The following is a 56,354-nucleotide window of genomic DNA, read 5'->3' as shown; positions in this document are numbered from 1 at the left end:
GTTCGTCACCTTCGACCGGCACGAGGACAGCCACTACGCCGGGCACCGCGAGCGCCCGGACGGGCACCCGCCGATCGAGTCGCCGCGCGAGATCGACGACCTCGACCCGCGCACCCGCAACTCCAAGCTCACCGAAGACGGGGTCCCGCAGGTGCTGCGCGGTGAACGTCCGCTGGCACCGGACGCGCAGTACAACGTGTCCTACAAGAACGGCGCCACCAGCCACTTCTTCACCGACGCCGACGGCCGGGTGACGCACGTCGAGGCGACGCCCGGCAAGGAGCCGCCGTTCCACAACCCCGACCTGCGCTACCCGCTGCTCCCGGGCGCGCAGTACCGGGTGGCCAACTTCCACGACCCGGGCAAGCACTGGGACTTCCAGATCGGCGACCACGGCCGGCCGGTCGCGATGACCGGGGAGCCCGCCTTCCGCGGCCAGAACGAGGACTTCCGCGACACCGCGTCCCAGAACCGGTCGGGCGGCGAAGGCCGCAAGGCCTTCCAGGGCGACGCCGACTACGACCAGGTCAAGTGGGCGGGCGGGCACTTCGCGGCCAACGAGATGGGCGGGCCGGGCGAGTACGTCAACATGCACTCGCAGATGGCCGCGTCCAACAGCGGCAACAACCGCGACGGCTGGATCCACGACGCTTCGTGGCGCCGGCAGGAGGTCGCGCTCGGCGAGTACGCCGCCCACCCCGGTCAGGAGATCGAGAACTACCAGGTCCGGACCTCCGGCGAGCTGCCGGGCGGCATCCCCGCGGAAGTCACGATGCGCTGGCAGAAGGTCACCTACGAGCTCGACGCGGAGGGCCACCTCGTCCTCGGCCCGGACGGCAAGCCGGTCGAGCTCACCCGGGAGACCCAGGAACGCGTGTTCAAGAACGACCCGTCGAAGATCAACTACGGCCCGAAGACCCCGTACGGAAGCGAGACCGCCGATGCCTGACGACCTCACCGGCGGGATCGCCGCCGCGCTCGCCGGCGGCGCGCCCGCGGGCTGGGCGCGGATCACGCTCACCGTTTCCTCGACCGTGCTCGCCGACGACTACGCGCTGCAGGTGAAACTGGCCGACGGCCGCAACGGGGCGATGGCCGTGCCCGCCGCGGTGAAGGCCGGCTTCGAGCAGCTGCGTGAGCGGATGTATGAACCCGGGCGGGGCACGTGGTTCTCGGCGACCGTCGAGCTGCGGGCCGGCGCCGCGCCCGAGTTCGCCTACAACTTCGACGACGACCCCCGCTGGTGGCCGCCGTTGCACCCCACGGCGTTCGCCCGCGACCTCGAAACGTTCCCCCGCGACGAGGGCCACATCCCGCCGTGGCTGCGGGAGCTGCTCGACGAGGGCGCGCAGCTCGAACGGCAGCGGACCCCGCCCGCCGTGCCATGATGGCCCCCGCCCCGAACCACCAGGAGGAACCCGCGCATGCCCGTTTGGCCGCTGCTCGACCCGATCCAGCAGAAGGAAGAGCTGGACGGAATCACGAACGCGCTGGTCTCCGCGCTGCCGCCCGGCTGGCGTGAGCTGGTGATCGACTTCCGCGCGCTCGGCCGGAACCTCGACGTCGCCGTGGCCGTGACCGGGCCGGACGGCAAGGAACGCGTCTGGGAGCCGCCCGCCGAGGTCTGGCGCGCCTTCCAGCGGCTGCGCGGCGGGATGTACGCGGAGAACGAGGGCACCTGGTTCTCCGCGCGCTACATCCTCGAACCGCCGGCGCGCTTCACCATCCAGTACAACTACCAGAACCAGCCGGACTTCCAGCCGCCGCCCGCGCCGCAGGAGTTCCTGACCGAGCAGGAGCGCTTCCCGCGCGACGAGGCGCACATGCCGGAGTGGTACCGCGCCGGGCTCCAGGCCGCCCGCGCGGCCGGCAACTGACCCCAGGAGTTTCCGCGCCATGAGCCAGCCACCGGGGCCGCTGAGCCCGGACCAGCAGCAGGAGATCGTCCGCCGGATCGGGGCGGTGCTGACGTCGCAGGTGCCGCCGGCGTGGCGGCAGCTGCGCGTGGAGTACCGCGCCGCCGGGCGGCACGTCGAAGCCGACCTGCTGGTGACCGGGCCGGACGGCGTGCCCCGGCCGGGACAGCCGCACCCGGAAGCGGTGCGGCTGCTCGGAGTGCTGCGCTCGGGCATGTACCAGCCCGGCTTCGGCACGTGGCTGGGCGCGATCCTCGTGTTCGAGCCGGCGCAGCCGCCCGACGTCGACTTCGTGCGGCCGGACCTCGAACCGCCGTTCCGGCAGCAGCCGCCGCCGATCGGGTTCCAGGACGAGCTGCGGTTCTTCCCCCGCGCCGACGAGCACATCCCGGCCTGGCTGCGCGAGCGCGCCGCGCTGACCCCGCCGGTCGCCGAAGGCGAGGTGCGCACGCCGCGGATCTACGACGGCGTCGACGCTTCGGGCAAGCCGCTGGTCCGGCGCCGTCCGCTCGTCCCGGCCGAAGCCGAGCGGGTGCTCGCGTACCTCGACGCCGCGCCGGTCATCCTGGCCTCGCGCAGCAACGGCCCGGACGCGTTCGCCCCGGACCGCGCGGACGCGGTGCCGATGAACTTCCGCACCGACGGCGCTTGGGCGTGGCCGGGCGCCGTGGCGTACTACCTCCGTGAGCACGGCGTGCCGCCGGACCCGGACCTGGTCGCCCACATCCGGGCCCGCCGCTTCACCGCGCCGTCGGAGGTACCCGAGTCCGCCAAGGACCTCGCTCTGGCGGCGATCACCGGCGAAGCGCTGTGACAACCGGGGCTTCGCCCCGGGCCGGGGGCTCCGCCACCCGGAACCCCCGAAAGACCGGTTAGACGACCGTGTAACCCGCGTCCGTCAGCGCGATCTCGAGGTCCTTGCAGTGCTCGGGGCCGCGGGTTTCGAGCGCCAGCACGATGTCGGCCTCGCCGAGGTCGAGGCTGCCGGAAATCCGCGAGTGCTCGACGTCCAGGACGTTCGCGCCCAGCCCGCTCACGCAGGACAGCACGCCCACGAGCGACCCCGGCCGGTCCGGGACGCGCAGGTGCAGGCGCAGGTAGCGGCCACCCGCCGTCATGCCGTGCTGGATGATCTGCAGGAGCAGCACCGGGTCGACGTTGCCGCCCGAGAGGACCGCCACCACCGGGGGCTCGAAGATGCCGGGGTGCTGCAGCAGGGCCGCGACCGTCGCCGCGCCGGCCGGCTCGACCACCAGCTTCCGGCGTTCCAGGCAGAGCAGCACCGCGCGCGACAGGGACTCCTCGGACACCGTCACGACGTCGTCCACCAGGGATGCGACGTGCGCGAAGCTGACCTGGCCCGGTTCGCCGACCGCGATGCCGTCGGCCATCGTCGAGGTCGACCCCAGCCGGACGGGCATGCCCTTGGCCAGCGACGGCGGGTAGGCCGCCGCCTCCTCGGCCTGGACGCCGACGACGCGGACGTCCGGGCGCACCGCCTTCACCGCCGAGGCGACCCCGCCGACCAGCCCGCCGCCGCCGGTGGCGACCAGGATCGTCTTCACGCCCGGCACCTGCTCGAGGATCTCGAGCCCGACGGTGCCCTGGCCGGCGATGACGTCCACGTGGTCGAAGGGGTGGATGAACACCGCGCCGGTCCGCTCGCCGAACTCGATCGCGGCGGCGAGGGTCTCCTCCAGCAGCGCGCCGTGGAGGTGGACGTCGGCGCCGTAACCGCGGGTCGCGGCGAGCTTCGGCAGCGGCGCCCGCAGCGGCATGAAGACGGTGGACTTGGCCCCGAGCAGCGACGACGCGAGCGCGACGCCCTGCGCGTGGTTGCCGGCGCTCGCCGCGACGACGCCGCGTTCGCGCTCGGCGGCGCTGAGGCCGTGGATGCGGGTGTAGGCGCCGCGGATCTTGAACGACCCCGTGCGCTGCAGGTTTTCGCACTTCAGGTGCACCGGACCGCCGTGGAGCTTGCGCAGGTCGCGCGCGTGCTCCATCGGCGTCACCCTGGTCACTCCTTTTAGGAGTTCCCGGGCGGCCTGGATCCGCTCGATGGTGACGAGTTCCATGGCCCGGACTATGCCACTCAGGAACTCCACAGGTTGACGGGGCGGGAGCCGGGTACCCTGGGCGTGTCAACACACGGTAAACAGGGAGCAACCATGGCACGGGGGAACGACGCTCGACGGGCTCGCGCCACCCGGTCAGCCGGGCTGGTCCCGCTCGTGATCGGCCTGGCGTCGGCCGCAGCCCTCACGGGAGCCGCGTACATCACGGTCGACAGCGCCTCGTGCGCGTCCCCGGCCCAGTACATCCGCCACGACAGCCACGTGGAGCTGGTGGGCGGCTGCGTGGACGGCGCGAACCTCCCTGCCGCGGGCACCCCGAGGCCCGGCGGCGTCGTGCACGGGAATTACAACCCCTGACCTGGTGGGTTACCCCGGTGTGCCCCGTCGCCCGATGATCATCCGGTGACCACCGTTTACGAGCCGGGCCGCGGTCCCTTCCCTGACCCCGGCGACGAAGCCGTGTTCCTACGGAACATGGTCGAAGACCGCCGCGTCGTGATCACGCTCCGGGTGGAGCGGCTCTACGGCGGCGGTCTCGACCTCGGTGACTGAGGCTCAGCCCAGCGCGGCCAGCAGGTCGGCCACCAGGTCGCGGCCGTCCTCGATGCCGACCGACAGGCGCAGCAGGTCCGCCGGGACCTGGAGCGTCGAGCCCGCCGTGCTCGCGTGGGTCATCTTGCCCGGGTGCTCGATCAGCGACTCGATGCCGCCCAGCGACTCCGCCAGGATGAACAGCTTCGTGCGGGACGCCACCTCCAGGGCCGCCGCTTCGCCGTCCGCGTGGCTGAACGACACCATCCCGCCGAAGCGGCGCATCTGCTTCGCCGCCGTCTCGTGGCCCGGGTGCTCCGGCAGGCCCGGGTAGTAGACCTTCGCCACCTTCGGGTGCTTCACCAGCGCCTGGACGATCAGCTCGGCGTTGTCGCTGTGCCGCTCCATGCGCAGGGCGAGAGTTTTGATGCCGCGCAGGGTCAGCCATGCGTCGAACGGCCCCGGCACCGCGCCCGCGGCGTTGCGCAGGTAGAAGAACTGCTCGCGCAGCTCGTCCTCGTTCGTGATGATCGCGCCGCCGACCACGTCGGAGTGGCCGCCGAGGTACTTCGTCGTCGAGTGCAGGACGATGTCCGCGCCCAGCGACAGCGGGTTCTGCAGGTACGGCGTCGCGAAGGTGTTGTCGACCACCAGGCGCGCGCCGGCGTCGTGCGCGACACCCGCCAGCGCGGCGATGTCGGCGATGCCGAGCATCGGGTTGGTCGGCGACTCGCACCAGATCAGCTTGGTCTCGGGCCGGATCGCGGCGCGCACCTCGTCGAGGTTCGCGAGGTCGGCGACGGTGTGCTCGACGCCCCACAGGCTGAGCACCTTGTCGATCAGGCGGAACGTGCCGCCGTACGCGTCGTTGCCGAGCACGAGGTGGTCACCGGGGCGGAGGGTACTGCGCAGCACCACGTCGGAGGCCGCCATGCCGGACGCGAAGGCGAGCGCGTGCCGGCCGCCTTCCAGCGAGGCCAGCGCCTCCTCCAGCGCCGAACGGGTCGGGTTCGCGGTGCGCGAGTACTCGTAGTCGCCCTCGCGGGTCCCGCCCACGCCGTCCTGCGCGTAGGTCGAGGTCTGGTAGATCGGCACGATCACGGCGCCGGTGCGGGGGTCGGGCTTCTGACCGGCGTGGATCGCGCGGGTCTCGAATCCCAGTACGGAGTAGTCGTCCACCATGGGTAGAGCGTACGGCGAGGGCCCGGCATTCCCGTCAGGTGGGACGGATCTCAGGGGTGCACCACCGGGCGACGGGGGCGGACACGGCGAGCACCAGCGTGGCCAGCGCGGGCGGCACCACCACGGCCAGCGCGGTCAGCCCGCCCATCGCCAGGTCACCGGGGCCGCCGAAGGTCACCCCGGCCGCCGCGAGGGCCGCCGACGTCAGCGTCGCGAGCAGCGCGGCCGAGCTCCCGGCGACGCAGCCGATCCGTCCGGCGTTCTGCCGCCGCAGCAGCAGGATCCCGCCGGGCAGGAGCGCGGACGCGAGCACCAGGTCGACGGCGGCGTGGATGACGACGCGCCCGGCGTCTTCGGGGAACCGGAGCAGCGAGACGACGTCCAGGACGAGCCCGAGCAGGTAGACCGCCCCGCCGAGCAGGGCGAGCACGGCGGCGGCGAGCGCGGTCCGGCCTTCGGTTCCGGTCACGGCTGCCGAGGATACGACCGATCACCGGGGGTGACCGGCACGGGTCACCAGCTGCGGGTCGAGTAGGCCTCCTGGCCCGTCCACATCCCGAGCGTCGGCGTGCGGTAGCGCAGGTAGCGCAACGTCGGCGGCACGAATGCCAGGACGAGCACCAGCACGGCCAGCGCGGCCAGCCCCACCCGGTCGGCCATCGCGAAGCCGCCGTGGGTGAACATCGCGTCGGCGAAGCGGGCCAGCGGGACGCCCACCGAGAGCGGCTCGGTCAGCAGCGCGCCGATGGCCAGCAGGGCGCCGAGGCCGAGCAGGACCGCGCCCGCCGTCGCGCGGAAGAACGTCACCAGCGCGCCCAGCAGGAGCACGAGCCCGGCGCCGAGGTAGCCGGCCAGGTCGATCAGCACCCAGCCCGGCAGGGCACCGAGGCTGAATTCGGCGGGCATGTCGAGGTAGATCTTGACCGGCACGTACCCCGCCGCGACGGCGGCCGCGATTCCGAGCAAGCCGGCGAGAACCGCCGTTACTCCGGATGGCCGAGCCGATGAATACGAATGCGAACGTGCCACCGGGTATCCGTGCGGACCGGCCACGACTCCCCCATCACTTCAACGCCAGACGACGGCGCCAACCCTAGCCGGGAAAGGGGGAAATGACTCCGAAAGAGAACGGAATTCGGCCGGACGGCGGAACCCAAGATCATTTTCCTGCGGTAGTGGCAGAAATGCTGTCACGTGATCACCGACAGTTGATGTATCGGTTATTGGTCCTCTTCGGACAATTGCGAATCGGGCGGTAAATGCAGCGTGCCCCGGAGCCGAATGGGCTCCGGGGCACGAGGAGGTGTACTAGTTCACCACTGCTGCTGCGGCGGCTGGCCGGGCTGGCCCGGCTGGCCGAACCCGCCGCTCGGCGGACCCTGCTGGCCCGGCGGCTGGCCCCAGCCCTGCGGCGGCTGACCCGGCTGCTGCGGGTAGCCGTGCGGCGGCTGGCCCGGCTGGCCGTACCCGCCCTGCTGCGGCGGCTGGCCCGGCTGCGGGAAGCCCCCGCTCGACGGCTGCGGGAACCCTCCGCTGGACGGGTTGGGGCCGCCCGGCTGGCCGTAGCCCGGGGGCGGGCCGTAACCCTGCGGCGGCTGACCGGGCTGGCCGTAGCCGCCCTGCTGCTGCCCGAACCCACCCGGCTGACCCGGCTGGCCGAACCCGCCCTGCTGTTGCTGCTGCGGGCCGCCGAAGCCCTGCGGCCCACCGAAGCCCTGCGGACCGCCCGGCGCGGCGCCGCCGCCCCCGAGGCCGACGAACTGCTGCGTCGCCGGGATGAGCCCGAGGACACCCACGATGAGGATGAGGATGCCGATGATCAGCGGCGGGAGCCCGAGGCCGAACGTGTCCTTCTCGGACGCGGAAGCCTGCGCGAGCGTCTTGGCGTTCGGCGTCATCCCGATCTTGAGCAGGAGCGCGAAGAGCGTGAGCAGCGCGCCACCGGCGACGATCGCGATCGGGACGAACTTCTTGATCCCGCCGAGCTTGCCCGCGAGCGCCAGCCCGACGCCGCCGGCGAGGGAGACCAGCGACCCCACCAGGATCATGATCACGTAGAACCAGACCGTGCCCGGGCCGACGATGCCGGCGTCGGAGAGGAGCTTGTCGATCGCCGCCTGGTCCGGGGCGAGGTCGAAGATCTTCGAGTAGTCGCTCGCGTCGCTCATGTAGCTGAACGAGATGATGAGCGCGACCAGCGCCAGCAGGGCGACGACGCCACCGAAGATGTAGCCGAAGAGGCCGTTGTTCCCGGCCGACGGGCCGCCGAACTGCGCCGGCTGACCGCCGAAGCCGGGCTGCTGGGGGCCACCGAACCCGGGACCGCCGAAGCCCTGCGGCGGCTGGCCGGGCTGGCCCGGCTGGCCGAAGCCCGGCTGCTGCTGCCCGAACCCGCCCGGCTGGCCGTGCTGCCCCGGCTGACCGGGCTGGCCGAAGCCGCCCGGCTGCTGGCCGTACGCCGCGGCCGGGTTGTCGGCCGCGCTCGGCGGCGGGGTGTACGGGATCGCCGGCGGCTGGGAGCCCGGCGGAACCAGCTGCGTGGAGTCCGCGACCGGGGCGTCGCCGCCGGCCGGGTTCACCCACTGCGTCGCGTTCGCGTCGACCGGCGGCATCGCCTGGGTCGCGCCCGCCCCGCCATCACCCGGCTGGGCAGGCTGGACGACCTGGGTCGGCTCCGGCGTCTCCCCGAACGGGGAACCGCTCTGGGGCTGGGCGGGCTGGACGACCTGGGTGGGTTCCGGGCTGCCGAACGGGTCCTGCTGCGACTGGGGGCCACTCGGCGGGCCTTGAGGTGGCTGGCCGCCACCCCACGGCTGGTTCGGTGGCTGCGGTGCACTCATGTGGGTCTTGAACCCCCTTGACGAGGACGCGAAAGTTTTGTACTCGCGCTCACGCTATCGGATCACCCGGCGGGGCGCTCGTAACGCCCCTGCCGGGTTCACCGATTAAGACCCTTTCCAGCTGCTGTTCAGCGCCCGGCCAGGAAGCCCAGGAGGTCGTGGCGGGTGACGACGCCGGCGGGCTTGCCGTCGATCAGGACGAGCGCCCCGTCGGCGCCCTCGAGCGCCGTCATCGCGGCCCCGACCTGCTCACCGCCGCCGATCGTCGGCAGCGGCGGGGACATGTGCCGCTCGAGCCGGTCGGCCAGCTGCGCCTTGCCGGTGAACAGCGCGTCGAGCAGGTCGCGCTCGTTGACCGCGCCGACGACCTCGGCGGCCATCACCGGCGGCTCCGCGCTGACGACGGGCATCTGGCTGACGTCGAACTCCGCCAGGATCGCGATGGCCTCGGCGACGGTCTCGTTCGGGTGCGAGTGCACCAGGGCCGGCAGGTGCCCGCTCTTCTTGGTGAGCACGTCGGCGACCGTCGCGCCGGAGGAGTCGGGCGGCAGGAAGCCGTAGGAGGACATCCAGGTGTCGTTGAAGACCTTCGTCATGTAGCCGCGGCCGCCGTCGGGCAGCAGCACGACCACGACGTCGTCCTCGGTGAGCCCTTCGGCGAGCTTCAGCGCGGCGGCGACGGCCATCCCGCAGGAGCCGCCGACCAGCAGGCCCTCCTCGAGCGCGAGGCGCCGGGTGACCTGGAACGAGTCGGCGTCGGAGACCGGGATGATCCGGTCGGCGATGTTGCGGTCGTAGGTGTCCGGCCAGAAGTCCTCGCCGACGCCTTCGACCAGGTACGGCCGCCCGCTGCCGCCGGAGTAGACCGAGCCCTCCGGGTCCGCGCCGATCACCTGCACGCGGCCGTCGCTGACCTCCTTGAGGTACTTGCCGGTGCCGGAGATCGTGCCGCCGGTGCCGACGCCCGCGACGAAGTGCGTGATCTTGCCTTCGGTCTGCGTCCACAGCTCGGGGCCGGTCGAGAGGTAGTGGCTCTCCGGGTTCTGCGGGTTGGCGTACTGGTTGGGCTTCCAGGCGCCGTCGATCTCGCGGACCAGGCGGTCGGAGACGTTGTAGTAGGAGTCCGGGTGCTCGGGCGCGACCGCGGTCGGGCACACCACGACGCGGGCGCCGTACGCCTTGAGCACGTTGCGCTTGTCTTCGCTGACCTTGTCCGGGCAGACGAACACGCACTGGTAGCCCTTGCGCTGCGCGACCATGGCCAGGCCGACGCCGGTGTTGCCGGACGTCGGTTCCACGATCGTGCCGCCCGGGCGCAGCTCGCCGGAGCGCTCCGCGGCTTCGATCATGCGCAGCGCGATGCGGTCCTTGACCGAGCCACCCGGGTTCAGGTACTCGACCTTGGCCAGCACGAGCGGCTTGAGCCCCTTGGTCAACGAGTTCAGCTTGACCAGCGGGGTGTTGCCCACGAGGTCTGCGATGTGCTCTGCGTACTCCACGACCGCCAGCCTAAACGGCGCACCGGTGGCGTTGTCCACTCGTGCGCCGGCGGGGTCCGGGCGGTCTCCGGGTGCGCGTCGGCGATGCCGGGTCGCGTCAGCGAGGTCGAGCCGCCCGGAGAGGACCGCCGGCGGCCACCAAGCCGCTCGTCCACGCCGGTACCGGCCCGAGGGCCGCTGCACGCTGAGCCGTCATCCCGTCCCGGAGGTTCCACCCGGCGCCGATCGCGCGGCACCCCGTCCGAAGGGTCGAGGACGCCCAGTAGGCGGCCCGTCCGGTCATCATCGCCAGTTCACCTCCCGTGTCGGAAACGGCGACCCTGCTATTGGTGCGACGATTCTATCGGCGCGCCGGTTGCCCCGGTTCGTCCTTTCGAGTCAATTGTGACCTCCCCGGGCCGTCGCGTTCTTCCCAGCCGTCCGGCCAGGTGCGCGGAAACCCCGGTTCCGCTTCGGCACCGGCGAGCCGGGCGGTCGACTTCGTCCCGAAATCGGCCGGACCTGCGAAAACGGCGCCATTGAACGTCTCGCACCCGTCGCCGAATTCGGCACCGCGGAAATCGACGCGGTTTTCGAACGTCGCCTTGTTGAAGTCGGCTTTGGTGCGGAATCTGCTGCCGCGGAAGGACGTCAGCTCGGAGAACGTCGCGTCGTAGCAGGTGATCGACCGGATCGCGCAGTGCGTGAAGTTCAGCCCGACCCAGCCGCGCCCCGGAGAAGTCGAGGTCGATGTCCGGCCAGAAGTCGCCGCTGGGCTGCTCGGGCTTGCCGGGACGCAGGTGCAGCATGAGGATGCGCTGCGCGGTCTTGCGGACCTGCAGCTCCTCGAGGTTTTCGCCGGGCTTGTCGAACGGCATCCGCAGGTAGGCGCAGAGGACGTTGACGATGGTCTGCCGGTGCTCGGGGTGCCCGCCGGCGAGCCGTTCGAGCGAGTACAGCCCGGCGAGGCGGACCGGCGCCTTGTCGCTGCCGAGCTGGTCGGCGGCCAGCTCGATAGATCTCGGTGATCCGCCGTTCGGTGGCGTCGTGGTCCTTCTGCGCGAGGTCGAGCTCGGCCGAGCGCTGCCGCCGGGCGGCGAGCAGCAGCGCGGCGGCGCCCCCGGTGCCGACGACGATGTTGGCGGCGGTCTTGAGGGCGTCGAGACGGGCGGAGTCCTCCGGGCGGCCGCCGCCCAGCAGGGTGAGCAGCAGGGTGGCCGCGAGCGCGGCGACCACCAGCAGCCCGGCCCCCCACAGCAGGATCGTCCTCGTCCGCAGCACCCGCGTCTCGGTCCCCACCCGGGTGATCCTGCCAGCCCGTTGTTGCGTTGGTCGCGTTCGGCTTTGCCCGCGGCGTGGTTCACGGCACACTGGTGAGCAACCGCTTAGCTCGCGATACGAGGATGTGTCACGTCATGCCTGAAGCCGTCATCGTCTCCACCGCTCGTTCGCCGATCGGCCGTGCCGGGAAGGGCTCGCTGGTCGGCATGCGGCCCGACGACCTGACCGTGCAGATGGTCCAGGCCGCGCTGGCCAAAGTGCCGGAGCTCGACCCCGCCGACATCGACGACCTGATGCTGGGCTGCGGTCTGCCCGGTGGCGAGTCCGGGTTCAACATGGGCCGCGCGGTCGCCGTCGAGCTCGGCTACGACCACCTGCCCGGCTGCACCATCACGCGGTACTGCTCGTCCAGCTTGCAGACCACCCGGATGGCGTTCCACGCGATCAAGGCCGGCGAGGGCGACGTCTTCATCTCGGCCGGCGTCGAGACCGTCTCGCGGTTCGCCAAGGGCAGCTCGGACTCGTGGCCGGACACGCACAACCCGCTGTTCGCCGACGCGGAGAAGCGCACCGCCGCGACGGCCGAGTCGGGCACCGACAGCTGGACCGACCCGCGCACGTCCGGGGACGTTCCCGACGTCTACATCGCGATGGGCCAGACCGCGGAGAACCTGGCGCGGCTGAAGGGCGTCACGCGCGAGGACATGGACGAGTTCGGCGTCCGCTCGCAGAACCTGGCCGAGAAGGCCATCGCGGACGGCTTCTGGGCCAAGGACATCACCCCGGTGACGCTCCCGGACGGCACGGTCGTCTCGAAGGACGACGGGCCGCGCGCGGGTGTCACGATCGAAGGCGTTTCGGGCCTGAAGCCGGTGTTCCGCCCGGACGGCCGCGTGACGGCGGGCAACTGCTGCGCGCTCAACGACGGCGCGGCGGCGCTGGTCGTCATGTCCGACACGAAGGCGCGCGAGCTGGGCCTGACGCCGCTGGCGCGGATCGTGTCGACGGGCGTGACGGGGCTGTCGCCGGAGATCATGGGCTACGGGCCGGTGGAGGCGTCGAAGCAGGCGCTGTCGCGGGCGGGCCTGTCGATCGGCGACATCGACCTGGTGGAGATCAACGAGGCGTTCGCCGCGCAGGTGATCCCGTCGTACCGCGACCTGGGCATCGAGCTGGACCGTCTGAACGTCAACGGCGGCGCGATCGCGGTGGGCCACCCGTTCGGCATGACGGGCGCGCGCATCACGTCGACGCTGATCAACTCCCTGCAGCACCACGACAAGCAGTTCGGCCTGGAAACGATGTGCGTGGGCGGCGGCCAGGGCATGGCGATGATCATCGAGCGCCTTTCCTGACCTGCTGAAACCGGCCCGAAGGCCACCTCGACGCGACTCGAGGTGGCCTTCGGCGTCAGTGGACCATCGCCGGGGGCGTGACCTCGTCGCCTTCCGAGGGGGCCACCGCCGGCTTCGTCTTCGGCAGGAACAGCGCCGGGATCACGCACAGCACCACCAGTACCAGCGACCACACGAACGTCGTCGAGAACGCTTCCGCCGCCAGCCCCGTTGCCGCCGCGTGCGACTGCGGGTTCAGGATCGCCGCCGTGGCCGCCAGCTGGCCCTGGGCCGTCGGGACGCCGAACTTGCCCGCCAGCAGCGCCGCCAGGATCGTCGCCATCACCGCCGAGCCGATCGCTCCCGCCGTCTGCTGGACGATGTTCGTCGCCGTCGAGGCGCGGGCCATGTCCTTCGGCTGCAGCGTCTGCAGCGCCGACGTCGTGATCGGCATCATCGTGCAGCCCATGCCCAGGCCCATCACGAACAGCGCCGACAGCAGCGTCCAGTACGGCGTCGTCGCCGTGACCTGGGTCAGCACCGCCATCGCACCGATGATCAGCACCATGCCCGGCAGCACGATCTTGCGCGCCCCCACCTTGTCCGCGAGCCGGCCGGTGACCGGCATCGTGATCATCGCGCCGATGCCCTGCGGGGCCAGCAGCAGGCCCGCGTGCAGCGTCGTTTCGCCGCGCACCAGCAGGAAGTAGGTCGGCAGCAGCATCATCCCGCCGAGGAACGCGACGAAGAACAGCGACATCGTCACCATCGCCACCGTGAACGACCGGTTCTTGAACAGCCGCAGGTCCACCAGCGGGTTCGGCACGCGCAGCGCGCGCAGCACGAACGCCACCAGCAGCGCCAGCCCGGCCAGCGCCGGCAGCCACACCTCGACCGCGCCGACCCCGCCCGCCGACGGGATCTTCGAGACGCCGAAGATCAGCGCCGCCAGCCCCGGCGACACCATCAGCATGCCCAGGAAGTCGAAGCGCGAAGCCGCCTCGGGCTCGTCCTTCGGCAGCAGCCGCCACGCCAGCAGCAGCGTGACGACGCCGATCGGGACGTTGATGAAGAAGATCCAGCGCCAGCTCACCGCGTCGACCAGCCAGCCGCCGAGGATCGGGCCGCCGATCGGGCCGAGCAGCATCGGCACGCCCAGCACCGCCATCACCCGGCCGAGCCGCTGCGGGCCTGCCGTGCGGGTCAGGATCGTCATGCCGCACGGCATCAGCATGCCGCCGCCGAAGCCCTGCAGGACGCGGAAGGTGATCAGCGTTTCGATGTTCCACGCCGCGCCCGCGAGCATCGAGCCCGCGAGGAACAGCACGATCGCGAGCATGTAGAGCCGCTTGGTGCCGAAGCGGTCGGACGCCCAGCCGGTGACCGGGATGACGGTCGCGAGCGCCAGCAGGTAGCCGGTGGCGACCCACTGGATGACGTCGAACGACGTCGAGAACTCGATCGTCAGCTTCTGCAGCGCGACGTTGACGACCGTGGTGTCCAGGATCGCCATGATGGCGCCGAGGACGACCACGGACGCCACCTTGAGCACCCCGGCGTCGAGCGCGTCACCGTTCGGCGCCGAGCCGGTTCTTTGCGTAGCCATAAGGAGAAATCCCCCAGTTTCGTCGATTCGTCCGCGACCCTACCGGGGGCCTCCGACAAAAACGCCTCAGCAGGTGCTGTCGGTCGGCACCGGGTTGGCCAGCCCGAACAGCGGCCGCAGCTTCAGCCCGACCCACGTTCCGCCGAGCGCGAAGACGCCCCACAGCCAGCCGTGCAGGCTGCCGGTCGAGATCCCGCCGAGGTACGCGCCGATGTTGCAGCCGCCCGCCATCCGCGCGCCGACGCCCATCAGGACGCCGCCGAGGATCGCGGCCACCGCCGTGCGCCACGGGATGGAGCTGTGGATCTTCCACGCGCCCGCGGCCGCGGCGGCCACCGCCGCGCCGATCATGATCCCGATGTCGGTCAGGCTGTTCTTGTCCTTCCAGATCGGGCCGGCCAGCGACACCGCGTTCGACTTCTGGCGCCAGAACTCCCAGGACTCCGGGCGCAGCCCGAACACCTGCAGGATCTTGGCGCCCCACAAGGAGAACGCGCTCGTGACGCCCCAGATCCCGCCGGACACCAGGAACACCGCGCCGGCCAGCACGCCCAGCACGACGGCGCCGACGAGGATCGGCCACGAGCCGCGGAAGACCCGCGCGAAGCCGTGCGCGGTCGGCACGACGTCCACCGGCGGCGGCGTGCGGCGGCGCTGCACCGCGCGGGTGACCAGCACGATCCCCGCCAGCACGGCGATCGTGATCGCCCACGAGCCGAACCAGCCGACGTGGTCGGCCAGCAGCACGCCGGGGAAGGCGGGCCAGCCGTTCAGCAGCGGGTACGCCCACGTGTAGAGCACGGACCCGGTGATGAACCCGCCGAGCGTCAGCACGATCGCCGACTGGCCCGAGCCGACCGCGAACAGCGTGCCGGACGCGCACGCGCCGCCGAGCTGCATGCCGATCGCGAACAGCGTCGCGCCGACGAAGAGGGCGAGCCCGAGCGGGCTGGCCGTCGGCGCCGGTTTGCTGCCGAACAAGCCGGCGCCGGTGCCCGCGATCAGCGCGATCAGCGTCGCGGCGGTGCCGAGCAGGAGCGTGTGGGCGCGCAGGCCCTGGCCGTTGCCGACGGCGATCAGCTGCCGCCACGCCGACGTGAAGCCGAACCGCGAGTGGAACAGCGCGAGCCCGAGGCCCAGGCCGAGCAGCAGCAGGACGCCGAACTTGGCGCCATGGCTCGCCCAGACGTACCAGGTCAGGCCGGCCGCGAGGACACCCGCGACGGCCAGCGCGACCACGCGGACGGGCTCCTCCGGCCGCGGGACGGGCGCGGCGCAGGAGGTGGGGAACTCGAGGAACTTCTTTTCGCCGGCAGGGGATTCGGTCGTCGCCACCAGTACTCCAGGCTTGGGTGGGCGGAGCAGGACGAGCAACGTTAGGTCCGGTGATCGTTTCGTCGCAGCCCGTCGCACACTGTGGGACGAACGGAGCAATCCGGGTACCCCTGAACGCGCAGAAGGCCCCCTCGCCGGCGGGGCGAGAGGGCCTTCGGAAGCACTGGGTGACTACCGCTTGGACTTGAAGCACATCGTGCGCGCGGGCTCCGGGTACGCGACCGGGATGATCCCTTCTTCGGTGCCGCACGCGTTCTTGTCGGCCTGGCCTTCCACGACCTTCACGACCTCGGCTTCGGCGCCCGGGTCGGTGCACGGCACCTTCTGGTAGCCCTGCGTCTTCGAGGTGAGGTTCGCCAGGCAGTCGCCCTGCTTGGCGTTGACCATCAGGCACAGCTTGTAGGAGCTGCGGCCGGTGACCGAGTAGGTGTCGTACGGGGACTCCCCGCCACCCGGGCACGCGTTGCTCGCGCTGTCGAGCTTCGCGCCGATCTTCACGTTCGCCTTGACGTCGTTGCAGTCGGCCTTGACGGGGTCGTCGCCACCGCTCGTGAACTCGGTGATCGTCAGGCAGTCACCGACGTTGGAGCTGGCCGGCGAGTTGTTGAACGACACGATCCCGATGACGACGGCGACGATCACGACCACGCCGATGAGGGAGAACTTGATGATCGAGCCGGTCTTCGACTTCTTCGGCACCGGCGGCGCGGGCGGGAACTGGCCGCCCGGGAAGCCGGGTTGCCCGGGCGGGTACTGCCCCGGCGGCGGGCCGTACTGGCCGCCCTGCGGCGGGGTGCCCGGCGGCGGGCCGTACTGACCGCCCTGCGGCGGGGTGCCCGGCGCGGCGCCGAACTGGCCCGGCTGGCCGTACTGGCCCGGCTGACCGCCCGGCGGCGGCCCGTAGGGACCCGGCTGACCCACCGGCTGCTGGCCCCCGGGGGCCGGAGGGGGAACGCTCACTGTGCACCTCACACATGTGAAATGAAGAACCGACCGGCACATCCAACACGCAGGGTGAGCGCGTTCCGCAGTGGGGTCCCCGGATGCACTAATTACCCACAAAGAAGGCGCCCCGGTTGGTTACGGAGCGCCTTCATCGCGAGACAGTGAGCCAGAGTTACTCGCGGAGGTACGACAGCAGCCGCAGGATCTCCAGGTACAGCCACACCAGCGTCGTCATCAGGCCGAACGCGGTGTACCAGGCCCACTTCGACGGCATGCCCTCGCGGATCATCCGGTCGGCCTGGTCGAAGTCGAGCAGGAAGCTGAACGCCGCGATGCCGATGCAGACGATGCTGAACACGATGGCGAGCGGGCCGCCGTCGCGCAGCGGGTTGAACCCGAAGACCAGCGAGCTGATCAGGTTGAACAGCATCAGGATCGCGACGCCGACGACGGCCCCGACGATCCACTTGGTCAGCTTCGGCGTCACCTTGACCGCGCCGGTCTTGTAGACGACCAGCATGCCGATGAAGACACCGGCGGTGCCGATGATCGCCTGCAGCGCGATGCCCGGGTAGACGACCTCGAACACGCCGCTGAGCGCGCCGAGGAAGAGCCCTTCGGCCGCCGAGTAGACCAGCGTCAGCGGGCCGCTCGGCTTCTGCCGGAAGATGATCACGAGGGAGATGACGAGCCCGACGACGAGGCCGCCAAGCATGGCGCCGATCAGGGCGCCCGACAGCCGGCCCGTCTCGGCAAGCTGGTTCTGGGCCCAGATGCCGGTGACGATGCCGGCGAGCAGCGCGACACCCAGGCTCATGCCGGTCTTGACGACGACGTCGTCGACCGTCATCGGGCGGTCGCCCTCACCGGAGCGGGTCTGTCCCGGGCCGTACCCGGGCACGCCGCCCTGGGGCTGGTTGAAGCCCACCGGGGGGCCGTACTGGCCGTAAGTCTGCGTTCCGCCGTGCGGCAGGTTGCGGAACGCCGGGTTGCTACTGGAACGCACCTGATCCTCCTGGATCTGCTGCTTCGTGGATCGACGCTGCATCGGGTTCAACGACCGCCGGGAGCGAGCGGTTCCCGTCGAGTAAAGACGACTTTAATCGACGGACGGCCTCTGGCCTCGGTGGACACCGTATGCGACGGAGATCACGACCGTTCGGCGACAGCCACCCGAAGAGCGGTAGACACCCCCGCCCCTTCCGAGTGACCCTCACCTGGCGTGCCCGGATGCTCACCGTGCGCGCGTCGGGGACTTGATCAATCACGTGACCTGCGGAGACGCGGCTGCCCGGCAACCGCGTCCGACGAAGGAGCCTGCACACCATGAGGTGGTCGACACGTCCCCGCGCGGGCGTCCGCGCACTCACCGGCCTGGTCGCCGCGGCCCTGCTGGGCGCGCTCTCCGTGACCGTCGCGGCCCCGGCGGCCTACGCCGCGAAGCAGGAGGGCATCGGCTACGCGGTCCAGCCCGGCCAGGACGGCACCGGTTCCCGGAACTGGCTGGGGTCCTACATCGTCGGCGGGCAGCAGGTGTTCTGCGTCAGCTTCCAGCTCAAGGCACCGGACACCGACGAGGTCTACAAACCCGGCGACGAGCTGCTGACGAAGTGGGGCACGAAGCTCCCGGCCGAGCAGGCGGCGAACATCTCGTACCTGCTGCTGCGCTACGGCGACACGAAGAAGCCGGACGAGGCCGCCGCGCTGGCGCACCTGCTCCACTCCTGGACGTCGGCGCCGCGCACCCCCGCCGACCTCGACCCGTCGCTGCCCGCCGCGAAGCTCGGCTACGACGCGCCGTACCACCTGGGGAAGCTGCCGGCGAGCGCCCAAGCCGCCGTCGATGCGCTGACGGCCGAAGCCGTGGCCAACCGCGGCCCGTGGACGGCGTCGGTGACCACGCCGAAGGACCCGCAGTACCCCGGCGAGGCCGGCGAGTGGACGGTCACGGTGAAGAACGCCAAGGGCAAGGGCGTTCCCGGCGTGGCGGTGAAGCTGGTGGCGTCGGCCGCGACCCTGGGCGGCGAACCGGCCGCGGGGAACGCGAGCCCGCAGGGCGCCGCGAAGGACGTCACGCTCGACACGGGCGCGGACGGGACCGTGAAGGTGAAGCTGACCCCGACCGGCGAGCAGCCGAAGCTGGTGGCGTCGCTGGCCGCGCCGGCCGACCGGCCGTACGTGCGGGTGCCGGTCGACACCGGGAAGCAGCGCGTCGTCTCGACCGGCGGTGAGAAGGAGCTGACGGCGCAGGGCGTGGTCAGCGTCGCGAAGCCGGGCAAGGTCCAGGTGACGAAGACGGACGCGAACACGGGCAAGGGCGTCGGCGGCGCGGTCCTGCGGATCACGGGCAAGGACAAGGCGACGGCCGCGCTCGGCCAGGACGGCAAGCCGCTCACCGGCGCCGACGGCAAGCCGGTGGTCGTCACGACGGACGGGGCGACGGGTGGCGTGACGGTCGACGGTTTGCGCGCGCCGCAGGAGATCTGCGTCGTGGAGGCCGGCCCGCCGCCGGGTTACACGAACGCGTACGACCCGAAGAACCCGCCGTCGGCGTGCGGCACGGTGAAGCCGGGCGAGACGCTGGCGTTGACGGTGGTGAACAAGCCGAACGAGGTCCCGCGCGCGATCCCGGCGGGTGGCGCGCCGTCGGTCCAGGCGCGGGGCGCGGTCGAGACGAGCTACTCCGCGCCGGGGCTGGCCGGGCTCGGCCTGCTGGTGCTGGTGGGCGCCGGGCTGGTCGCCCTCGCCGCGCGGCGGGCCACGCGCAGGTAAGCGAGATGGCACGCACCAACGCCGAGGGCTGGTCGGCGGACGACGACGGGACCCTGTACCGGCCCAGCGCGGCCCCGAGCAGCTGGTTCGAGCCGAGCCCGGCCCCGCCGACCGGCGGCGACGGCCGGGCCGCAACGGTCTCGGGCACGGCCGGCAACGGCGGCTGGGCCGGAGCCGACCCGGCTCGGGCCGCGAGCGACCACGGGGGCAGCCGGACAACCGACAGCACCGCCGGCCAAGCCGCCGCGAACCCCGGATGGGCAGACCCGACATGGGCGGCACGCGACCAATCCGCCAGCCGCGCGACCGAGCGCACCGCCGGACAGGCCGCGGCGACCCCCGGCTGGTCCGCGGATGACACCTGGGCCGGCTGGGGCGAGTCGGATCCCGGCGGGGAATGGGCACCCCGGAAACCGAAGCGTGGGCGGCTGCTCGCCGGCTTCGCACTCGGCGCGGCCACCGTGCTCGCGATCCAGTTCGGCGGCACCGTGGTCACCTCGCCGCCCATGGCTGTCGTCGCCGGGACCGCACTTCCCGCCGCCGGGGCCGCTGGGCCGGCGGCCCGTCCGGCCACGCCCGCACCGCCGCCGCCCGCGGCCGCACCCGCGACCACCAGCGCCGCTCCCGCGGCCCCGGCCGCGCAGACCTCCACTCCACCTCCCCCGCAGCAGCCCGGCACCGTCCGGCTGCCCGCCGGCGGCACCGCATCCCTGGTCCGCAAGGACCTCGGCCCCGGCGGCGAACTCCCCATCCCCGCCGACCTCGGCCAAGCGACCTGGTGGGGCGCCGAACTGGGCGCCGCCGGTGGGGCGAGCGTCTTCGCCGGGCACGTCAACTGGCGGGGTGCCACCGGGCCGTTCGCCGAGCTGTGGTCCGCGCGGATCGGCGGCGAAGTGACCATTGTGGACAGTGCGGGCAAGACCTGGCGCTTCCGCGTCTCCCAGCTGGTCACGGTGCACAAGGACGACCTGCCCGCCCGCGCCGACGACCTGTTCGGCCAGTCCGGCCCGCACCGCGTGGTGCTGGTGACGTGCGGCGGCCGCTGGGTCGGCGGCGCGGACGGCTACGAGGAGAACCGCGTCGTCGTCGCGGACCCCGAATAAGTTACTCGTGGGTAACATCACGTTTCGGCACGGTGGTCAGTGACGTCGCCATGCAGCAGAATGCCCAGGGTCAGGGCGAAGCGGTGAGAGGTGTGAAGACGATGGCGACGTTCTTGGTGACCGGGGCGACCGGACTGATCGGGCGCCAGTTCACCCGGCTGCTGCTCTCCCGTCCCGACGACGACCGCGTCGCGCTGCTGGTCCGCGCGTCGAGCAAGGCCAAGCTGGCCGCGCTCGTCGACCAGTGGCCGCACTCCGACCGCGTCACGCTCGTGACCGGCGACCTCGGCGAGCCGCTGCTCGGCGTGTCCGAAGCGGACCGCGAGGAGCTGCGCGGCAGCGTCGACCACGTCGTCCACCTGGCCGCGCTCTACGACCTCACCGCGGACGACGAGGAAAGCATCAAGGCCAATGTGGACGGCACGCGCGCGGTCGTCGACCTGGCCGCCGACCTGCGCGCCGGCTGCCTGCACCACGTGTCCTCGGTGGCCGTCGCGGGCGACCACGAAGGCGTTTTCACCGAGGAGATGTTCGACGCCGGGCAGCGGCTCGTCACGCCGTACCACCGGACGAAGTTCGAGGCCGAGAAGATCGTCCGCGAGCAGGACCGGGTGCCCTGGCGGGTGTACCGGCCCGCCGTCGTCGTCGGGCACTCCGAGACCGGCGAAATGGACAAGATCGACGGCCCGTACTACCTCTTCCCGGCGATCAACCGGCTGGCCGGGCTGCCGGACGTGCTGCCGCTCGTCGGGCCGGACCTCGGCGACACCAACATCGTGCCGGTCGACTACGTCGCCAAGGCGCTGCTGGAGCTGGTCGTCAAGCCCGGGCTCGACGGCCACGCGTTCCACCTGGTCAACCCCGAGCCGCAGCCGGTCGTCTCGGTCTACAACGCCTTCGCGAAGGCCGCCGGCGCGCCGACGATCACCGCGCAGCTCGGCGCCGGCCTCTCGAAGCGGATCGTCGGGCTGGTCAAGCTGACCGAGCACATCCCCGGCGTCACCATCGCCCGCGACGCCGTGCTCGAGCGGTTCGGCATCCCGCCGGTGCTGCTGGAGACGATGGCGTTCCCGTCGGTGTTCTCCTCGGCCGAGACCCGCAAGGCGCTGGCCGGCAACGTGGAGGTCCCCCGGCTGGAGGACTACGCGCCGACGCTGTGGCGCTACTGGCGCGAGCACCTCGACCCGTTCCGCGCGCGCAAGCACGGCCCGCGCGGCGAGCTGGACGGCCGCCGCGTGATCATCACCGGCGCGTCCTCGGGCATCGGGCGGGCGACGGCGTTGAAGGTCGCGGCCGCGGGCGGGGTCCCGCTGCTGGTCGCGCGCCGTCAGCACGAGCTCGAAGAGGTGCGCGACGAGATCGTCGCGGCCGGCGGCACGGCGTCGGTCTACCCGGCCGACCTGACCGACGAGGACTCGGTGCACAAGGCCGTCGACGCGATGCTGGCCGAGCACGGCCGGATCGACATGCTGGTCAACAACGCCGGCCGGTCGATCCGCCGGTCGATCAAGCTGTCCTACGACCGGATGCACGACTACGAGCGCGCGATGGCGATCAACTACTTCGGCGCGGTCCGGCTGATCCTCGCGGTGCTGCCGCACATGTCGGAGCGGAAGTTCGGGCACATCGTGAACGTTTCGTCGATCGGCGTCCAGGGCATCGCGCCGCGCTTCTCGGCGTACGCGGCGTCGAAGGCGGCGCTGGACTACTTCTCGCGGATCGCCGCGACCGAGACGCACGGCGACGGGATCACGTTCACCACCATTCACATGCCGCTCGTGCGGACGCCGATGATCCGCCCGACGAAGATCTACGATGCGTTCCCGACGAAGTCGCCGGAGCAGGCCGCGGACATGGTGCTGAAGGCGCTGGTCGAGCGGCCGAAGCACATCGGCACGCCGGCCGGGCAGGCGATCGGGCTGGCCTACACGCTCACGCCGGGCCTCACCGACGCCGTCGCGTACCAGGGTTTCCGGATCTTCCCGGATTCGACCGCGGCGGGCGGTTCGGGCGAGCTGAAGATCGGGCGTGGCGAGAAACACCTCTCGCGCGCGGCGATGGCGCTGGCCCGGCTTTCGCGGGGCTTCCACTGGTAACTGAGCGTTTCGAGGGTGAGGCCGTTCCGGCGACACGGCGACACGTGTTGGTGATTCGTTAAGCCGGACGGCGGAAGCGGACGGTCCCCGGGTACGGTCGGGCGCATGGTTCCTGAGCGCGACCCCGCCGCAACCGCCCTCAACGGCCTCCTCCCCCTCCGCCGCGAGTACACACAGGCTTGGCACGGCTTCGACCGCAACGAAGTCCGCCAGTACCTCGACCACGTCGAGGCCCAGCTGCGCCGCGTGCTCAGCGAACGCGACGCCGCCGCCGCGCAGGCCGCCGCCGCCGCGCGCGACGCCGAGTCGGCCCGGTCGAAGGTGGCGTCGCTGGAGGCGCGCATCGAGGAGCTGAAGAAGCCGCCGGAGCGGCTCGAGGACCTCGACGAGCGGATGCAGCGCACGGTCACGCTCGCGCAGGCCCGCGCGGACGAGATCATCAAGCGCGCCGAGGCCGCCGCGGAGAAGACGTGGGCGGGCTCGACCGAGGCGTCGACGAAGCTGCGTGAGCGGTACACGAAGCTGGTCGCGGAGCTGGACAAGCAGGCCGACCTGCTGCACTCGGAGCACGAGAACGCGCTCGCCGAGACGCGCGCGGAGGTGCAGCGGCTGACCGTCGAGGCGGCCCAGCGGCGCGAGCTGCTGGACAACGAGGCGGAGCGGAAGCGGCGGAAGCTCGAGCGCGAGTTCGAGGCGTCCCAGGCGGCCCAGAAGGCGGCGCTGGAGAAGCACGTCGCGGACCAGCGCACGGCGAGCAAGAACCAGGCCGAGCGCCGGCTCGCGGAGGCGACGGCGGAGGCCAAGCGTCGGCTCGACGAGGCCACGGCGGAGGCCCGCCGCCGTCTCGACGAGGCGACGACCCAGGCGGCCCAGCGCACGACGGCGGCCAACCGCAAGGTCGAGCGCCTGGCGGAGATCCGCGAGCAGGCCCGCAAGAGCCTCGCGGCGGCGGAGGACATCCTCAACCGCAGCGAGACGCAGCTGGCGACGCTTCCCGAAGAGGCGGTGATCCCGCAGGCGTCGAAGCTGGTGGGCGGCGACTCGGCGGACGATTCGGCGACGACGCCGTCGGCCCCGGTGGTGCCGGTGGTCCAGCCGTCGATCCCGGCGAAGCCGGTGGCCGCGAAGCCGGCGCCGAAGCCGGTCGCCCAGGCGGCGAAGCCGGGCAACTCGAACGGCCCGGCGACCAAGCCGGCGAACGGCAACGGGAACGGCGCCAAGCCGCTGTCCCCGACGGCGAGCAAGCCGGGTTCCTGAGCATTTGACGCTGAAGGCCGCCTCGAGCGTTCGAGGCGGCCTTCGTCGTGTCAGGAGCGGGCGGTGCGAGGCCACGGGTTCGCGGCCTCCAGCTGAGCCGCCAAGCCCAGCAGCAACGACTCCTCACCCGGCCGCCCCACCAGCTGGACCGACGTCGGCAGCCCCGACCGCGCCGACCGGCCCACCGGGACCGTGATCGCCGGGTAGCCCGCGAAGTTCCACTGCCCCGTGAACCCCGCCAAGCGCGTCGACGGCAGCACGTTCGTCAACCAGCGACGCTCGTGCCAGCGACCCGCTTTCACCGGCCAATGCGACAGCGTCGGCGTCATCAGGACGTCGTGCGAAGCGAAGAACTCCTCGGCCCGCGCGACCCACCGGTCACGCGTGCTCGAGCGGATCAGGCCCGCTCGGGACAGCAGCCGGCCGACCCGGACGTGCATCCGCGTCCGGCGCTGGAACCGCGCGAAGTCGAAGTCCGCCGCCTGGACGGCCGGGCCCGCCAGCCAGCGGGCCGTCATGCCCAGGACCATCGTCGCCGGGTAGCGGGGCGCGGCCGGTGACACCGCGTGCCCCGCCGAGGCCAGCAGACCCGCCGCCGTCGACACCGCCGCCACCAGCTCGCGGGGCACCGGCGTGCGCAGCAGCGGCACCGTCATGCCCAGGACCATCGTCGCCGGGTAGCGGGGCGCGGCCGGCGACACCGCGTGCCCCGCCGAGGCCAGCAGACCCGCCGCCGTCGACACCGCCGCCACCAGCTCGCGGGGCACCGGCGTGCGCAGCAGCGGCACCGTCGTCGACATCCCGATGCGCACGGCCGCCGGCGAAGGCACCGACGCCAGCGAAGGATCGCCGGCGAGCACCGAGTACAGCAGCGCCGCGTCCGCGACCGTCGTCGCCAGCGGGCCGTGGACCGACATGCCGAACCAGCCGCCCTCCGACAGCTCGCCCGCGCCCGGCTTCAGGCCGACCAGCCCGCACATCGCCGCCGGGAGCCGGACGGAACCCATGCCGTCCGTGCCGTGGGCCAGCGGGACCAGGCCCGCCGCCACCGCCGCCGCGCTGCCGCCCGACGAACCGCCCGAGGCGTACGTCGGATCCCAGGGGTTGCGGGCGATGCCGTCCGGGGTGTCGCTCATCGGCCAGACGCACAGCTCCGGCACCCGCGTCAGCCCGACGAGCACCGCGCCCGCCGCGCGCAGCCGGGCCGCGACCACGCCGTCCGCGTCGAAGGGCGAAGTCGGCCCGGCCAGCGAACCGTGCGACGCGTACTCGCCCGCGATCTCCGTGACGTCCTTGACCGCGACGGGCACCCCGGCCAGCGGCAACGACGCCAGATCGGGCCGCGCGGCCACCGCCGCGGCCTCCTCGAGCGCCTCGGCCGAGCGCACCCGGCGGAAGGCGCCGACCACGCCGTCCGCGGCCGCGATCCGGTCGAGGGCCTCCTTGGTCACCTGGACCGGGTCGAGCTGCCCGGCCCGCACGGAAGCCGCGATCTCGGCGGCGGTCGACACCATGATCGCGACCCTAGCCCACGGAAAGGTGACAGTGGCTAAGAAAACGTCTCAGATAGCGCCCGCTCGCAATGCGTAAGCGACGGCGTGGGCGCGGTTGTTGAGGCCGCACCGCGTCATCAAGCCGTAGAGGACGTTCTTCACGGTCCGCTCGGAGTAGCACAGCTTCGCCGCGATCTCTTCGGTCCCGAAGCCCTCGGCGACCAGCCGCAGCACGTCACACTCGCGGGCCGCGAGCCCGGACAGCGTGAGCCCGTTCGGCTCCAGGACGTCCTTGCGCATCCGCTGGACCTGCGAAAGCAGCGCCCCCTGCAGCCGCGGCGGCAGGTTCGCGGTGCCGTCGCCCGCCGCGAGCACCGCCGTCACCAGCTCGGCGCCGCCCGTCTCGCGGCGCGGCAGGATCGCCACGACGCCGCTCTCCAGCACCGACATCAGGTCGCTCTCGCGGAAGTGCTCGACGACCAGCACGACGTGCGACGCCTTCGCGGCCCGGATCTCGCCCAGCACGGCCTCGGTGACGTGCTCCTCCATCACCAGCAGCACGTCGGGCACCAGGTCGGTGATCCGGACGTCCGGATGGCTTTCCAGGAGGCTCACCGCGCCGGCGTGCGTGATCGGGTCCGAGGCGAGGACGGTCACTTCGACGGGCTTCATGGTCGCAGTGTGGACGGCCCGTCTTCACGCCGTCCCTATTCCGTCTTCACGCGCGTGAAGACGGAGCCCGCCAGCTCGCCGAACGCCTCGCGCGCCCGTTCCAGGCACCCCGGCATCCGCTCGGCCGCACGCCCCCACTCGCGCTTCGCGCGCAGGTACTCCTCGCGCGCCTCGCCGGTCCAGCCGGCCAGCTCCGGCTCCACAGTGGACTCCAGCTCGGCGAGCAGGTCGCCCAGCTCACCGGTGATCGCGCCCATCCGGTCGAGCACCAGGTCGGCGAACCGGACGTCCAGCTCGGGCCGGCTCATGGCCGCCGGGGCAGCGGCACCCGGCCGCCGGTCGTCTCGAGCAGCCGCGCCAGCCGCGAGAGGATCACGTCGAACTCCTGCTCCCAGTCGCTCATCGCCTGGCCGAACCGCACCGACGCCTCGCCGCGCCAGGACGCCTGCACCAGCGCCATTTCGCTGGCGACGTCACGGAGGTGGGAGCCGGCTGCGTCGACGGCGTAGGCGAAGCGGGCGGCCGCCCGCTTCATGTCCTCGGTCGGCTCGGCTGTGGCCATTTTCGGGCTCCTCGAGGTCTCGGCGCCCCCGAGCGTCGCGCACGCCGCGGCCCGGCGGAACCCCGCCCGTGCGCCGTTGCCCGAATGTCCGCCATCCTTGCCTGCCGGTTCACGACGGCCGCGTATGCTCACGTCAGGCATCCGGCGCGTGACGGTTCGTCAGCGCACGAAGGGAGACCGATGTCGGCTGCGGACGGCGCCGCACCGAGACTCCAAATGCTCGGCCCGGTCAAGGCGTGGCAGGGCGAAACGGAGCTCGACCTCGGCTCCGCGCACCGTCGGACGGTTCTCGCGGTACTGGCGATGAACCCGAACCGCACGGTCTCGCGCGAGGAGCTGATCGACGCCGTCTGGGGCGAGGCGCCGCCGCAGAGCGCCCAGGGTTCCATCTACACCTACGTCTCCGGGCTGCGGCGCGCGCTCGAACCCGGCCGTGCCAAGGGCGAAGGCCCGCAGCTGCTCGCGTCGATCGGGTCCGGCTATTCGCTGCGCCTGGACGCCGGCGCGATCGACGTCCACCGCTTCGAAGCCCTGCGGGAACTGGCCCAGCGCAAGCAGTCGGCCGGTGACTCGCGCGGAGCGCGCGAAATCCTCGACGAGGCCCTCGACCTCTGGCACGGCGTCCCGCTCTCGGGGCTGCCCGGGCCGTTCGCCGCCGCCCAGCGCGCGCGGCTGGCCGAGGTCCGGCTGGCGACGATCGAGCGGCGCGCGGAGATCGTCCTGGAGTCGGGCGGGCACGCCGAGCTCATCGCCGAGCTGACCGCGCTGACCCGCGAGCACCCGTTCCGCGAAACGCTGCGCGGCCTGCTCATGCGCGCGCTGGCCCGGTCCGACCGGCGGACCGAGGCGATCGCCGTCTACACCGACGTCCGCGACCGGCTCGTCGAGTCCTCCGGCACCGAACCGGGTCCGGCGCTGCGGCGGCTGCACGACGAGCTGCGGGACCAGCCGGCGCCGAAACCGCCGCCGCCGGTGCGAGTGCCGCGCTCGCCGGTCACGGCGACGCCCGAACGCGCCGACGTCTTCGTCGGCCGGACGGCGGAGCTGGCCCGGCTGCGCGAAGCCGTCGCCGACGTCGCCGCGGGCACCGGGCATTCGCTGTGGCTGGAAGGCGAACCCGGCAGCGGCCGGACGGCGCTGCTGGCCGAGCTGGTCGCCATGGCGCACGACCTCAAGCCCGCGTTCGCCGCGGCGGACGCGCTGGACCAGCGGTTCGCGCTGCGGCCGCTGCTGGACGCCCTGGGCGTGCACCCGCGGGCCACCGACGAGCGCCGCGCGAACCTGGCCGCCCGGCTCGGCGAGCGGTCGGGCGAGGACCCCGTCGACAGCCTGCTCGGGCTGGTCCGCGAGCTGTGCGCGGAGGCGCCGCTGGTGCTCGTCGTCGACGACCTGCACTGGGCCGACGACACCACCCTGCGCGTCTGGCGGTACCTCAGCCGGGAGACGCGGGAGCTGCCGTTGCTGCTGGTGGGCGCGTGCCGGCCGGTACCGAAGCCGGCCGCGCTCGACGAGCTGCGAGCCGAGCTCGACAACGATGTCACGACCGTTGTCGCGCTGGCGCCCCTGGCCGAAACCGAGACCACCGAACTGGCCACCGAGCTGGTCGGCGCACCACCCGGGCCGGGGCTGCGGACGCTGGTGTCCTACGGGTCGGGGAACCCGCGCTACACCAAGGAAATCGTCGAGACGCTGCTGGCGCAGTCGATGATCGTGCTCGACGGCGTCCACGCGCACCTGGACGGCAACTCGTGCCAGACCATCCCGGCGCCGCTGGGGTCGCGGATCACGCTGTACCTGAGCTTCCTCTCCAGCGGCACCCGGGACACGCTGCGCTGGGCCGCGCTGCTGGGCCGCGAGTTCTCGCTGTCGGACATCGCCGTTGCCACCGAACGGCCGCCGACGGCGCTGGTCGGCGCGGTCGACGAGGCGATCACGTCCGGGGTGCTCGTCGAGTCGGGCGACCGGCTGGCGTTCCGGCACCCGTTGCTGCGCCGCGTGCTCTACGAAAAGACGCCCGCGGCGATGCGGGTGGCCCTGCACCGGCAGCTGGCCGAGGCGTTCGCGGCCGCGCGCGCTCCCGCCGCCCGCGTCGCCGAGCAGCTCGCCGCGGCGCCCGCGCAGGTCGACCCATGGGTGACGACCTGGCTGCTGGACAACATCGGCGCGGTCGCCACCGAGACCCCGCGCGTCGCCGTCGACCTGCTGCGCCACGCCGTCACGCAGGGCGCGCTGCCGCCGGACGCGCGCGAGACGCTGACCGCGACGCTCGCGCGGCTGCTGTTCTGGCTCGGCCGGGAGCCCGAGGCCGAAGCTCGCTCGGTCGTCGCGCGGACGTCCGACAGCCGGCGCGCGGCGGAAATGCGCTGGATCCTCGCGTACGTCTACTACCGCCGCGGTGACTTCGCCGAAGCGACGGCCGAGCTGAAGCGGACCCTCGACGACGCCGACGTCCCGGAGATGTGGCGCGGGCGGCACGAGTCGCTGCTGGCGACGCTGGAGCGGCTCGGCGACGAGACGGTCCTGGCGCCCGCCGGATTGCACCCGCTGGACGACGCGGCGCTGTCCGTGCCGACGCTCGACAGCCTCGACGAAGCCGCGGAACCCCTGCAGGCGGCCCGGCGGATCGCCGCGACCCGCGCGGTGCCGGGCGAGATGCACCTGGCCGGCGCGGTCCACTACTACTGGCTGGGCCGCTGGCCCGAGGCCCTCGAAGAGCTGGACGCGGTGATCCGCGACGGCGCGGAGACGGCGTCGTACGTCCTGCGCAGCCCCGGTTCGGCGCTGCTGGTGCACGGCGTCGGCGCGCTGATCGCCGGGCACCGCGGCGAGCCGGCGGTGGCCCGGACGCACCTCGACGCGGCGGGCCGGCGGCAGTGGCCGCCGGGGCTCGAGCCCGACGGCGGCGACTTCCTGCTCGCGGCCCGCGCGCTGCTGGCCGAGCAGGACGGCCGGCCCGAGGCGGCACTGGCGGCGTTGTTGCCGCTGCTGGAGGAGAACTACCCGCCGGCCGCGCGCCACCAGTGGCTGCCGGACGTGGTCCGGCTGGCGCTGCGGCTGGGCGTGCCGGACCGCGCGCAGGAGGCGGTGCGTCTGCTGTCCGGGGAGGGCGAGGTCCCGCCGGCCCACGCGGCGGCGGCCGCGCACTGCCACGGGCTGATGACCGGCGACCCGGAACCGGTGCTGACGGCGGTTTCGCACTACCGCGCGGCGGGCCGGCTGCTGAAGCAGGCGAAGGCGACCGAGGACGCGGCGATCCTCCTGGCGGAGTCGGGCCGCCTCGACGACGCGCGGGCGGCATTCCGGACGGCGTTGACGGCGTACACGGGGATGGGCGCGGTGTGGGACGTCCGGCGCGCGGAGAGCCGGATGCAGCCGTTCGGGATCCGGCGGGCGGGCGCGGTGCGGTCCCGCGCGGTCGCCGGCGAGTAAGCCTCCCAGCTCCGACTCTGGCCGAAGGTCGCTCCTCCACAGCCCTGCCACGGCAGCCAGGCGCCGCGCGGTCGCCGGCGAGCGATCCCGCGGCCCGCTCAGCCAACCCCGCCACCGGCAGCGCCCGAAGGTCGCCCCTCCACTGGCTCCGGGCGCCCGGCCGCGCCATCGGCATACCGGTCGGGTGATCGGTACCCGCCCCGGCCGGATCCCGTCACCAGGCAACCCGATCGGGGCTTGCCACGTCGGTAAGCTCGGCACGAAAACGTCCGCCGGGGTCCTGGGGGCCCGCCCCCGGCGGGTTCGTCCCCCGAGGGAACGGCAGGGACATGCGAGGGGAAGCGGACACCGGTCTGCGAGTGGGCTTGCTGGGACCCCTGCGGGCCTGGCGCGGGGCGGCCGAGATCGGCCTGGGCCCCGCTCGTCAGCGCGCGATCTTCGCCGTGCTCGCGGTCAACGCCGGCCGGCCCGTCCCCCGGGCCGAGCTGATCGCCGGCGTCTGGGGCGACTCCGCGCCCGCGAGCGTCGAGGGCAGCGTCCACACCTACGTCTCCGGGCTGCGCCGCGCCCTCGAACCCGACCGGTCGCGCTGGTCGGCGGCCAGCGTCCTCGTCTCGGACCCCGCCGGGTACTCGCTGCTGCTCGGTGCGGACGCGCTCGACGCCGCCGTCTTCGAACGCCACCGCGAACAGGCCCAGCAGCACCTGGACCGAGGCGATCCGCGAGCCGCCGTCACCGAGCTCGACGCCGCCCTCGCGCTCTGGCAAGGGGAAGCGCTCTCCGGCGTGCCCGGCGCGTTCGCCGAACGGCACCGCGAATACCTCGCCGAGCTGCGGCTGGACACCCTCGAACGGCGGGCTCAGGCCCTGCTCGCCCTCGGCGGCCACCTCGATCTCGCGCCCGAGCTGGCCGTGCTGGCCGGCGAACACCCCTTGCGGGAGTCTCTGCGCGAGTCGCTCATGCTCGCCCTCTACCGCAGCGGCCGGCACGCCGACGCCCTCGACGTCTTCCGCGACGCCCGCGCCACCCTCGTCGGCGAGCTCGGCGTCGAACCGGGACCCGCGCTGCAGCGGCTCCACCAGCGGATCCTCGCCCAGGACCCGGCCCTCGACGCGCCCGCGGCGCCGGTCGAGGTCACCGGGCACCGGCTCTTCGGCCGCGAAGCCGAAACAGCCCGGCTGGCCGAGCTCGTCGCCGACGTCCGGGCCGGGCGCGGCCGGGCCGTGTGGATCGAGGGCGAGGCCGGGATCGGCAAGTCCGAGCTGCTGACCAGCACCCTGCCGGACGGCCCCGGCTTCCAGCGCCTGTGGGCGGCCGCCGACGAGCTGAGCACCCGCTTCCCGTTGCAGGTGATGCTGGAGTGCCTGGAGATCGACGCGCATTCAGCCGACCCGCGGCGCGCGCGGCTGGCGAAAGAGCTCTCGGGCGACCCGGTGCGGCGCAGCTGGGGGCCCGCCGACCCGGTGCTCGGCGCCGTCGACCGGCTGCTGGCGCTGGTCGACGAGCTGTGCGCGGACTCGCCGCAGGTGCTGGTCGTCGACGACCTGCAGTGGGCCGACGAGGCGTCCGTGCTGGTCTGGCACCGCCTGTGCGCGGCGACCCGGCAGCTGCCGCTGCTGCTGGTGGCCGCGACCCGGCCGGCGCCGGACCGCGCCGAGCTCGCCCAGCTGCGGCGCGGCGTCCAGGCCCGCGACGGCGTCGTGCTCGACCTGGCGCCGCTGAGCGGCGACGACGTCGGCCGCCTGATCGAGGACCAGATCGGCGCGGCACCGGGGCCCGGGCTGCGCGAGCTGGCCGCCCGGGGTGCCGGGAACCCGTTGTACGTCCGGGAAATGGTCGACGTCCTGCTGCGCGCCGGCGCGGTCGAGGTGTCCGGTGGCGAGGCCGACGTCGACGACCCGGCCGAGTTCGAGACGCCGAGCTCGCTGGTCGCCGCGGTCGACCGGCGGCTCGACTTCCTCCCCGCGCGGACGCAGGAAGTCCTGCGCTGGGGCGCGCTGCTGGGCATGGAGTTCGCCGTCGGGGACATCGCCGCGGTGCTCGGCACGCGGCCGTCGGACCTGCTGGAACCGCTCGAAGAGGCCGTCGCCGCGAACGTCCTCATCGACACCGGGACGCAGCTCGCGTTCCGGCATCCCCTGCTGCGCCAGGCACTTTACGACCGGCTGCTGGCCGGGACGCGGGCGGCGCTGCACCGGCAGGCCGCGGAAGCGCTCGCCGGGATCGGCGCGCCGGTGAAGCGCGTCGCCGAGCAGCTGGTCGCCGCACCGGCCACAGTGGACGAATGGGTGCTGGACTGGCTGGCCGCGCACCACGCGGCCGTGTCCAACCGGGCGCCACTGATCGCCGTCGAGCTGCTGGAACGCGCGTTGGCCGCCGGCGCCGGGGACCGTCGCGAAGTCCTGCTCGTGGCGCTGGTCAAGGTGCTGTTCCGGCTGGAGCGCAACCCGGAAACGCTGGCGCAGCAAGCACTCGACGTCGCCACCGAGCCGGACGCCGTCGAGGAGATGCGGCACGTCCTGGCGGCGCTGCGGCACCGCCGTGGCGACACCGAAGGCGCCGTCGCGACGCTCGCCGCGTCGGTGGACGACCCGGCCGTGCCGGAGCTGTGGCGGGTCAAGCACCGGCAGCTGCTGGCGAACTTCCGGCGCGGCGATCTGTCCGATTTGGACACGGCGGAAAAGGCGGCCTACGAGACGAAGTCGTTCGCCGACGGCGACCGGTACCTGACGGCGCACGCGCTGCAGTCGTTGTGGCTGGTCGACTCCGTTCGCCGCGAGCACGATTCCGCGCTGGCGCACATCGACGCGGCGATCGAGGCCGTCGGTGACGAGCACGAACTCGCCGACCTGCACCTCGACCTGCTCGACAACCGCGTCTTCACGCTGCAGAACCTCGACCGGCTCGCCGAGGCGGACGCGGCGTTGCGCGCGGCGGGCGACGTCGCGGCGCGGCACGCGATGCCGGTGGGGTTGCAGGTTTCGGTCGCGGTGCACCGGTACTGGGAGGGCCGCTGGGACGAGGCGCTCGTCGAGCTGGACACGGTCACCGAGGACGGCCCGGCGATCACGTTCTACGGCCTGCGCGAGCCCGGCCCGGCGGCGCTGCTGCTGCACGGCGTCGCGGCGCTGATCGCGGGCCGCCGCGACGACCGCGCCCAGGCGGCGGCCCACCTCGACGCGGCGGAGGAGTACGCCCCGGCGACCGGCGCCGAGCGCGAGAGCTTCGACTTCCTCTTGGTGGCGGACGCACTGGCGGCCGAGCAGCGCGGCGACCGGGTCCGCGCGATGGCGATCCTCGAGCCGATCCTGAACCCGACGTACGCGCAGATGATGCTGCGCCACCAGTGGCTCCCGGCGTACGTGCGGCTGGCGATGGAGCAGGACGAAGTCGACCGGGCGCGGCGCGCACTGGCGGTGTGCGAGGAGGAGGCGGCGAAGGAGCGACGCCCGGCGCGCGCCCACGCGGCGGCGTCGTGGTGCCGGGGGCTGATCGAGGACGACCCGGCGGCGGTCCTGGCGACGGCGGAGCACTTCCGCGTGGTCGGCCGCCGCCCGGAGCTGGCGACGGTGCTGGAGGACGCGGCGGTCCTCCTGGCCCGCGCGGGCCGCCTGGACGCGGCGCACGCGGCGTTCGAAGAGGCGGCGGAGCTGTACACGGCGTTGGGTGCCCGCTGGGACTTGCGCCGCGCGGAGACGCGGTTGCGCCGGCTGGGCGTGCGCCGCGGGGCGCTGTTCTCGCCGATCCGGCCGGGTCACGGGTGGGAGTCGCTGACGCCGATCGAGGTCCGGATCGCGAGCCTGGTCGCGGACGGGAAGTCCAACCCGGACATCGCGGCGGAGCTGTCCCTCCCGCGCCGGACGGTGCAGGCGCACGTGGCCCGGTTGCTCGGGAAGCTGGAGACGCCGTCCCGCTCGGGGGTCGCCGACGCCTTCCGGCAGCGGCCTTAGCTCAGACGCGCTCGAAGGTCGCGGCGCTGGACACCGGAGTGGCGGACCACAGCGCGCGGACCAGCGGTTGCGCGAGGGCCAGGGCCCGCGTCTCGCGGATCGCCGCGGCGCGGGCGGGACCGACCGGCTCGAAGCGGAATCCCGTGTCGGCCGCCGCCGCGGCAGCCCGGGTGTCCTCGAACTCGAGCACCAGCTCGACCTGCCACAGGTCCGGCTCCTCGGCCGCGGCGACGGCGAGCTGCCTGGTCAACGCCAGGTGAGGCCGCGGGCGCCGCCCCCACTGGACGATGAAGCCGTCGCCGTCTTCCTCGGCCGGCACCAGCCCGGCGACTTCGGTCTGCAGGAAGCCGGCGAACGCGTGCCACGCCGTTTCGACGTCGGTCAGCGAACCGGGCCGGACGCTCCGCTCGAGCACCTCGCCCGCCGTCTGCCACGGGATTGCCCCCACGGTCACTCCGGGAGCGCGTTCGCCTTGGCGACCCGGCCCAGGAAGCGGCCCGAGTCCTTCACCGTCCGCACCTGCGTCTCGAAGTCCACGTGCACCAACCCGAACCGCTGCGAATACCCCATCGCCCACTCGAAGTTGTCCAGCAGCGACCACGCGAAGTACCCGCGCACGTCCGCGCCGGCCCGGATGGCGGCGTGGACCGCGGCCAAGTGCTCCATGAAGTAGTTCACCCGGGCCGCGTCGTACACCCGGCCGCCGACCACCTGGTCCACAAAGGACGCACCGTTCTCCGCCACCACCAACGGCAACCCGGACCGCGACGACAGCCACCCCAGCAGGTCGGTCAAGACCGCCGGTGCCTGCTCCCAGCCGAACGCCGTCAACGGCCCCTGCGCCGGCAGCACGTCCAGCCCCCGCAACCCCGGCAACGGGCAGTTGCCCGGCGACAGCGGATCGGCCAGCGGCGTGACCCGCGCCGGCGCGTAGTAGTTCACGCCCAGCCAGTCGATCGCCGCCGCGATCGTGTCCGTGTCGCCGTCGCGCACCGATGCCGCGAACCGGCCGCCGTGGTGCTCGACGTCGGCCACCACGTCCGGCGGGTACCCCCGGCCCAGCACCGGGTCCAGGAAGAACCGGTTGTGGATGCCGTCGAACTTCCGGGCCGCTTCGAGGTGCTCCGGCGACGAGCCGTCGGGCAGGGCGGGCGCGAAGTTCAGCGCCAGTGAGAACTCGTGGGCCGGCCGGGCCTGCGCGGTCAACGCCCGCGTCGCCAGCCCGTGCCCCAGCAGGAGGTGGTGCGCCGCCACCAGCGCCGTGTCGTAGTCCCGGACGCCCGGCGCGTGCACGCCGCTGCCGTACCCGAGGAACGCCGCGCAGAACGGCTCGTTGATCGTCGTCCACTGCTTGACCCGGTCGCCCAGCGCGTCGTGGACGACGCACGCGTACTCCGCGAACCAGTACGCCGTATCGCGCGCGGGCCAGCCGCCGGCGTCTTCCAGCGCCTGCGGCAGGTCCCAGTGGTACAACGTGAGAACCGGCACGATGCCCCGGCCGAGCAGCTCGTCCACCAGCCGGTCGTAGAAAGCGAGCCCGCCCGGTGCGGTCGTCCGGCCGTCCGGCATCACCCGCGGCCACGCCACCGAAAACCGGTACGCGTTCAGGCCGAGATCCGCCAGCAGCCCGATGTCCTCGGGAAACCGGTGGTAGTGGTCGCAGGCGACCTCGCCGGACGCATCACCCACGACGGCCCCCGGACGAGCCGCGAACGTGTCCCAGACGGACGGTCCGCGGCCGTCCGCGGTCACCGCCCCTTCGACCTGGTAGGACGCGGTCGCCGCGCCCCACAGGAAGCCCGTCGGGAAGGTCATACCGGCGCCCCTTTCAGAATCCCCCGCACGATGTGGCGGCCCAGCAGCAGGAACAGCGCGATCACGGGCAGGACGCCCACGGTCGCGCCGGTCAGCATGAGCGCGTAGTCGGTGTAGTACCCACTGGCGAGCTGGGAAAGCGCGACCTGCACGGTCGGCGTCTCGTTCGGGTCGAGGACGACCAGCGGCCAGAAGTAGTCGTTCCACGTGGCCAGGAACGTGAGCATCCCGAGCACCGCGGCCGCCGGGCGCAGCGACGGGACGGCCACGTGCCAGTACGTGCGCAGGATCGAGCAGCCGTCGACGGTCGCCGCGTCGACCAGCTCGGCGTCGATCGCGTTCTCGCACGCCTGCCGCATCCAGAACACGCTGAACGCGCTGAGCAGCCCCGGCACGATCACCGCCTCGAGCCGCCCGTACCAGCCGAGCTCGCCGACGACCAGGTACAGCGGGATGACGCCGAGCTGCGCCGGCACCATCGCCGAGCCGACGACCAGCAGGAACAGCGTGTTGCGGCCGGGGAACCGCAGCCGCGCGAAGGCGAACCCGGCCAGGCTCGCGAGCACGACGTTGGACACCATCACCGTGCCCGCGACGATCAGCGAGTTGCCCAGCGCCAGCCAGAAGTCGACGGTGTCGAACACGCGGCGCACGTTCTCGAAGAGGTGCCCGCCCGGCAGCAGCAGGGGTGACGTCTCGCCGATCGCCGCGTTGTCCCTTGTGGACACCACGAACGACCAGTACAGCGGGAAGACCGACGCGCCGAGCACCCCGATCAGCACGGCGTAGACCCAGCCGCCGGGGCGCCTCACGCCGACCTCACGAACCGGCGCACCAGCCGGTAGTTGACCAGCGCGAACCCCGCGCAGACGACGAACATGACCCACGTCAGCGCGGCCGCGTAGCCGGCGTTGAAGTGCGTGAAGCCCTTCTCGTACAGGTACATCGCCAGCGTCTGGAACTGGCGGTCGTTGCCGCCGGTCCCGCCCGACCCGCCGGCGTCGAACAGCTGCGGCTCGGCGAACAGCTGCAGGCCGCTGACCGTCCCCGCGATCGCGGTGAAGGCCAGCGCGGGCCGGATGCCCGGAACGGTGATCGACCAAAACGTCCGCCAGCGCGACGCGCCGTCCAGCGCCGCGGCTTCGTAGAGGTCACCCGGGACGGCCTGCATCGCGGCGAGGTAGATCAGCGCGTTGTAGCCGGTCCAGCGCCAGAGCACCATCGACGCCACCGCGAGGTGCGACGTCCACCGCGTCGCCTGCCAGTTGACCGGGGCGATGCCGAACCAGCCCAGCACTTCGTTGACGACGCCGTAGTCGCGGCTGAACAGCTGCCCGAACACGAGCCCGATCGCCACGACGGACACGACGTTCGGCAGCAGGACCCCGGTGCGCCACCAGGTCGCGCCGCGCAGCGGGCGGTCCAGCAGCGCCGCGATGCCCAGGGCCAGCAGGAACTCCGGGACGGCGGCGAGCAGGAAGATGCCGACGGTGTTGGCGAGCGCGTTGTAGAAGTTCGGGTCCGCGAGCAGCTCGCCGTAGTTCGCCAGGCCGAGGTAGCCCTGGTCGCCTTCCAGGAGGTTCCAGTCGTGCAGCGACACCCACGCCGTGTAGAGCAGCGGGAACGCGCCGAAGACGAGGAACAGGACGAAGAAGGGCGCGACGAGCAGCAGCGGCGTTACTCTGCGGTCGAGACGAGCGAGCACGCGCGCTACTTCAGCGCGGCTTGTGCCTGGTGCACGGCTTCCGCCCAGGCCGCGTCGACGCTGTCGGTCTTGTCTTCGATCCGCCCGAGCGCGCGGCCGAACTCGGGCCGGACGTCGGCGTCGCGCAGGCCGCGGTAGTTGGGCCGCAGCTGGTCGGCCGACGCGGCGAAGATCCGCCCGATCGGCGCGTCCCCGAAGTACGGGTCGGTGTGCGCGACGACCTGCGGATCCGTGTACACCGACGGCTCGCTCGACAGGATCCCCTCGGAGAGGAAGAGCTTCTTCTGCTGCTCCGGCGCGGTCAGCCACTTCGCGAGCTCGTAGGCCTCCTTCGGGTGCGCGCTCTGCTTCGGCACGGTGAGGAACGAGCCGCCCTGGTTGCCGCCTTTGCCGGGCACGGTCGTGACGTCCCACTTGCCCTTGCCCGCGTCGCCGCCGGCTTCCTTGATCTGGCTGAGCATCCACGCCGGGCAGGCGACGGTCGCGAAGGAACCCTGCTTGATCGCGACGTTCCAGGCCTGCGTGAAGGTCGTCGCGGCCGCCGTCTCCCCCTTCGCGGCAATGCCGCCGGAGAGGTAGAAGGCGTTGCGCACACTGGGGTTGCGGTCGCCGATGAACGAGTCGTCGGCCGCGGCGAAGTAGTTCTCGGGCGACTGGTTGAGCATCGCCGTGTAGACGGTCCCGGCCGAGTCGGCGAACTTCACGTCCGGCGTCTTCTCGGTGAACCGCTGGGCGGTGGCCGCGTAGGCGTTCCAGTCCGGCATCAGCTTCGCGACCTCGTCGCGGTCGGTCGGCAAGCCCGCGGCCTGGAACAGGTCCCGCCGGTAGCAGAGGGCGAGGCTGCCCATGTCGGTGCCGAGGCCGAGGACGAACCCGCCGTCGGTGCCCTGCGCCCACTTCCAGGGCGCCCACTGCTTTTCGAGGTCCCGCGCGCCGAAGGAGGCGAGGTCGACGAACTTGTCCTTCGCCTTGCGGTACTGCGGTATGTACTGCTCTTCGATCGCGACGACGTCGGCCGCGCCACGGCCGGTGGCGAGCTGCGTCGCGAGGCCCTTGTGGTGGGTGTCGAAGTCGGTGACGCGGTTCTGCACCGTGATGTCCGGGTGCAGCTTCTCGTACTCCGCGATCAGGGGCGCGTAGCCGAATTCGCCGAAGGTGGCGATGGTGAGCTTCGTCGGGCCGCCGGCGTCACCCGTGCTGCAGGCGGCGAGCGGGATCAACGCGGCGACCGCGACGGCGGTCCGGCGGACGATCGTGCGCAACGGCCTTCCTCAGATCACACCGGCCCGCACGGCGTAGGCGACCGCGTGCGGCCGGTTGCGCAGGTTGAGCCGGTTGGTCATGGCGTAGATGACGTTCTTCACGGTCCGCTCGGAGTAGCAGAGCTTGCCCGCGATCTCCGCAGTGTCCCAGCCTTCGGCCATCAGGCGAAGCACATCCACCTCGCGCGGCGTCAGCGCCGCAGCGGTGCCCCCGTGGGCCAGTGCCTCGATCTGGTCCCGCAGCGAAGTCGTGCGCCCCCGTGCGGCAGCCAGCACGCTCTCGTGGAGCCGGTCGAGCGCCGTCCGCGGCAGCACGACCGAGACGTGGCACTCGGCGAGCAGGCCGAGGTGTCCCGGGTCGACGTGCCCGGCGACCAGCACGATCGCGGCGGGCGACTCGGCGGCCGCGGCCCGCAGCGCGGCGATCGCCTCGCGGTCGACCTGCCCGACGGCGAACACCAGCACGGCCGCCTCGCCCCGGCGGGCACGCGGCACGACCAGCAGCTCCGGCCGGGACTTCAAGTGGTTGATCAGCCCCGTGAGCGCGATCGGATCCGACGCCCACGCCGCCACCCGCACCTGGTCCATCGAACCCCTCCCCACTGCCCGTGTCCTTGCGGCGCCAGTCTGCTGAGGTCGCCTTCACGATTTCTCTAACCTTCCTCACCACCTTCTTCACATCGTGAAGCCGGGGCGTCGACTACGGTCGTGGGGCACGCCGACGACTGAAGGGACCGATGAACCGCCGACGTTTGGCCGCCGTGGGGGTGGCGTTGTGCTTGAGTTCCCTGGTCACGGGGTGCGGATCGGAGACCGTCGCCGGGCTCGCGATCCCGCGGTCGCCGATTCCGCCTCCGCCCTCTTCTTCACCGCCTTCACGGACCTCCACCGCGGCTCCGACGTCGAGACTGGCCCGGCCGGGTGACTGCGCGTCGCTGGTGAACAGCCTGGACTTACGCCGTCAGGTAGCGCAGCTGGTCGTCGTCGGGGTGTCCGGAGACAACCCGGGCGCCGCGGTGTCGCTGGTGCGCGACAACCAGGTCGGCGGGATCTTCATCGGCGGTAACGCAACAGCGTTGTTGAAAGATCGTTCCCTGGACGCCGTGCAGGCCGCGGCCCAGCTGCCGGTGGCGGTGTCGGTCGATGAAGAGGGCGGCCGCGTCCAGCGCATCGACGACCTCGACGGCGCCATCCCGTCGGCCCGGCAGATGGCCGCGACGAAGTCCCCGGCCGAGGTCCGCGCGCTGGCCGCCGACCGCGGCCGCCAGCTGCGCGCCCGCGGCGTGACGGTCGACTTCGCGCCGGACACCGACGTCACGGACGCCCCGGACGACGACGTCATCGGCGACCGCTCCTTCAGCCCCGACCCGAACCGCGTGAAGACGTACGCGGCGGCGTTCGCGGCGGGCCTGCACGACGGCGGCGTGCAGCCGGTGCTCAAGCACTTCCCGGGGCACGGCCACGGCTCGGGCGACTCCCACCAGGGCACGGTCGTGACCCCGCCGCTCGCACAGCTGCGGGCGGTGGACCTGGTGCCCTACCGCGGCATCGCGGACTACGGACCCGTCTCCGTCATGGTCGGCCACCTCGACGTGCCCGACCTGACCGGCGGCGTCCCGGCGTCGGTCTCGTCGGCGGCCTACCAGCTGCTGCGGACCGAGTTCGGCTTCACCGGCGTCGTCGTGACCGACGACCTCGGCGCGATGAAGGCGATCACCGCGCAGTACCCGCTCCCGGACGCCGTGCTGAAGGCGCTGCAGGCCGGGGCGGACGAGGCGCTGTGGTCGTCCGGCGGCCGGGTGAACGAGGTGCTGGACCGGCTGGTCAAGGCCGCGCAGAGCGGCGAGCTGCCCAAGCAGCGCGTGCAGGAGTCGGTGACGCGGGTACTCCGCGGCAAGGGCGCCTGCGGCTGATCCTCCCTAGACTCCTCGGCGGAACGCCACCTACCTGAGGAGCGGAATGGCAAACCTGGGCGGCACTTTCAGCCTCGGCGGGGAAGTCCCGGTGACCCGGATAGGGTACGGGGCCATGCAGCTGGCCGGTCCCGGTGTCTGGGGACCGCCGCGTGACCACGAGACCGCGGTCGCCGTGCTGCGCGAAGCCGTCGAAAGCGGCGTCACCCACATCGACACCAGCGACTACTACGGGCCGCACACCGTGAACGCGGTGATCAAGGAGGCGCTACACCCGTACCCGGAGGCGCTGACGATCGTGACGAAGGTCGGCGCGCGGCGGACGCCGGACAAGGCGTGGCCGCCCGCGTTGTCGGCCGACGACCTGACCCAGGCTGTGCACGACAACCTGCGCAACCTCGGCGTCGACGCCATCGATGTGGTGAACCTGCGGCTGAGCAACACGGCCGGCGACTACCCGGTGCCGATGTCGGTGGCCGAGCCGTTCGGCGTGCTCGCCGAGCTGCGTCAGCAAGGCCTGATCAAGCACCTCGGCGTCAGCCACGTCAGCGCGGAGCAGCTCGACGAGGCCAAGGCGATCGCGCCGGTCGTCTGCGTGCAGAACCAGTACAACCTCGCGCACCGCGAGAACGACGACCTCGTCGACAAGTGCGCCGCCGAGGGCATCGCCTTCGTGCCGTACTTCCCGCTCGGCGGGTTCAGCCCGCTGCAGTCCGGGATCCTCGACGACTGCGCCACCCGCGTCGGCGCGACGCCGATGCAGGTCGCGCTGGCGTGGTTGCTGCAGCGGTCTTCGTCGATGCTGCTCATCCCCGGCACGTCGTCGCTGGAGCACCTGCGCGAGAACCTCGCCGCGGCTTCGCTCGAGCTGCCGGCGGACGTCCTGGCCGACCTCGACCGGATCGGGGCCGCCTGATGGCCGACTGGGGCGATCTGGTCGCGTACATCAGGCAGGCGTACCGGGTGGTGCGCGACGAGCCCGACGAAATCCGCATCCGGCTGATCTTCGGCGACGACCCCGACACCGAGCAGCGCGCCCAGATCATGGTGATCGCCCGCGAGATCCTCGACCAGCGCGAGGACTGGGTCCAGATCGCGACGCCGTTCGCCCGCCACGACGAGGTCGACCTCCTCGACGTGCTGACCGAGGTCGGCAACTCGACCGTGGTCGGCGGGCTGGCCGTGATGGGCGACCACCTCGTGCTGCGCCACTCGCTGCCGCTGATCAACCTCGACATCAACGAGTTCATCGACCCCTTGGAGCTGGTGGCGGGCGCGGCGGAGCTGCTGGAACAGCAGTTCACCGGCCGCGACGACTACTGAGCGGGATCACCGCGATGGCGGCGGCCACGGTGAGCCCGGCGGCGACGCCGAACGCCGTGTCCGCCGTGCCGGTGTTCAGGTAGAGCCCGCCGAGGAGGGCGAACGCCGAGGGTTCCGCCCAGCTGCTGCACGGCGTTGAGCAGGCCCGCGGCCGAGCCCGTCTCGTGCGGCCGGACGCGGTCCAGCGCCGCGGTGAAGAACGGGACCGTGAACGTCCCCATGCCGAGACCGCAGAAAGCCAGGGCGGGCCCGGACGCGCCGGCCACGATCCCGCCCAGCAGCAGCGCCAGCCCGGCGAACATCACGCGCGAGCCGAACTTCGGCACCAGCCAGGACCCGGCGACCCACGACGACACCGCGAGCCCCGCCGAAAGCGGCAGCAGCGTCAGCGACGCGGTGCGGACGTCGACGCCGTAGCCGAGCTGCAGCCGCAGCGGGACGAGCAGCATCAGCCCGGTCATCACGGCGAAGTACAGCAGCGATCCGGCGAGCGCGGCCGGGAACGCGCGGTGGGTGAACAGGCTCGGCTCGACCAGCGGCGCGGCCGCGCGGCGCTGCTGGAAGCCGAACACGACGAGCAGCGCGGCCCCCACCGCGAGCAGCGGCCACGCCGTCGCGCCCGGGCTGATCAGCGGGTGGACGAGCAGCCCGGCGCCGGCCACGACGAGCCCGGTGCCGACGAGGTCGAGCTTCGGGCGCGTGCCGGCTCGGTCCTCGCGCAGGAACCGCGCGGCGAGCAGGACCGCGAGGCCGAGCGGAACGTTCACCAGGAACACCGCCCGCCACGAAAGCGCTTGCGTCAGCAGGCCGCCGAGCAGCGGCCCGGTGACCGCGGACAGGCCCATCACCGGGCCGATCGTGCCGAGCGCCTTCGCGCGCTCGTCGCCGTCGAACAGCGCGCGGATCAGGCCGATCGTCTGCGGGATGACCAGCGCCGCCGCGGCGCCCTGCACCGCGCGGGCGCCGATCAGCAGGACGGCGTCCGGCGCGGCCGCGCAGACCAGCGACGCGAGCACGAAGGCCGTGACGCCGATCTTGAACGCCTTCGCCCGGCCGAAGACGTCGCCGAGCCGGCCGCCGGTGATCAGGAATGCCGCGAACGGCAGCGTGTACGCCGCGCTGAACCACGGGATGTCGGCGGCCGGTCCCGGCAGGCCGGCGTGGATCACCGGGCCGGCGACCTGGACGATCGTCGTGTCCAGCAGGTTCATGGCTTCGGCCGTGAGCAGCACGGCGAGCGCGGCCCAGCGGTGGCCGTAGCGAGTGGTGGTCGGCATGCAGTGGACCTTCGCCTTCCGCCGGTCCGAGCTTCCACCGCTGGCGATCTTCTTGCTGATTTCTTCCACGGCGTGCGCTTTGATGAGGGATATGACCACGGATCTGGACGACGTCGACCGCGCGCTGATCCACGCGTTGCACCTCGACGGCCGGGCGCCGTTCACCAAGATCGGGGACGTCCTCGGTGTCTCGACGCAGACAGTGGCGCGCCGCTATCGCCGGCTACGCGCCGAAGCGTCGCTTCGCGTCGTCGGACTGCCGGACCCGCAACGCGCCGGCCAGGCCGAGTGGATGGTCCGGCTGACCGCGACGCCGAACACCGCGCGCGACGTCGCGCTCGCACTCGCGCGGCGGGCCGACACGGCGTGGGTCAAGCTCGTGTCCGGCGGCACGGAGATCTGCGTGAACGTGCACACGCCCGCGGCGAGCGACCATTCGCTGCTGCTGCGGGACGTCCCGCGCTCCGCGAGCATCACGGCGGTATCGGCGCACCAGCTGCTGCACCGCTACTTCGGCGGCCCGACCGCGTGGCTCGGGCGCGCGAACGCCCTCGACGCCGCGCAGATCACCGCGTTGACCCCGGTCGTCTCGGGCGAAGGCAAGCCCCTGACCGGCGACGACGACGCGCTGCTGGCGGCGCTGCAGCGCGACGGCCGGGCGAGCCTCGCCGAGCTGGCGGCGGCCACCGGGTGGTCCGCCGCGACCGTCGCGCGCCGGCTGGCCGACCTGCAGGCGGGCGGCACCGTGTTCTTCGACTTGGAGGTCGACCCCGCCGCGCTCGGCGCGACGACCCACGCGCTGCTCTGGATGTCGGTCGCGCCCGCGCACCTCGACGCCGTCGCCCGGGAGCTGGCCACGCACCCGGAGCTGGCGCTCGTCGCGGCGACGACCGGGCCGGCCAACCTGGTCGCGCACGCGCTCTGCCCGGACGCGGCCGGGCTGCACCACTACCTGACCCGCCGGCTGGGAGCGCTCGACGCCGTCCACACGCTGGAGACGGCGCCTGTCCTGCGCACCCTCAAGGCCGCCGCGTCCCGCTGACCCGCGCTTTCGCCGGTCAGCGCGCCCGCGGTATGCGGACCTGGGCGGCCGGGGCCAGCTCCAGGATCCGCTGCAGCCGGGCCCGCCCCAGCCGGTGGAGCATCTCCCCGAGTTCCTCCGCCGCGATGCTGCCTTCGAGGTCGAGCCGCGTCACCTTGACGACGCGGTCGATCTCCCCGGCGGGAAGCCGGCTCCCGAACTCCCCCGCCAGCCACACCCCGACCTCGTCCACGACGTCGTCCGCCCGGTGGCTCAGTACGGTCATCGCTCTCGCTCTCCTCGGTTCGGATCGCCTTCACCCAGGTCGGAGCCGGAAAATTCCGGTCCGACGCAGAACCGACGAGCCCGCTACCTGGCCATGACGCCGATTCGCGGAAATTCGTGGCACAAAAGCTTTCCGTGTCCGGACCGGTGAGTACCGTGACCACCTGCTTTCACTCACATGGGCTGTTCGCCGCCGCAAGTTGTCGGCCGATCGGGTGGAAAACGGCGGAAGATCGCCGAGGCCGCGTACGGGCCAGGACTCTGGAGACGTCCGGTAGTGCGGGCGTTCCCTTGCGGGACGCGGAAACGGAGACGCGACCCATGGCCCGGTACGACCGGACCGACCTCGGGGCGTACAGCCTCGGGTTGCTCGACGCCGCCGAAGCGGCGCGGGTGGAGCGGCACCTCGCCGCGTGCCAGGACTGCCGCCAGGAGGTCCGGGAGTTCGAAGCCGTGCGCTCGATGCTCGACCACCTCGGCCGCTCACAGTCCACTTAGGACACTTCGCGGAAACTGTCGGTGCCCGCCGGTACCGTCCGCGCCATGACCGACTTCCTGACCACCACCCGCCACACCTACGCGATCGTCGCCGAGAACTACGACCAGTTCGCGCCCCCGATCGCCGAGGACGTCCAGGACCGCGCGCTGCTCACGGCGTTCGCGGACCTCGTCCGCGATGAGGGCCCGGTGGCCGACCTCGGCTGCGGAACCGGCCGGGTGACGGCGTACCTGGCTTCGGCGGGCCTCGACGTCACGGGGATCGACCTGTCACCGGAGATGCTGGCCATCGCCCGCCGCGACCACCCGGAGCTGCGGTTATCCGAGGGTTCGCTGCTGGAGCTGGACCTGCCGGACGGCGGTCTCGCGGGCGCGGTGGCCTGGTATTCGATCATCCACACCCCGCCGGCCCGGCTGCCCGAGGTGGCCGCGGAGCTGTTCCGGGTCCTGCGCCCGGGCGGCCACCTGCAGCTCGCGTTCCACGTCGGCGACCGGCGGCACCACCGGACGGACGGGTACGGGAAGGACGGTTTCTCCCTGGACATCTACTGGCTGCCCGTGGAGCGGGTGTGCGGACTGCTGTCCGGCGCGGGGTTCGAGATCCTGACGCAGGTGCTGCGCGACCCGGCGGCGCGGGTGCCGCAGGGTCGGGTGCTGGCCCGGAAACCGGCCGAGTGACCCAGGCCGGGCGGTTCAACGCCGGAGTCGTTCGCGCACACCCGTTGCCCGACCCGCCAGAATCCTTGACTGGACTAGACCAATCTGTTCTAGTGACCGGTGTCACCCTCGTCCCGGCCGGATGAGCACACCCCCTCCGAAACCGGGCGCCCCCGCGTCCGGGCTTCGTCGTGGCCGAAGGAGTGAGCCAGTTTTGAGAAGACGTCTTGTCGCGGTCCTGTCAGCATTCGCCGCCGTCGCCGGGCTCGTGCTCGGCGTGCCCGCCGCCACCGGTCAGACCCCGCAGGCCGCGGCCGCCGCGTGCAGCGGGCCCGACTGGGTCGCCGGCCAGTGGTACGACGTGGGCGCGGTCGTGAAGTACACCAACGGCAGCTACTACCGCGCCAAGAACGCGAACCCGGGCTACGACCCGATCATCAGCACCTGGTACTGGGAGCCCTACAGCTGCGACGGCGGAGGCGGCACCACCTGCAGCTACCCGAACTGGGTCGCCGGCCAGTGGTACGACGTCGGCGCGATCGTCCGTTACACCAACGGCGGCTACTACCGCGCGAAGAACGCCAATCCGGGCTACGACCCCATCATCAGCACCTGGTACTGGGAGCCCTACAGCTGCGGCGGCGGCACCGACCCGGGCAACCCCGGCGCGTTCGTCATCAGCGAAGCGCAGTTCAACCAGATCTTCCCCGGCCGCAACTCCTTCTACACCTACAGCGGCCTGACCGCGGCCCTCTCGGCCTACCCCGGCTTCGCGAACACCGGCAGCGACACGGTCAAGAAGCAGGAAGCCGCCGCGTTCCTCGCGAACGTCAACCACGAAACCGGCGGACTCGTCTACATCGTCGAGCAGAACACGGCCAACTACCCGCACTACTGCGACGCGAGCCAGCCCTACGGCTGCCCCGCCGGCCAGGCCGCGTACTACGGCCGCGGCCCCATCCAGCTGAGCTGGAACTTCAACTACAAGGCCGCGGGCGACGCGCTCGGCATCGACCTGCTCGGCAACCCCTGGCAGGTCGAGCAGAACGCGGCCGTCGCGTGGAAGACCGGGCTCTGGTACTGGAACACCCAGAGCGGTCCCGGCACCATGACCCCGCACAACGCCATGGTGAACGGCAGCGGCTTCGGCGAGACCATCCGCAGCATCAACGGCTCGATCGAGTGCAACGGCGGCAACCCCGCCCAGGTGCAGAGCCGCGTCGACAAGTACCGCCAGATCACGTCGATCCTCGGCGTCGACCCCGGCGCCAACCTCTACTGCTGACCTGACGCGAGCGGCTCACCCGCCCAGCGGGTGAGCCGTTCGCCGAGCAAGGCGCCCACCGCCGCGCGGTGGTCGTTCACGTAGAAGTGCCCGCCCGGGAACGACTTCAGCTCGAACTCCCCGGACGTGTGCGCCGCCCACCGCCGGGCCTCCGCCTCCGACACCTTCGGATCGCAGTCCCCGACGAGCGCGACGATCGGGCAGCTCACGTCCGGACCGGGCCGGTAGCGGTAGGTCTCGGCGGCCCGGTAGTCGTTGCGCAGCACCGGCAGCACCATGCGGACGAGCTGGGGGTGTTCGAGCACCCGCGTGTCGGTGCCACCCAGCCGCCGCACGTCGGCGAGCAGCTCGTCGTCTCCCCCCTCGTGGATCCGCGACGCGCGGGGGGCCGACGGGGCCCGGCGCGCGGACACGACCAGCCCGCGCACCCGGGGCCCGAGCCGCCGCGCGACCTCGAACGCCAGGCTCGCGCCCATGCTGTGCCCGAAGAACACCACCGGCCCGGCGACCTCGGCGGCGAGCACGCCGGTCAGCCGGTCGGCGAGCACGAGCAGGTCGTCCACCAGGGGCTCGGCGTGGCGGTCCTGCCGGCCCGGGTACTGCACGGCCAGCACGTCGATCGCCGGGGCCAGCGCCGCCGAAGCCGCGTGGAAGCAGCTCGCCGACCCGCCGGCGTGCGGGAACAGCACGAGCCGCGGCGCGCCGGGTGCCGCCGAGTGGAAGCGCCGGAGCCACGGCCGGGAATCCGTCATGCCGCGAATGTCGCAGGCCGGCCCGGGCCGGGTCGACGCCAATCGTGCGGAAAGCCGGGCGGGTCCCGGCGGTGCGGACTCCGCGACCCGCCCGTTCCCTCCCTCCTCAGCGGGTCACTCCGCCCGCCACAGCGCGGGGACGGCCGGGGGTTCCCAGCCCGGCTGGGCGGTGTGCCCCTGCAAGCACACGTAGCCGCGGCCGCCGTAGGTGACCCGGGCACCGGCCGCGTAGCTGGTGCCCGCCGCCCAGGGGGTGCCGCCGGGCGGGGTGGAAGTCGGCGGGTTCGACGTCGGCGGGGTCGATGTCGACGTCGGCGTCTGCGGGACGTCCAGCACGAAGTCGAAGGCGCCTTCCTTCGCGGAGCCGTTGTCCCGCACGGTCATCAGCAGCCGCGCGTCGAAGATCGTGTCGGTGTTGTTGCGCGGCTCGTTCGGGAAGTAGAGCTGGGTGGTCAGGATCGGCCGGCCGGGCGCCTGGACCTTGACGTGGATGTGCCGGGTGCGGCCCGGGTAGAGGCCGGGCACGATCGTCGAGAGCCGGAACGCGCCCTGGGCGTCGGTGTACTGGTGGCCGCGGAAGGTGTAGCCGGTGTTGTCGTACGCGCCGTTGACGTCGACCTGCCAGAAGTCCAGCAGCGCGCGGCTCACCGGCAGGCAGGCGCGTCCGAAGACGTAGCCTGACACGGTAAGGCGCGTGCCCGGCGTGCCGGGCGTGACGAGGTCGGTTCGCTCCGGCGAGTTCGGCTTGAAGTACGGACCTTCGGTCTGCTCGATCGTCGGCTCGTCGCCGTCGTGGCAGGCCGGGGTCAGTTCCGGGGCCTGCCCGCCGGCGACGGTGGTGCGGGCGAGCGCGGGGCCGCCGATCAGCGCGACCGGCGCGGCGACGCCCGCCGCCAGCACGGCGCGCAGCACGGTCTTGCGGCTGAGCTTGCTGTCTTCGTCCATGCCTCGAACGTAGGCAGCGCACCGGGTCCGCGGCGATGGACTGGACCGGTCAGTCGTGGTGATTCTCCCCGCCACGCCGGTAGTCGCCGGGGCTCAGCCCGGTCTCCCGGCGGAAGAACCGGCAGAAGTAGGCGGGGTCGGTGAACCCGACGCGGACGGCGACCTGCCGCACGGTGAGGTCCGTCCGCAGCAGGAATCGCTGGGCCTCCCGGGTCCGCGCTTCGCGCAGCAGCTGCGCGGCGGTGCGTCCGGTCGCCGCTTTGACGGCCTCGGTGAGGTGGCCGGGCGTGACGCCGAGGCGACCGGCGTGCGCGGCCACCGACCACAGCCCGAGGTCGGGCCGGGCGGTGAGCCGGGTGAACTCCGCCGCGACCGCCCCGGCCGGCGCGGGTGGCGGTGCGCCCAGCAGCCGTCCGGCGCGCACGAGCAGGACGTGCAGGAGCGCCCGCAGCACGGACTCGTCGCCGTGCCGGCGTTCTTCGACGAGATCCGCGATCAGCCGCGTGACCACGGCGTCGGTGCGCTCGTCCAGCACCGGCCACGGCCCGGCGCTGAGCCGCCGCAGCCGTTCGCGGTCGGCCGGATGGTCGAGCAGGAAGTCGTCGGTGAACAGGACGACGTGCCCGGTGAGGCCCCGCACGCCGGCCCAGTGGTGCACCTGCCCCGGCGTGATGGCTCCCAGGTGCGGCGGCCGCAGCGGCCACCGGTCGGTGTCGACGACGTGCGTGCCGGTGCCGCCGGTGACGTGGACCAGCTCGTGGAAAGTGTGCCGGTGCGGGAAGTCCGCGCGGGAGAGCGGCCCGACGTCGTCGAACGTCCCGGCCGCGAACGGCGGCGCGGGTGGCGCCGGCACCTCCAACCGGTGCATCGGCAGCTCACCCGGCCGCGGCGGCGGGCACGGTGTCCCCGGTGGAACGGTCGTTCCCCGCATGGCCAAAAAGTCTAGACCAATTCACGGACTGTTCGCGGCTTTTGCCCCGATGATCGCAATACGATGGTCGGGCACGAAGAAGGGGCCGGTCCACTGTGGACCGGCCCCTCCCGGGTACTGACTGACGCTTACGCGCGGCTGCGCCGGCGGTTCACCAGCAGCATCAGCGCGCCGCCACCGAGCAGGAGGCCGCCGACGGTGAACGGAACCGCGGCGTCGACGCCGGTGTTGGCCAGTTCGCCGCCCCCGCCGGGCGAGCCGGCCGGGGTGGTGCTCGGCGCCGTGGTCGGAGCGCCGGCCTCGGTCCAGCTGGCGGCCGCGTTCGCGGTCACCTCGGCCTTCTCCGAGTCGGCGACGATCAGCGACTGCGCCGGCGTCTGGTCGTAGTTCTCCGCGACGAACAGGCGGCCGGTGTCCAGCTCGCCGGTGGCCTTGAGCGTGAAGCCGCCCTTGCCCGGCTTGGTGCCCGCCGGGACGTCGACGAACAGCTTGCTGCCGTCCTTGACGTCGGAGTTCTTCAGCTCCTTGCCGTCGGCGTCGGTGATCTTGACGCCCTCGGGCAGCTGGCTGGTCAGGGAGGTGATGTCCCCGCTGGTGGCGACGCTGAACGGGCCGATCTTGCCGCCGGCCGCGCCTTCGGTCTTGTCCGAGGCGATGTTCAGGGTCGGCTTCGGCTGCTCGCCGATGCCCTTGTTCTGGTCACCGGTGAAGTAGGCGTAGAGCGCGGCGACGTCGGCGTTCGCGCCGGCGTCGTCCTCCTCGGCCAGCGGCTTGGTGCCGTCCAGGTTCACGCCGTCGCTGAAGTGCCACACGGCGGCCTGCGTCGCGGCGATGGCCTCGCGCTCGGAGATGCCGCCGTGGGTCTCGACGCCGGCCTTCTTCAGCGCCGCGCCGAGGGCGTCGAGGCCGGTGCCCGGGTAGCCGTGGTGCAGGACCCAGTTGATCTTGCCGCTGTTGTCGTTGAACGACGTCTTCGGCTTGGTGGGGTACTTGCTCCACGGCCGCTCGACCATGTCGACGTCGGCGCGCAGGCCGACGGTGATCTGCACGCAGTACAGCTTCAGCGTGCTGCCGTTGGACAGCTTCATGTCGAACAGTTCGGCGATGTAGTCGCCGCCCCGGCCGAGGTTGAGCCGGTAGCCGACCGTGCCGCCGTCGGCGATGACGCGGCCGCGGGCGGCACCGTCGTCGGCGGCGAGGGCGGCCGGCGAGCTGATCATGACGGCGGCGGCCGCGGCGAGAGCCGCGATCCCGCCACGCACGAGGGTGGACCTGACCTGCATAAATCTCCTATCCGAGCCCGAACCACGACGGAGTGGCCGCGTACCCCCGCCGACGGCCACCGATTCGGGTGAGCGATCACCCGGTCAAGCGAGACCGGAGCCTACACGGACCTCACAAGTGCTACGCAGGGTGTCCCCACTATCTCGAATGGGGCGAAGAATTGCCCAAAACGGCTGCCGGAAATGACTATTCAGGCAACCGTGGGTCGCAACCCGGTGGCCATTCGCCCGATGACCGCCGCGTACTCCGCCTTCAGCCGTGGTTTGTCCACATCGGACGCCTCGGCCAGTGCCATCCCGGCCGTGCCGACCATGCCGAACACCAGCCGCGTCGTGGTCTCCAGCGGCTGGTCGTCGATGTCGCCGCCGTCGACGAGCGCCTTGATCAGCTGCTCGACGAGGCCGTACGCGTACTGCTCCTCGGCCGCCTGCCAGCGCACCCAGCCGAGCGCGATCGGCGCCTCCCGCCAGACGAGCTTGCCGTAGACGGGGTCGCAGCAGCGGTCGAGGAAGGCGTCGAGGGCCGAGAACGCCGCCGACCACGGGTCCGCCGCGCGCGCCGCCGCGTTCGCGGACACCTCCAGCGCGCCCGTCTCGAGCTCCTCGAAAACCGCTTCGAACAACGCTTTCTTGCTGGCGAAGTGGTGGTAGATGGCGCCGCGCGTGGCCTGGATGTCGGCGGCGATGTCTTCGAGGGCCGTGCCGGCGAAGCCGTCCTCGGCGAACCGGCGGGTGGCCGCGGCCAGCAGGGCGGCCCGGGTGGCCTCGGAGTACTGCTCCCGCCGGCTCTTGACAGTCGACATGCGCAAAGCATAGGACATACACTGCGTATGTCACCGACACGGTGTAGGTACGGGGGTAGGCCATGACGAACACCGACGAGCTCCTCTTCAACCCGTTCGCGCCCGGGTTCTTCGAGAACCCGTACGAGCAGTACAAGCTGCTGCGCGACGAAGACCCGGTGCAGAACCACCCGCTGGGGTTCTGGTTCGTGTCGCGCTACGAAGACGTCTCGACGCTGCTGCGGGCGGGGTTGTCGGTGGAAATCGAGAACCTGGCGGAATCGCCGTTGGACTTCTCCGCCGCCGGCGAGGACGCGGGCGCGCTCAACCGCTCGATGCTCGACCGCGACCCGCCCGACCACACGCGCCTGCGTTCCCTGGTGACGAAGGTGTTCACCCGCCGCGCGATCGCCGCGCTGGAGCCGAAGATCGTCGGGCTCGTCGACGCGGCGCTGGACCGCATGGCGGAGAAGGGGACCTGCGACCTGGTCGAGGAGCTGGCGTTCCCGCTCCCGTTCGCGGTGATCTCCGAGATGCTGGGCATGCCCCCGACGGACCACTCCCGAATCCGCGAGCTGAGCGGAACCCTGGTCCGCTCCTTGGAGATCGTCGCCGACGAGGAAACGGCCCGCGCGATCGCGGCGGCGGACGCGGAGCTGACGGGCATCACCCGCGAGGTGATCGCCTGGAAGCGAGCCAACCCGGCGGACGACTTGCTGACGGCGCTGATCGCGGCCGAGCACGACGGCCACGTCCTGGACGGCGACGAACTGGTGGCCCAGGTGGTGCTGCTGTACGTGGCGGGCCACGAGACAACGGTCAACCTGATCGCGAACGGCGTCAACGCGCTGCTGCGCAACCCGGCCCAGCTGGCGCTGCTGGGAGCTCAGCCCGACCTGGCGGCGAACGCGGTGGAGGAGTTCTTGCGGTACGACTCCCCGGTCCAGCAGACCCGCCGCGTCACGACCGCGCCGTACACCGTGGCGGGCCGCGAGATCCCGGCGGGAACGTTCGTGCTGGCGTGCTTGGGCTCGGCCAACCGCGACGAGAGGTTCTTCGGCCCGGACGCGGCGGAGTTGCGTTTGGACCGCCCGGAAGCGCGCCACCAGGTGTCGTTCGGAGCGGGCCCCCACCACTGCCTGGGCGCGGCGTTGGCGCGGTTGGAGGGTCAGGTCGCGGTGAGCCGTTTGGTACAGCGGTTCCCGAAGCTGGGCTTCGCGGGCAAGCTGGAGTGGAACGGCCGCATCAACCTCAGGGGGCCGTCGAAGTTCCCGGTGACCGTGCACGCCTGACCGGACGGCCGGCGGGGATCGGCTGCACCGCGGTGGGCCACCCGCGAGAGCGCGGGCGGCCCACCGAAGGCAGCGTCAGCGAACGCCGACGCCGGTGGTGTAGATGTCCTGGTCGTTGGCGATCGACGCGTTCGGCGCGCCGGCCTGGCAGGTGCGCGGCGGGGTGCCGGGCGTGCCGGTGCCGGGGCAGAGGAACAGGTCCGGCGGGCGGGTGTCCGACCAGACCGGGTACGCGGTGCGGGCCGTGACGGCGATTCCGGCGTAGTCACCGTAGAACGTGCCGGTGAACTGCGTCGGCGGCGGCATGCTGCCCGACGTCGCCCGGGTCTGGGTGAACCCGGCGGAGACCGTGATGTCCGAGAAGCCGGTCGTCTCGTCGGCGCCGTACTGGCGGTCGTAGTAGCTGACGGCGAAGGTGCCGTCCGGGGTGAACGCGGCGCCCTGCCAGAACTGATCGGTCCGGGCCTGGCCGGGCGCGGTGGTGACCACCGGCAGCTGCCGGACATCGGTGGTACCGCCGGCGAACGAGGCACCGGCGTTCGTCGAGGCCGACAGGACGATGTCGTTGTTGCAGCCGCCGTTCTTCACGCCGGTGTAGGTGTTGATGCCGGTCGCGGGGTTGAACCCGGTCGGCGTGCAACCGTTGGCCTCGTTGGAGTTCCGGCTGATGTACGAGCCGTAGGTGACCAGGATCCGGCGCGGGTTGCGCGGGTCGACGCCGCCGATCGGGTAGTTGCTCGCGCGGAACACCGAGTTGGCCGACGGCCCCTTCTCCGGGACGCAGGCGCGTCCGGGGTCCTGGCCGTTCTGGTAGGTCGCGCAGTCGGGCAGCTCGTGGTAGTTCCCCACCAGTACCGGGGTCGAGAAGCTTTGCCCGCCGTCGGCCGAGCGGGCCAGCAGGACCTGGTTGTGGTTGTCCGCCGCGTTCGCGGTGGCGTTGTTGAAGTTGTTGAACACCACGTACAGCGCGCCGTCCGGACCGACGAACGGCTGCGAGTCCTGGTTCTGGTTGCACCGGCCCCGCGGCGTCGGGAAGCCGAGAGCGTTGGCGCACAACGGAGTGTCGGCGCTGACCAGCACCGGCGCGGAGAACGTTTCGCCGTAGTCGGCGGAGTAGGCCTCGTAGATGTAGCCGGTGCCGTCGTCGGCGAAGGTCGTCCAGGACACGTAGACGCGGTCGCGGAACGGGCTGCGGGGGTTGCTGTCGACGGTGAGCAGTTGCTTGTCCAGCAGGAAGTTCCCGGCGCCGGCGGTGTCGTCGTGGGTGGCGACGGGACGTCCGGGGAAGTTCCAGGACGCGCCGTCGGTGCCGGTCGAGCGGAAGACCAGGAACGCGCTGGACTGGTCCGGGTTCGGCGACACGGCGCTGCCGCGGTTGAACACCTGGCACGACAGGTAGGCGTTGCCGCGCGAGTCCCACGCCACCGACGTGTCGCCGCCGGACTGCCAGTACTCCCGGGCCGCGCCGCCGAAGTCGGTGCCGCGGCTGAAGCCGTTCGGCGTGGTCGCGTCGGTCCAGGTGCGGGCGCCGTCGAGGGAGTAGCTGACGCCGCACGTGCCGTCGCCGCGGCGGTAGTCGTTGTAGGTGGCGATGACGTGACCGGGGTTGTTCGGGTCGGCGGCCGCCCAGGTCTCGTTCTGCGCCTGGGCCCGGCCCTGCAGATCGGGGTCGGAGAGGTTCAGGCAGTTCTGGTTGACCTTGACGTTGGCGCCGAAGCGGTTCGCGCACGGCGCGGCGGCCGAGGGCGTGGCCCGGTTCGGGGCCAGTGCTCTGGCGGCGTTCGCCGGGTCTTCGCCGTTGAGGACCGTCGACAGCAGCCCGGAGACGTGGCGCTGCTGCACCGGGTTGAGCTGGTGGTAGCCGAACGGCTGGGCGGTGGCCGGGGCCACGGCGAACACGCCGAGCGCGGCCGTACTCAGAATCGTCACGCTGATCACGGAAATGGTGCGGGGACGCGACACGGGCGTGCTCCCTCTTTTGACCGGTATTTCCGGTTTGCGGTCAGCCACACGGAATCGTCCGTGCCTTGGCCGCCGTGGGAATGGTCGTCCCGAAACGCCCCATCGTTACCCGGGTGTCCACTGTCCACAGGGGAGCAAGTAAGCGCACGGCCAACTGTTCCGCCGTTCGGCCGCCCCCGAACGGGTCTGGATCGGTGGAGACCTCTTTACGGCACCCGATCCGAGTGGCTGGATCGACAGTCGTCATGGCCCGCAGCGGCGACCCCGCTGCCCGCCTCACTGCCGCACCTCACCGGAGAAGGTGAACGCGCCATGCCGCTTTCCCGAAGAATGCTCACCGCCACCCTGCTGCCCGCCGTCGTGGTCGGCGGCCTGCTGGTTTCCGCGACGTCCGCGTCCGCGAACGTCGCCGTGACCCAGGTCAGCACCGATCCGTTCACCGACGCGCAGGCCCAGCACAGAACCGAGGTGGAGCCGGACACCTTCGCGTTCGGCTCGACGATCGTCTCGGCCTTCCAGGTCGGCCGCGTGTTCGGCGGCGGGTCGTCCGACATCGGGTTCGCCACCTCCACCGACGGCGGCGCCAGCTGGACCCAGGGCTTCCTCCCCGGCACCACCGCCAACACCGGCGGCCCCTGCGGCCAGATCAGCGACGCCTCCGTCGCGTTCGACGCCAAGCACAACGTCTGGCTGATCTCCTCCCTCGGCGTCAACTGCCCCACCGGCGAGCCGGTCCTCACCAGCCGCTCCACCGACGGCGGCAAGACCTTCGGCAACCCCGTCACGACGGCGACGGGTTCGCTGGACAAGAACTGGATCGTCTGCGACAACACCGCGACCAGCCCCTTCTTCGGCAGCTGCTACACCGAATACGACATCACCAGCTCCGGTGACTCGCTCCGCATGAAGACGTCCACCGACGGCGGCCTCACCTGGGGGCCGGCCCGCGCCCCGTCGGGCACGCACACCGGGCTCGGCGGCCAGCCGGTCGTGCAACCCAACGGCACCGTCGTGGTCCCCTACCTGTCGCTCAACGACCAGATCCGCAGCTTCCGCTCCACCAACGGCGGCTCGAGCTGGACGTCGACTACTCAGGTCGCCTCGATCAGCCACCACAACGCGGCGGGCGGCCTGCGCGAAGAAGCCCTGCCCAGCGCCGAAATCGACGGCACGGGCACGGTCTACGTCGCGTGGTCGGACTGCCGGTTCCGCTCCGGCTGTCCGAGCAACGACATCGTGCTGAGCAAATCCGCCAACGGCACCACCTGGACCACGCCCACCCGCGTACCGATCGACGCGACGACCAGCACGGTGGACCACTTCGTCCCCGGCATCGGCGTCGACCCCTCGACCTCGGGAACGAGCGCCCGCATCGGCCTGACGTACTACTTCTACCCCACCGCCAACTGCACCGCCTCGACGTGCCAGCTCGACGTCGGGTTCATCTCCTCGACCAACGGCGGCACCAGCTGGAGCACCGCCACCCAGGTGGCCGGGCCGATGAACCTG

General features: G+C 72.2%; 53 protein-coding genes (2 of these 53 only partly in view). 24 read left to right on the top strand and 29 right to left on the bottom strand.

Features of this window, described 5'->3' with window-relative positions; genetic code table 11:
- The 4 genes in view from ACZ7OH_RS29495 to ACZ7OH_RS29480 are tightly spaced (at most 36 nt apart) and all read left to right on the top strand, a layout consistent with a single transcriptional unit that may run on beyond the window.
- On the top strand, nt 1–949 hold the end of the coding sequence (locus ACZ7OH_RS29495; RefSeq protein WP_470283772.1) for a hypothetical protein. Its footprint begins 980 nt before the window's first position; only the last 949 of its 1,929 coding nucleotides appear in the window; the start codon falls outside the window, past its left edge; the stop codon is at nt 947–949.
- A complete protein-coding gene (locus tag ACZ7OH_RS29490) occupies nt 942–1,388 on the top strand; it encodes a hypothetical protein (protein WP_470283771.1) in 447 nt (148 codons plus the stop codon). The genes ACZ7OH_RS29495 and ACZ7OH_RS29490 overlap by 8 nt, the downstream gene beginning before the upstream one ends.
- Nucleotides 1,389–1,424: 36 nt before the next feature.
- On the top strand, nt 1,425–1,877 hold the full coding sequence (locus ACZ7OH_RS29485) for a hypothetical protein (RefSeq protein ID WP_470283770.1): 453 nt from the start codon (nt 1,425–1,427) through the stop codon (nt 1,875–1,877).
- Between the two features lie 19 nt (nt 1,878–1,896).
- Nucleotides 1,897–2,730: a ferredoxin gene (locus ACZ7OH_RS29480; RefSeq protein ID WP_470283769.1), complete on the top strand. Its 834-nt coding sequence runs from the start codon at nt 1,897–1,899 to the stop codon at nt 2,728–2,730.
- A 58-nt stretch (nt 2,731–2,788) separates the two neighbouring features.
- Here ACZ7OH_RS29480 and ilvA read toward each other — a convergent pair whose 3' ends face one another.
- The gene (gene ilvA, locus ACZ7OH_RS29475; protein WP_400894806.1) at nt 2,789–3,991 is read right to left on the bottom strand and encodes a threonine ammonia-lyase; all 1,203 of its coding nucleotides are present in this window, start codon (nt 3,989–3,991) and stop codon (nt 2,789–2,791) included.
- A gap of 93 nt (nt 3,992–4,084) precedes the next feature.
- Between ilvA and ACZ7OH_RS29470 the strand changes: the two genes are divergently transcribed.
- Together ACZ7OH_RS29470 and ACZ7OH_RS29465 are read left to right on the top strand one after the other, a co-directional pair.
- Nucleotides 4,085–4,348, top strand: a complete 264-nt coding sequence (locus tag ACZ7OH_RS29470) for a hypothetical protein (RefSeq protein WP_470283768.1) — start codon at nt 4,085–4,087, stop codon at nt 4,346–4,348.
- Between the two features lie 45 nt (nt 4,349–4,393).
- A complete protein-coding gene (locus tag ACZ7OH_RS29465; RefSeq protein ID WP_470283767.1) occupies nt 4,394–4,543 on the top strand; it encodes a hypothetical protein in 150 nt (49 codons plus the stop codon).
- A 3-nt stretch (nt 4,544–4,546) separates the two neighbouring features.
- Here the strand turns inward: ACZ7OH_RS29465 and ACZ7OH_RS29460 are convergent, their stop codons facing one another.
- From ACZ7OH_RS29460 to ACZ7OH_RS29435, 6 genes are all read right to left on the bottom strand, one after another.
- The gene (locus ACZ7OH_RS29460) at nt 4,547–5,704 is read right to left on the bottom strand and encodes a cystathionine gamma-synthase (RefSeq protein WP_400894810.1); all 1,158 of its coding nucleotides are present in this window, start codon (nt 5,702–5,704) and stop codon (nt 4,547–4,549) included.
- Between the two features lie 34 nt (nt 5,705–5,738).
- Nucleotides 5,739–6,173 (bottom strand): hypothetical protein, encoded by a 435-nt coding sequence (locus ACZ7OH_RS29455; RefSeq protein ID WP_470283766.1) that lies wholly within the window; start codon nt 6,171–6,173, stop codon nt 5,739–5,741.
- A gap of 44 nt (nt 6,174–6,217) precedes the next feature.
- On the bottom strand, nt 6,218–6,670 hold the full coding sequence (locus tag ACZ7OH_RS29450) for a hypothetical protein (protein ID WP_470283765.1): 453 nt from the start codon (nt 6,668–6,670) through the stop codon (nt 6,218–6,220).
- A gap of 347 nt (nt 6,671–7,017) precedes the next feature.
- A complete protein-coding gene (locus tag ACZ7OH_RS29445) occupies nt 7,018–8,544 on the bottom strand; it encodes a hypothetical protein (RefSeq protein WP_470283764.1) in 1,527 nt (508 codons plus the stop codon).
- 128 nt (nt 8,545–8,672) lie between these two features.
- Nucleotides 8,673–10,043, bottom strand: coding sequence for a cystathionine beta-synthase (locus ACZ7OH_RS29440; protein ID WP_470283763.1), 1,371 nt, complete (start codon nt 10,041–10,043; stop codon nt 8,673–8,675).
- 340 nt (nt 10,044–10,383) lie between these two features.
- The gene (locus ACZ7OH_RS29435) at nt 10,384–10,677 is read right to left on the bottom strand and encodes a pentapeptide repeat-containing protein (RefSeq protein ID WP_470283788.1); all 294 of its coding nucleotides are present in this window, start codon (nt 10,675–10,677) and stop codon (nt 10,384–10,386) included.
- Nucleotides 10,678–10,702: 25 nt separating this feature from the next.
- Here ACZ7OH_RS29435 and ACZ7OH_RS29430 point away from each other — a divergent pair, with 25 nt between their 5' ends.
- Genes ACZ7OH_RS29430 through ACZ7OH_RS29420 form a run of 3 tightly spaced genes read left to right on the top strand, consistent with a single transcriptional unit; the run spans nt 10,703 to nt 12,658 of the window.
- Entirely contained in the window at nt 10,703–11,050 is a 348-nt protein-coding gene (locus tag ACZ7OH_RS29430) for a hypothetical protein (RefSeq protein WP_470283790.1), read from the top strand.
- Nucleotides 11,004–11,399 carry a hypothetical protein gene (locus ACZ7OH_RS29425; protein WP_470283789.1) on the top strand — a complete coding sequence of 132 codons (396 nt, stop codon included), beginning with the start codon at nt 11,004–11,006 and terminating at the stop codon, nt 11,397–11,399. The genes ACZ7OH_RS29430 and ACZ7OH_RS29425 overlap by 47 nt, the downstream gene beginning before the upstream one ends.
- Nucleotides 11,400–11,437: 38 nt before the next feature.
- Nucleotides 11,438–12,658 (top strand): acetyl-CoA C-acetyltransferase, encoded by a 1,221-nt coding sequence (locus ACZ7OH_RS29420; protein ID WP_470283762.1) that lies wholly within the window; start codon nt 11,438–11,440, stop codon nt 12,656–12,658.
- Between the two features lie 55 nt (nt 12,659–12,713).
- Here ACZ7OH_RS29420 and ACZ7OH_RS29415 read toward each other — a convergent pair whose 3' ends face one another.
- The 4 genes from ACZ7OH_RS29415 to ACZ7OH_RS29400 all read right to left on the bottom strand — a co-directional run bounded on the left by ACZ7OH_RS29415 (nt 12,714) and on the right by ACZ7OH_RS29400 (nt 17,529).
- On the bottom strand, nt 12,714–14,243 hold the full coding sequence (locus tag ACZ7OH_RS29415) for a DHA2 family efflux MFS transporter permease subunit (RefSeq protein WP_470283761.1): 1,530 nt from the start codon (nt 14,241–14,243) through the stop codon (nt 12,714–12,716).
- A gap of 66 nt (nt 14,244–14,309) precedes the next feature.
- On the bottom strand, nt 14,310–15,578 hold the full coding sequence (locus ACZ7OH_RS29410; protein ID WP_470283760.1) for a YeeE/YedE family protein: 1,269 nt from the start codon (nt 15,576–15,578) through the stop codon (nt 14,310–14,312).
- A 171-nt stretch (nt 15,579–15,749) separates the two neighbouring features.
- On the bottom strand, nt 15,750–16,538 hold the full coding sequence (locus ACZ7OH_RS29405; protein WP_470283759.1) for an LppU/SCO3897 family protein: 789 nt from the start codon (nt 16,536–16,538) through the stop codon (nt 15,750–15,752).
- A 157-nt stretch (nt 16,539–16,695) separates the two neighbouring features.
- Complete coding sequence (locus ACZ7OH_RS29400) at nt 16,696–17,529, bottom strand: Bax inhibitor-1/YccA family protein (protein ID WP_470283758.1); 834 nt, start codon at nt 17,527–17,529, stop codon at nt 16,696–16,698.
- A gap of 320 nt (nt 17,530–17,849) precedes the next feature.
- On the opposite strand from ACZ7OH_RS29400, the gene ACZ7OH_RS29395 reads away from it, so the two are divergent.
- The 4 genes from ACZ7OH_RS29395 to ACZ7OH_RS29380 all read left to right on the top strand — a co-directional run bounded on the left by ACZ7OH_RS29395 (nt 17,850) and on the right by ACZ7OH_RS29380 (nt 23,751).
- Complete coding sequence (locus tag ACZ7OH_RS29395) at nt 17,850–19,295, top strand: collagen binding domain-containing protein (RefSeq protein WP_470283757.1); 1,446 nt, start codon at nt 17,850–17,852, stop codon at nt 19,293–19,295.
- A gap of 428 nt (nt 19,296–19,723) precedes the next feature.
- Nucleotides 19,724–20,398 carry a class F sortase gene (locus ACZ7OH_RS29390; RefSeq protein ID WP_470283787.1) on the top strand — a complete coding sequence of 225 codons (675 nt, stop codon included), beginning with the start codon at nt 19,724–19,726 and terminating at the stop codon, nt 20,396–20,398.
- Between the two features lie 101 nt (nt 20,399–20,499).
- Nucleotides 20,500–22,494 carry an SDR family oxidoreductase gene (locus ACZ7OH_RS29385; protein ID WP_470283756.1) on the top strand — a complete coding sequence of 665 codons (1,995 nt, stop codon included), beginning with the start codon at nt 20,500–20,502 and terminating at the stop codon, nt 22,492–22,494.
- A 105-nt stretch (nt 22,495–22,599) separates the two neighbouring features.
- On the top strand, nt 22,600–23,751 hold the full coding sequence (locus ACZ7OH_RS29380) for a cell division protein DivIVA (RefSeq protein ID WP_470283755.1): 1,152 nt from the start codon (nt 22,600–22,602) through the stop codon (nt 23,749–23,751).
- Between the two features lie 50 nt (nt 23,752–23,801).
- Here the strand turns inward: ACZ7OH_RS29380 and ACZ7OH_RS29375 are convergent, their stop codons facing one another.
- From ACZ7OH_RS29375 to ACZ7OH_RS29360, 4 genes are read right to left on the bottom strand one after another with little or no spacing between them, the layout of a single operon-like run.
- Nucleotides 23,802–25,265: an amidase gene (locus ACZ7OH_RS29375; RefSeq protein ID WP_470283754.1), complete on the bottom strand. Its 1,464-nt coding sequence runs from the start codon at nt 25,263–25,265 to the stop codon at nt 23,802–23,804.
- A 48-nt stretch (nt 25,266–25,313) separates the two neighbouring features.
- Nucleotides 25,314–25,916: a helix-turn-helix transcriptional regulator gene (locus tag ACZ7OH_RS29370; RefSeq protein ID WP_372663443.1), complete on the bottom strand. Its 603-nt coding sequence runs from the start codon at nt 25,914–25,916 to the stop codon at nt 25,314–25,316.
- Nucleotides 25,917–25,951: 35 nt separating this feature from the next.
- Nucleotides 25,952–26,224, bottom strand: coding sequence for a WXG100 family type VII secretion target (locus ACZ7OH_RS29365; protein ID WP_091389211.1), 273 nt, complete (start codon nt 26,222–26,224; stop codon nt 25,952–25,954).
- Nucleotides 26,221–26,478 carry a WXG100 family type VII secretion target gene (locus tag ACZ7OH_RS29360; RefSeq protein WP_400894845.1) on the bottom strand — a complete coding sequence of 86 codons (258 nt, stop codon included), beginning with the start codon at nt 26,476–26,478 and terminating at the stop codon, nt 26,221–26,223. Before ACZ7OH_RS29360 ends, ACZ7OH_RS29365 begins: the two co-directional genes overlap by 4 nt.
- A 180-nt stretch (nt 26,479–26,658) precedes the next feature.
- Between ACZ7OH_RS29360 and ACZ7OH_RS29355 the strand changes: the two genes are divergently transcribed.
- Nucleotides 26,659–29,907 (top strand): BTAD domain-containing putative transcriptional regulator, encoded by a 3,249-nt coding sequence (locus ACZ7OH_RS29355; RefSeq protein WP_470283753.1) that lies wholly within the window; start codon nt 26,659–26,661, stop codon nt 29,905–29,907.
- 329 nt (nt 29,908–30,236) lie between these two features.
- Nucleotides 30,237–33,857, top strand: coding sequence for a BTAD domain-containing putative transcriptional regulator (locus tag ACZ7OH_RS29350; RefSeq protein ID WP_470283752.1), 3,621 nt, complete (start codon nt 30,237–30,239; stop codon nt 33,855–33,857).
- Between the two features lies 1 nt (nt 33,858).
- On the opposite strand, the gene ACZ7OH_RS29345 is transcribed toward ACZ7OH_RS29350, so the two are convergent.
- From ACZ7OH_RS29345 to ACZ7OH_RS29320, 6 genes are read right to left on the bottom strand one after another with little or no spacing between them, the layout of a single operon-like run.
- On the bottom strand, nt 33,859–34,305 hold the full coding sequence (locus tag ACZ7OH_RS29345) for a hypothetical protein (protein ID WP_470283751.1): 447 nt from the start codon (nt 34,303–34,305) through the stop codon (nt 33,859–33,861).
- A gap of 2 nt (nt 34,306–34,307) precedes the next feature.
- A complete protein-coding gene (locus ACZ7OH_RS29340) occupies nt 34,308–35,672 on the bottom strand; it encodes a GH1 family beta-glucosidase (protein ID WP_470283750.1) in 1,365 nt (454 codons plus the stop codon).
- Nucleotides 35,669–36,484, bottom strand: a complete 816-nt coding sequence (locus ACZ7OH_RS29335) for a carbohydrate ABC transporter permease (RefSeq protein WP_470283749.1) — start codon at nt 36,482–36,484, stop codon at nt 35,669–35,671. The genes ACZ7OH_RS29340 and ACZ7OH_RS29335 overlap by 4 nt, the downstream gene beginning before the upstream one ends.
- A complete protein-coding gene (locus ACZ7OH_RS29330; RefSeq protein ID WP_470283748.1) occupies nt 36,481–37,377 on the bottom strand; it encodes a carbohydrate ABC transporter permease in 897 nt (298 codons plus the stop codon). The genes ACZ7OH_RS29335 and ACZ7OH_RS29330 overlap by 4 nt, the downstream gene beginning before the upstream one ends.
- A 5-nt stretch (nt 37,378–37,382) precedes the next feature.
- Entirely contained in the window at nt 37,383–38,639 is a 1,257-nt protein-coding gene (locus tag ACZ7OH_RS29325) for an ABC transporter substrate-binding protein (RefSeq protein ID WP_470283747.1), read from the bottom strand.
- 9 nt (nt 38,640–38,648) lie between these two features.
- A complete protein-coding gene (locus tag ACZ7OH_RS29320) occupies nt 38,649–39,227 on the bottom strand; it encodes a helix-turn-helix transcriptional regulator (RefSeq protein WP_470283746.1) in 579 nt (192 codons plus the stop codon).
- 149 nt (nt 39,228–39,376) lie between these two features.
- Here ACZ7OH_RS29320 and ACZ7OH_RS29315 point away from each other — a divergent pair, with 149 nt between their 5' ends.
- The 3 genes from ACZ7OH_RS29315 to ACZ7OH_RS29305 are packed head-to-tail and all read left to right on the top strand — an operon-like array spanning nt 39,377 to nt 41,875.
- Entirely contained in the window at nt 39,377–40,552 is a 1,176-nt protein-coding gene (locus ACZ7OH_RS29315) for a glycoside hydrolase family 3 N-terminal domain-containing protein (protein ID WP_470283745.1), read from the top strand.
- 46 nt (nt 40,553–40,598) lie between these two features.
- Nucleotides 40,599–41,468: an oxidoreductase gene (locus tag ACZ7OH_RS29310; protein ID WP_470283744.1), complete on the top strand. Its 870-nt coding sequence runs from the start codon at nt 40,599–40,601 to the stop codon at nt 41,466–41,468.
- Nucleotides 41,468–41,875 (top strand): hypothetical protein, encoded by a 408-nt coding sequence (locus tag ACZ7OH_RS29305; protein WP_400894866.1) that lies wholly within the window; start codon nt 41,468–41,470, stop codon nt 41,873–41,875. Before ACZ7OH_RS29310 ends, ACZ7OH_RS29305 begins: the two co-directional genes overlap by 1 nt.
- Here ACZ7OH_RS29305 and ACZ7OH_RS29300 read toward each other — a convergent pair.
- On the bottom strand, nt 41,869–43,152 hold the full coding sequence (locus ACZ7OH_RS29300) for an MFS transporter (RefSeq protein ID WP_470283743.1): 1,284 nt from the start codon (nt 43,150–43,152) through the stop codon (nt 41,869–41,871). The genes ACZ7OH_RS29305 and ACZ7OH_RS29300 overlap by 7 nt on opposite strands.
- Before the next feature lie 91 nt (nt 43,153–43,243).
- On the opposite strand from ACZ7OH_RS29300, the gene ACZ7OH_RS29295 reads away from it, so the two are divergent.
- A complete protein-coding gene (locus tag ACZ7OH_RS29295) occupies nt 43,244–44,194 on the top strand; it encodes an Lrp/AsnC family transcriptional regulator (RefSeq protein WP_470283742.1) in 951 nt (316 codons plus the stop codon).
- A 16-nt stretch (nt 44,195–44,210) separates the two neighbouring features.
- On the opposite strand, the gene ACZ7OH_RS29290 is transcribed toward ACZ7OH_RS29295, so the two are convergent.
- Entirely contained in the window at nt 44,211–44,459 is a 249-nt protein-coding gene (locus ACZ7OH_RS29290; protein WP_470283741.1) for a hypothetical protein, read from the bottom strand.
- Between the two features lie 320 nt (nt 44,460–44,779).
- On the opposite strand from ACZ7OH_RS29290, the gene ACZ7OH_RS29285 reads away from it, so the two are divergent.
- The 3 genes from ACZ7OH_RS29285 (at nt 44,780) to ACZ7OH_RS29275 (ending at nt 46,898) form a co-directional block, all read left to right on the top strand.
- Entirely contained in the window at nt 44,780–44,956 is a 177-nt protein-coding gene (locus tag ACZ7OH_RS29285) for a zf-HC2 domain-containing protein (protein WP_470283740.1), read from the top strand.
- Nucleotides 44,957–45,001: 45 nt separating this feature from the next.
- Entirely contained in the window at nt 45,002–45,634 is a 633-nt protein-coding gene (locus tag ACZ7OH_RS29280; protein ID WP_470283739.1) for a class I SAM-dependent DNA methyltransferase, read from the top strand.
- A gap of 247 nt (nt 45,635–45,881) precedes the next feature.
- Nucleotides 45,882–46,898 (top strand): glycoside hydrolase family 19 protein, encoded by a 1,017-nt coding sequence (locus tag ACZ7OH_RS29275; protein ID WP_470283786.1) that lies wholly within the window; start codon nt 45,882–45,884, stop codon nt 46,896–46,898.
- On the opposite strand, the gene ACZ7OH_RS29270 is transcribed toward ACZ7OH_RS29275, so the two are convergent.
- The 5 genes from ACZ7OH_RS29270 to ACZ7OH_RS29250 form a co-directional block, all read right to left on the bottom strand.
- Nucleotides 46,889–47,650, bottom strand: coding sequence for a thioesterase II family protein (locus tag ACZ7OH_RS29270; RefSeq protein ID WP_470283738.1), 762 nt, complete (start codon nt 47,648–47,650; stop codon nt 46,889–46,891). The two genes, ACZ7OH_RS29275 and ACZ7OH_RS29270, sit on opposite strands and share 10 nt — an antisense overlap.
- Nucleotides 47,651–47,764: 114 nt before the next feature.
- The gene (locus ACZ7OH_RS29265; RefSeq protein ID WP_470283737.1) at nt 47,765–48,595 is read right to left on the bottom strand and encodes a dioxygenase family protein; all 831 of its coding nucleotides are present in this window, start codon (nt 48,593–48,595) and stop codon (nt 47,765–47,767) included.
- A 49-nt stretch (nt 48,596–48,644) separates the two neighbouring features.
- Nucleotides 48,645–49,463: a helix-turn-helix transcriptional regulator gene (locus tag ACZ7OH_RS29260; RefSeq protein ID WP_470283736.1), complete on the bottom strand. Its 819-nt coding sequence runs from the start codon at nt 49,461–49,463 to the stop codon at nt 48,645–48,647.
- Nucleotides 49,464–49,654: 191 nt separating this feature from the next.
- Nucleotides 49,655–50,809, bottom strand: a complete 1,155-nt coding sequence (locus ACZ7OH_RS29255) for a thioester domain-containing protein (RefSeq protein ID WP_470283735.1) — start codon at nt 50,807–50,809, stop codon at nt 49,655–49,657.
- A gap of 191 nt (nt 50,810–51,000) precedes the next feature.
- Entirely contained in the window at nt 51,001–51,612 is a 612-nt protein-coding gene (locus ACZ7OH_RS29250) for a TetR/AcrR family transcriptional regulator (protein ID WP_470283734.1), read from the bottom strand.
- A 62-nt stretch (nt 51,613–51,674) separates the two neighbouring features.
- Here ACZ7OH_RS29250 and ACZ7OH_RS29245 point away from each other — a divergent pair, with 62 nt between their 5' ends.
- On the top strand, nt 51,675–52,883 hold the full coding sequence (locus ACZ7OH_RS29245) for a cytochrome P450 (RefSeq protein ID WP_470283733.1): 1,209 nt from the start codon (nt 51,675–51,677) through the stop codon (nt 52,881–52,883).
- A 75-nt stretch (nt 52,884–52,958) separates the two neighbouring features.
- Here the strand turns inward: ACZ7OH_RS29245 and ACZ7OH_RS29240 are convergent, their stop codons facing one another.
- Nucleotides 52,959–54,812 (bottom strand): exo-alpha-sialidase, encoded by a 1,854-nt coding sequence (locus ACZ7OH_RS29240; RefSeq protein WP_470283732.1) that lies wholly within the window; start codon nt 54,810–54,812, stop codon nt 52,959–52,961.
- A 345-nt stretch (nt 54,813–55,157) separates the two neighbouring features.
- Between ACZ7OH_RS29240 and ACZ7OH_RS29235 the strand changes: the two genes are divergently transcribed.
- Nucleotides 55,158–56,354 carry the 5' portion of a sialidase family protein gene (locus tag ACZ7OH_RS29235; protein WP_470283731.1) on the top strand. Its footprint extends 240 nt past the window's final position, so the window shows 1,197 of its 1,437 coding nt (coding positions 1–1,197); the start codon lies at nt 55,158–55,160; the stop codon falls past the right edge of the window.

This window comes from Amycolatopsis sp. NPDC114478 (genome assembly GCF_055633805.1).
This window is presented reverse-complemented; position numbering and strand designations above follow the sequence as displayed.

Coding starts and splice junctions, on each gene's coding strand:
- ACZ7OH_RS29370 (WP_372663443.1), bottom strand. CDS start 25,916: ATGAAGCCCGTCGAAGTGACCGTCCTCGCCTCGGACCCGATCACGCAC.
- ilvA (WP_400894806.1), bottom strand. CDS start 3,991: ATGGAACTCGTCACCATCGAGCGGATCCAGGCCGCCCGGGAACTCCTA.
- ACZ7OH_RS29280 (WP_470283739.1), top strand. CDS start 45,002: ATGACCGACTTCCTGACCACCACCCGCCACACCTACGCGATCGTCGCC.
- ACZ7OH_RS29490 (WP_470283771.1), top strand. CDS start 942: ATGCCTGACGACCTCACCGGCGGGATCGCCGCCGCGCTCGCCGGCGGC.
- ACZ7OH_RS29395 (WP_470283757.1), top strand. CDS start 17,850: ATGAGGTGGTCGACACGTCCCCGCGCGGGCGTCCGCGCACTCACCGGC.
- ACZ7OH_RS29460 (WP_400894810.1), bottom strand. CDS start 5,704: ATGGTGGACGACTACTCCGTACTGGGATTCGAGACCCGCGCGATCCAC.
- ACZ7OH_RS29250 (WP_470283734.1), bottom strand. CDS start 51,612: ATGTCGACTGTCAAGAGCCGGCGGGAGCAGTACTCCGAGGCCACCCGG.
- ACZ7OH_RS29365 (WP_091389211.1), bottom strand. CDS start 26,224: ATGAGCCGGCCCGAGCTGGACGTCCGGTTCGCCGACCTGGTGCTCGAC.
- ACZ7OH_RS29320 (WP_470283746.1), bottom strand. CDS start 39,227: ATGGACCAGGTGCGGGTGGCGGCGTGGGCGTCGGATCCGATCGCGCTC.
- ACZ7OH_RS29360 (WP_400894845.1), bottom strand. CDS start 26,478: ATGGCCACAGCCGAGCCGACCGAGGACATGAAGCGGGCGGCCGCCCGC.
- ACZ7OH_RS29310 (WP_470283744.1), top strand. CDS start 40,599: ATGGCAAACCTGGGCGGCACTTTCAGCCTCGGCGGGGAAGTCCCGGTG.
- ACZ7OH_RS29350 (WP_470283752.1), top strand. CDS start 30,237: ATGCGAGGGGAAGCGGACACCGGTCTGCGAGTGGGCTTGCTGGGACCC.
- ACZ7OH_RS29340 (WP_470283750.1), bottom strand. CDS start 35,672: ATGACCTTCCCGACGGGCTTCCTGTGGGGCGCGGCGACCGCGTCCTAC.
- ACZ7OH_RS29420 (WP_470283762.1), top strand. CDS start 11,438: ATGCCTGAAGCCGTCATCGTCTCCACCGCTCGTTCGCCGATCGGCCGT.
- ACZ7OH_RS29265 (WP_470283737.1), bottom strand. CDS start 48,595: ATGGACGAAGACAGCAAGCTCAGCCGCAAGACCGTGCTGCGCGCCGTG.
- ACZ7OH_RS29445 (WP_470283764.1), bottom strand. CDS start 8,544: ATGAGTGCACCGCAGCCACCGAACCAGCCGTGGGGTGGCGGCCAGCCA.
- ACZ7OH_RS29255 (WP_470283735.1), bottom strand. CDS start 50,809: ATGCAGGTCAGGTCCACCCTCGTGCGTGGCGGGATCGCGGCTCTCGCC.
- ACZ7OH_RS29385 (WP_470283756.1), top strand. CDS start 20,500: ATGGCGACGTTCTTGGTGACCGGGGCGACCGGACTGATCGGGCGCCAG.
- ACZ7OH_RS29485 (WP_470283770.1), top strand. CDS start 1,425: ATGCCCGTTTGGCCGCTGCTCGACCCGATCCAGCAGAAGGAAGAGCTG.
- ACZ7OH_RS29290 (WP_470283741.1), bottom strand. CDS start 44,459: ATGACCGTACTGAGCCACCGGGCGGACGACGTCGTGGACGAGGTCGGG.
- ACZ7OH_RS29415 (WP_470283761.1), bottom strand. CDS start 14,243: ATGGCTACGCAAAGAACCGGCTCGGCGCCGAACGGTGACGCGCTCGAC.
- ACZ7OH_RS29315 (WP_470283745.1), top strand. CDS start 39,377: ATGAACCGCCGACGTTTGGCCGCCGTGGGGGTGGCGTTGTGCTTGAGT.
- ACZ7OH_RS29355 (WP_470283753.1), top strand. CDS start 26,659: ATGTCGGCTGCGGACGGCGCCGCACCGAGACTCCAAATGCTCGGCCCG.
- ACZ7OH_RS29470 (WP_470283768.1), top strand. CDS start 4,085: ATGGCACGGGGGAACGACGCTCGACGGGCTCGCGCCACCCGGTCAGCC.
- ACZ7OH_RS29245 (WP_470283733.1), top strand. CDS start 51,675: ATGACGAACACCGACGAGCTCCTCTTCAACCCGTTCGCGCCCGGGTTC.
- ACZ7OH_RS29295 (WP_470283742.1), top strand. CDS start 43,244: ATGACCACGGATCTGGACGACGTCGACCGCGCGCTGATCCACGCGTTG.
- ACZ7OH_RS29285 (WP_470283740.1), top strand. CDS start 44,780: ATGGCCCGGTACGACCGGACCGACCTCGGGGCGTACAGCCTCGGGTTG.
- ACZ7OH_RS29380 (WP_470283755.1), top strand. CDS start 22,600: ATGGTTCCTGAGCGCGACCCCGCCGCAACCGCCCTCAACGGCCTCCTC.
- ACZ7OH_RS29270 (WP_470283738.1), bottom strand. CDS start 47,650: ATGACGGATTCCCGGCCGTGGCTCCGGCGCTTCCACTCGGCGGCACCC.
- ACZ7OH_RS29375 (WP_470283754.1), bottom strand. CDS start 25,265: ATGGTGTCGACCGCCGCCGAGATCGCGGCTTCCGTGCGGGCCGGGCAG.
- ACZ7OH_RS29480 (WP_470283769.1), top strand. CDS start 1,897: ATGAGCCAGCCACCGGGGCCGCTGAGCCCGGACCAGCAGCAGGAGATC.
- ACZ7OH_RS29260 (WP_470283736.1), bottom strand. CDS start 49,463: ATGCACCGGTTGGAGGTGCCGGCGCCACCCGCGCCGCCGTTCGCGGCC.
- ACZ7OH_RS29300 (WP_470283743.1), bottom strand. CDS start 43,152: ATGCCGACCACCACTCGCTACGGCCACCGCTGGGCCGCGCTCGCCGTG.
- ACZ7OH_RS29305 (WP_400894866.1), top strand. CDS start 41,468: ATGGCCGACTGGGGCGATCTGGTCGCGTACATCAGGCAGGCGTACCGG.